General features: G+C 71.9%; 54 protein-coding genes and 1 pseudogene (1 of these 55 only partly in view). 37 read left to right on the plus strand and 18 right to left on the minus strand.

Annotation, left to right across the window (positions count from 1 at the left end):
- Positions 1-187: 187 nt before the first annotated feature.
- A pseudogene (locus IH50_RS0118315) lies at positions 188-475 on the plus strand (phosphoribosyltransferase); the annotation flags it as partial.
- Positions 476-561: 86 nt separating this feature from the next.
- On the opposite strand, the gene IH50_RS0118320 reads toward IH50_RS0118315, so the two are convergent.
- From IH50_RS0118320 to IH50_RS0118340, 5 genes are all read right to left on the minus strand, one after another.
- Complete coding sequence (locus IH50_RS0118320; RefSeq protein WP_037872531.1) at positions 562-1,572, minus strand: Yip1 family protein; 1,011 nt, start codon at positions 1,570-1,572, stop codon at positions 562-564.
- Between the two features lie 99 nt (positions 1,573-1,671).
- On the minus strand, positions 1,672-3,090 hold the full coding sequence (locus tag IH50_RS0118325) for an FG-GAP repeat protein (protein ID WP_030862949.1): 1,419 nt from the start codon (positions 3,088-3,090) through the stop codon (positions 1,672-1,674).
- A 38-nt stretch (positions 3,091-3,128) separates the two neighbouring features.
- Positions 3,129-4,580, minus strand: a complete 1,452-nt coding sequence (locus tag IH50_RS0118330) for an FG-GAP-like repeat-containing protein (RefSeq protein WP_030862951.1) — start codon at positions 4,578-4,580, stop codon at positions 3,129-3,131.
- A 287-nt stretch (positions 4,581-4,867) separates the two neighbouring features.
- Positions 4,868-6,322 (minus strand): FG-GAP-like repeat-containing protein, encoded by a 1,455-nt coding sequence (locus IH50_RS0118335; RefSeq protein WP_030862954.1) that lies wholly within the window; start codon positions 6,320-6,322, stop codon positions 4,868-4,870.
- A 579-nt stretch (positions 6,323-6,901) separates the two neighbouring features.
- Positions 6,902-9,184 carry a (Fe-S)-binding protein gene (locus IH50_RS0118340; RefSeq protein ID WP_030862956.1) on the minus strand — a complete coding sequence of 761 codons (2,283 nt, stop codon included), beginning with the start codon at positions 9,182-9,184 and terminating at the stop codon, positions 6,902-6,904.
- Between the two features lie 269 nt (positions 9,185-9,453).
- On the opposite strand from IH50_RS0118340, the gene IH50_RS0118345 reads away from it, so the two are divergent.
- The 7 genes from IH50_RS0118345 to IH50_RS0118375 all read left to right on the plus strand — a co-directional run bounded on the left by IH50_RS0118345 (position 9,454) and on the right by IH50_RS0118375 (position 17,305).
- Positions 9,454-10,491 (plus strand): MraY family glycosyltransferase, encoded by a 1,038-nt coding sequence (locus IH50_RS0118345; RefSeq protein WP_030862958.1) that lies wholly within the window; start codon positions 9,454-9,456, stop codon positions 10,489-10,491.
- A 93-nt stretch (positions 10,492-10,584) separates the two neighbouring features.
- Complete coding sequence (gene dnaK, locus IH50_RS0118350) at positions 10,585-12,429, plus strand: molecular chaperone DnaK (RefSeq protein ID WP_030862960.1); 1,845 nt, start codon at positions 10,585-10,587, stop codon at positions 12,427-12,429.
- Positions 12,426-13,097, plus strand: coding sequence for a nucleotide exchange factor GrpE (grpE, locus tag IH50_RS0118355; protein WP_030862962.1), 672 nt, complete (start codon positions 12,426-12,428; stop codon positions 13,095-13,097). The genes dnaK and grpE overlap by 4 nt, the downstream gene beginning before the upstream one ends.
- Positions 13,098-13,133: 36 nt before the next feature.
- Entirely contained in the window at positions 13,134-14,312 is a 1,179-nt protein-coding gene (dnaJ, locus tag IH50_RS0118360; protein ID WP_030862963.1) for a molecular chaperone DnaJ, read from the plus strand.
- 6 nt (positions 14,313-14,318) lie between these two features.
- Positions 14,319-14,768: a heat shock protein transcriptional repressor HspR gene (locus tag IH50_RS0118365; RefSeq protein ID WP_030862966.1), complete on the plus strand. Its 450-nt coding sequence runs from the start codon at positions 14,319-14,321 to the stop codon at positions 14,766-14,768.
- 277 nt (positions 14,769-15,045) lie between these two features.
- Positions 15,046-16,152 (plus strand): sugar ABC transporter substrate-binding protein, encoded by a 1,107-nt coding sequence (locus IH50_RS0118370; protein WP_234328193.1) that lies wholly within the window; start codon positions 15,046-15,048, stop codon positions 16,150-16,152.
- A gap of 133 nt (positions 16,153-16,285) precedes the next feature.
- Entirely contained in the window at positions 16,286-17,305 is a 1,020-nt protein-coding gene (locus tag IH50_RS0118375; RefSeq protein WP_030862970.1) for a helix-turn-helix transcriptional regulator, read from the plus strand.
- Here IH50_RS0118375 and IH50_RS0118380 read toward each other — a convergent pair.
- Positions 17,280-18,299, minus strand: a complete 1,020-nt coding sequence (locus IH50_RS0118380; RefSeq protein ID WP_078914012.1) for a helix-turn-helix transcriptional regulator — start codon at positions 18,297-18,299, stop codon at positions 17,280-17,282. The genes IH50_RS0118375 and IH50_RS0118380 overlap by 26 nt on opposite strands.
- A gap of 105 nt (positions 18,300-18,404) precedes the next feature.
- On the opposite strand from IH50_RS0118380, the gene IH50_RS0118385 reads away from it, so the two are divergent.
- Complete coding sequence (locus IH50_RS0118385; RefSeq protein WP_234328194.1) at positions 18,405-18,617, plus strand: hypothetical protein; 213 nt, start codon at positions 18,405-18,407, stop codon at positions 18,615-18,617.
- 1 nt (position 18,618) lies between these two features.
- On the plus strand, positions 18,619-18,954 hold the full coding sequence (locus IH50_RS0118390; RefSeq protein WP_030862975.1) for a hypothetical protein: 336 nt from the start codon (positions 18,619-18,621) through the stop codon (positions 18,952-18,954).
- A 168-nt stretch (positions 18,955-19,122) separates the two neighbouring features.
- Here the strand turns inward: IH50_RS0118390 and IH50_RS0118395 are convergent, their stop codons facing one another.
- Positions 19,123-19,539: a pyridoxamine 5'-phosphate oxidase family protein gene (locus tag IH50_RS0118395; protein WP_030862977.1), complete on the minus strand. Its 417-nt coding sequence runs from the start codon at positions 19,537-19,539 to the stop codon at positions 19,123-19,125.
- Positions 19,540-19,667: 128 nt separating this feature from the next.
- Between IH50_RS0118395 and clpB the strand changes: the two genes are divergently transcribed.
- Together clpB and IH50_RS0118405 are read left to right on the plus strand one after the other, a co-directional pair.
- Complete coding sequence (clpB, locus tag IH50_RS0118400) at positions 19,668-22,265, plus strand: ATP-dependent chaperone ClpB (protein ID WP_030862979.1); 2,598 nt, start codon at positions 19,668-19,670, stop codon at positions 22,263-22,265.
- A 175-nt stretch (positions 22,266-22,440) separates the two neighbouring features.
- Positions 22,441-22,971, plus strand: coding sequence for a YbjN domain-containing protein (locus tag IH50_RS0118405; protein ID WP_030862980.1), 531 nt, complete (start codon positions 22,441-22,443; stop codon positions 22,969-22,971).
- A gap of 141 nt (positions 22,972-23,112) precedes the next feature.
- Here IH50_RS0118405 and IH50_RS0118410 read toward each other — a convergent pair whose 3' ends face one another.
- The 3 genes from IH50_RS0118410 to IH50_RS0118420 form a co-directional block, all read right to left on the minus strand.
- On the minus strand, positions 23,113-23,373 hold the full coding sequence (locus tag IH50_RS0118410; RefSeq protein WP_030862981.1) for a Txe/YoeB family addiction module toxin: 261 nt from the start codon (positions 23,371-23,373) through the stop codon (positions 23,113-23,115).
- Between the two features lie 9 nt (positions 23,374-23,382).
- Positions 23,383-23,640, minus strand: a complete 258-nt coding sequence (locus IH50_RS0118415) for a type II toxin-antitoxin system Phd/YefM family antitoxin (protein ID WP_030862985.1) — start codon at positions 23,638-23,640, stop codon at positions 23,383-23,385.
- Positions 23,641-23,719: 79 nt separating this feature from the next.
- A complete protein-coding gene (locus tag IH50_RS0118420) occupies positions 23,720-24,157 on the minus strand; it encodes an ATP-binding protein (RefSeq protein ID WP_037872534.1) in 438 nt (145 codons plus the stop codon).
- Positions 24,158-24,454: 297 nt separating this feature from the next.
- Here IH50_RS0118420 and IH50_RS0118425 point away from each other — a divergent pair, with 297 nt between their 5' ends.
- A complete protein-coding gene (locus IH50_RS0118425) occupies positions 24,455-24,802 on the plus strand; it encodes a hypothetical protein (RefSeq protein ID WP_030862989.1) in 348 nt (115 codons plus the stop codon).
- Entirely contained in the window at positions 24,799-25,134 is a 336-nt protein-coding gene (locus IH50_RS0118430; RefSeq protein ID WP_234328195.1) for a type II toxin-antitoxin system PemK/MazF family toxin, read from the plus strand. The genes IH50_RS0118425 and IH50_RS0118430 overlap by 4 nt, the downstream gene beginning before the upstream one ends.
- A gap of 20 nt (positions 25,135-25,154) precedes the next feature.
- Here IH50_RS0118430 and IH50_RS0118435 read toward each other — a convergent pair whose 3' ends face one another.
- Together IH50_RS0118435 and IH50_RS0118440 are read right to left on the minus strand one after the other, a co-directional pair.
- The gene (locus IH50_RS0118435) at positions 25,155-26,348 is read right to left on the minus strand and encodes a pyridoxal phosphate-dependent aminotransferase (protein ID WP_030862993.1); all 1,194 of its coding nucleotides are present in this window, start codon (positions 26,346-26,348) and stop codon (positions 25,155-25,157) included.
- 65 nt (positions 26,349-26,413) lie between these two features.
- Positions 26,414-26,641: a hypothetical protein gene (locus IH50_RS0118440; RefSeq protein ID WP_107062083.1), complete on the minus strand. Its 228-nt coding sequence runs from the start codon at positions 26,639-26,641 to the stop codon at positions 26,414-26,416.
- A 992-nt stretch (positions 26,642-27,633) separates the two neighbouring features.
- Here IH50_RS0118440 and IH50_RS0118445 point away from each other — a divergent pair.
- From IH50_RS0118445 to IH50_RS0118535, 19 genes are all read left to right on the plus strand, one after another.
- Positions 27,634-28,185: a DUF2617 family protein gene (locus tag IH50_RS0118445; RefSeq protein ID WP_030862998.1), complete on the plus strand. Its 552-nt coding sequence runs from the start codon at positions 27,634-27,636 to the stop codon at positions 28,183-28,185.
- A gap of 59 nt (positions 28,186-28,244) precedes the next feature.
- Positions 28,245-29,918 carry a polyamine aminopropyltransferase gene (locus IH50_RS0118450; protein ID WP_030863001.1) on the plus strand — a complete coding sequence of 558 codons (1,674 nt, stop codon included), beginning with the start codon at positions 28,245-28,247 and terminating at the stop codon, positions 29,916-29,918.
- Between the two features lie 86 nt (positions 29,919-30,004).
- Positions 30,005-30,901, plus strand: a complete 897-nt coding sequence (locus tag IH50_RS0118455; RefSeq protein WP_030863004.1) for an SRPBCC family protein — start codon at positions 30,005-30,007, stop codon at positions 30,899-30,901.
- 265 nt (positions 30,902-31,166) lie between these two features.
- Entirely contained in the window at positions 31,167-31,955 is a 789-nt protein-coding gene (locus tag IH50_RS0118460) for an aldose epimerase (protein WP_030863006.1), read from the plus strand.
- A gap of 10 nt (positions 31,956-31,965) precedes the next feature.
- Entirely contained in the window at positions 31,966-32,514 is a 549-nt protein-coding gene (gene pyrE / locus IH50_RS0118465) for an orotate phosphoribosyltransferase (protein ID WP_030863008.1), read from the plus strand.
- A gap of 162 nt (positions 32,515-32,676) precedes the next feature.
- Complete coding sequence (fbaA, locus tag IH50_RS0118470) at positions 32,677-33,708, plus strand: class II fructose-bisphosphate aldolase (protein ID WP_030863010.1); 1,032 nt, start codon at positions 32,677-32,679, stop codon at positions 33,706-33,708.
- Positions 33,709-33,772: 64 nt separating this feature from the next.
- Entirely contained in the window at positions 33,773-35,242 is a 1,470-nt protein-coding gene (locus IH50_RS0118475) for an MFS transporter (RefSeq protein ID WP_030863014.1), read from the plus strand.
- A gap of 17 nt (positions 35,243-35,259) precedes the next feature.
- Positions 35,260-35,673, plus strand: a complete 414-nt coding sequence (locus tag IH50_RS0118480; protein ID WP_030863017.1) for a DUF3151 domain-containing protein — start codon at positions 35,260-35,262, stop codon at positions 35,671-35,673.
- Positions 35,674-35,838: 165 nt separating this feature from the next.
- Positions 35,839-36,672 carry a tryptophan 2,3-dioxygenase family protein gene (locus IH50_RS0118485; RefSeq protein WP_030863021.1) on the plus strand — a complete coding sequence of 278 codons (834 nt, stop codon included), beginning with the start codon at positions 35,839-35,841 and terminating at the stop codon, positions 36,670-36,672.
- Positions 36,665-37,858: a kynureninase gene (kynU, locus tag IH50_RS0118490; RefSeq protein ID WP_030863024.1), complete on the plus strand. Its 1,194-nt coding sequence runs from the start codon at positions 36,665-36,667 to the stop codon at positions 37,856-37,858. Before IH50_RS0118485 ends, kynU begins: the two co-directional genes overlap by 8 nt.
- A gap of 165 nt (positions 37,859-38,023) precedes the next feature.
- The gene (locus tag IH50_RS0118495) at positions 38,024-38,893 is read left to right on the plus strand and encodes an alpha/beta hydrolase (RefSeq protein ID WP_030863026.1); all 870 of its coding nucleotides are present in this window, start codon (positions 38,024-38,026) and stop codon (positions 38,891-38,893) included.
- Positions 38,894-39,259: 366 nt separating this feature from the next.
- A complete protein-coding gene (locus IH50_RS0118500; protein WP_030863028.1) occupies positions 39,260-40,240 on the plus strand; it encodes an alpha/beta hydrolase in 981 nt (326 codons plus the stop codon).
- Positions 40,237-41,430 (plus strand): acyltransferase family protein, encoded by a 1,194-nt coding sequence (locus IH50_RS0118505; protein WP_030863032.1) that lies wholly within the window; start codon positions 40,237-40,239, stop codon positions 41,428-41,430. Before IH50_RS0118500 ends, IH50_RS0118505 begins: the two co-directional genes overlap by 4 nt.
- Positions 41,423-42,745, plus strand: a complete 1,323-nt coding sequence (locus IH50_RS0118510; protein WP_030863037.1) for a sensor histidine kinase — start codon at positions 41,423-41,425, stop codon at positions 42,743-42,745. Before IH50_RS0118505 ends, IH50_RS0118510 begins: the two co-directional genes overlap by 8 nt.
- Positions 42,742-43,404 carry a response regulator gene (locus IH50_RS0118515; RefSeq protein WP_030863041.1) on the plus strand — a complete coding sequence of 221 codons (663 nt, stop codon included), beginning with the start codon at positions 42,742-42,744 and terminating at the stop codon, positions 43,402-43,404. Before IH50_RS0118510 ends, IH50_RS0118515 begins: the two co-directional genes overlap by 4 nt.
- 102 nt (positions 43,405-43,506) lie before the next feature.
- A complete protein-coding gene (locus IH50_RS0118520; protein WP_234328196.1) occupies positions 43,507-44,865 on the plus strand; it encodes a sensor histidine kinase in 1,359 nt (452 codons plus the stop codon).
- Positions 44,862-45,527, plus strand: a complete 666-nt coding sequence (locus IH50_RS0118525) for a response regulator (protein WP_030863045.1) — start codon at positions 44,862-44,864, stop codon at positions 45,525-45,527. Before IH50_RS0118520 ends, IH50_RS0118525 begins: the two co-directional genes overlap by 4 nt.
- 39 nt (positions 45,528-45,566) lie before the next feature.
- Complete coding sequence (locus IH50_RS0118530) at positions 45,567-46,790, plus strand: cytochrome P450 (RefSeq protein ID WP_030863047.1); 1,224 nt, start codon at positions 45,567-45,569, stop codon at positions 46,788-46,790.
- A gap of 87 nt (positions 46,791-46,877) precedes the next feature.
- Positions 46,878-47,471 (plus strand): Uma2 family endonuclease, encoded by a 594-nt coding sequence (locus IH50_RS0118535; protein WP_030863050.1) that lies wholly within the window; start codon positions 46,878-46,880, stop codon positions 47,469-47,471.
- 9 nt (positions 47,472-47,480) lie between these two features.
- Here IH50_RS0118535 and IH50_RS0118540 read toward each other — a convergent pair whose 3' ends face one another.
- Complete coding sequence (locus IH50_RS0118540) at positions 47,481-49,085, minus strand: ABC transporter permease (RefSeq protein WP_030863053.1); 1,605 nt, start codon at positions 49,083-49,085, stop codon at positions 47,481-47,483.
- Positions 49,082-49,978 (minus strand): ABC transporter ATP-binding protein, encoded by an 897-nt coding sequence (locus tag IH50_RS0118545; protein WP_030863056.1) that lies wholly within the window; start codon positions 49,976-49,978, stop codon positions 49,082-49,084. Before IH50_RS0118545 ends, IH50_RS0118540 begins: the two co-directional genes overlap by 4 nt.
- Positions 49,979-50,092: 114 nt before the next feature.
- Here IH50_RS0118545 and IH50_RS0118550 point away from each other — a divergent pair, with 114 nt between their 5' ends.
- Entirely contained in the window at positions 50,093-50,605 is a 513-nt protein-coding gene (locus IH50_RS0118550; protein ID WP_030863059.1) for a GbsR/MarR family transcriptional regulator, read from the plus strand.
- 57 nt (positions 50,606-50,662) lie between these two features.
- Positions 50,663-51,271 (plus strand): Uma2 family endonuclease, encoded by a 609-nt coding sequence (locus tag IH50_RS0118555; RefSeq protein WP_078914030.1) that lies wholly within the window; start codon positions 50,663-50,665, stop codon positions 51,269-51,271.
- Here IH50_RS0118555 and IH50_RS0118560 read toward each other — a convergent pair.
- Positions 51,252-52,124, minus strand: a complete 873-nt coding sequence (locus IH50_RS0118560) for a diacylglycerol kinase family protein (RefSeq protein ID WP_030863064.1) — start codon at positions 52,122-52,124, stop codon at positions 51,252-51,254. The genes IH50_RS0118555 and IH50_RS0118560 overlap by 20 nt on opposite strands.
- Before the next feature lie 184 nt (positions 52,125-52,308).
- Here IH50_RS0118560 and IH50_RS0118565 point away from each other — a divergent pair, with 184 nt between their 5' ends.
- Both IH50_RS0118565 and IH50_RS0118570 read left to right on the plus strand, forming a co-directional pair.
- The gene (locus IH50_RS0118565; protein WP_030863066.1) at positions 52,309-53,592 is read left to right on the plus strand and encodes an adenylosuccinate synthase; all 1,284 of its coding nucleotides are present in this window, start codon (positions 52,309-52,311) and stop codon (positions 53,590-53,592) included.
- Between the two features lie 123 nt (positions 53,593-53,715).
- Positions 53,716-54,006, plus strand: coding sequence for a hypothetical protein (locus IH50_RS0118570; protein WP_030863068.1), 291 nt, complete (start codon positions 53,716-53,718; stop codon positions 54,004-54,006).
- Between the two features lie 9 nt (positions 54,007-54,015).
- Here IH50_RS0118570 and IH50_RS0118575 read toward each other — a convergent pair whose 3' ends face one another.
- From IH50_RS0118575 to IH50_RS0118585, 3 genes are all read right to left on the minus strand, one after another.
- Positions 54,016-54,666: a hypothetical protein gene (locus IH50_RS0118575; protein ID WP_030863071.1), complete on the minus strand. Its 651-nt coding sequence runs from the start codon at positions 54,664-54,666 to the stop codon at positions 54,016-54,018.
- A gap of 45 nt (positions 54,667-54,711) precedes the next feature.
- Positions 54,712-55,485, minus strand: coding sequence for a GntR family transcriptional regulator (locus IH50_RS0118580; protein WP_030863074.1), 774 nt, complete (start codon positions 55,483-55,485; stop codon positions 54,712-54,714).
- 161 nt (positions 55,486-55,646) lie between these two features.
- A protein-coding gene (locus IH50_RS0118585; protein WP_030863077.1) for an aspartate aminotransferase family protein crosses the window boundary here: on the minus strand, positions 55,647-56,253 show its 3' end. It continues 749 nt past the right edge of the window; the window shows 607 of its 1,356 coding nt (coding positions 750-1,356); its start codon lies off the right edge, out of view; its stop codon occupies positions 55,647-55,649.

The following is a 56,253-nucleotide window of genomic DNA, read 5'->3' on the forward strand; positions in this document are numbered from 1 at the left end:
CGCGATCACCCGCCCCTCCCAGGCCCGAAGACACCCGCCGTCACACCCAACGACCACCACCGGGAAAGGACACCCATACGAGACAAGAATTCCCGTTCCCCGACGCCAGGCCCCTCCGCCAGCAGCCGGACCCTCACTCATGCGCACCAGAACTCACCCATGTGCTGTCACCCGGCACCAACTCACAACCCTCGAGATGCCCGTCATGCTCGCGCCCGTGCCCAACGCCATCGACTTCACCGACAAGAAGGTGCTGATCGCGGACGACGTCGCCGACACCGGCAAGACGCTCAAGCTCGTGCGCGACTTCTGCCTCGACGCCGTCGCCGAGGTGCGCAGCGCCGTGATCTACGAGAAGACGCAGTCGCTGGTGAAGTGCGAATACGTCTGGAAGCGCACCGACGAGTGGATCAACTTTCCGTGGTCCGTCCAGGAACCCGTGGTCAAGCGGGACGGCCAGGTGCTCGACGCCTGAGAGCGGAGAGACGCCTGAGAGCAGAGAGAGGAAGGGGGCTCCCGGTGCCGGGAACCCCCTTCTTCCTTCTTGCGGTACGGCCGAGGTCAGAACGTGCCCAGCTTCACGATCGACAGCAGGGCGATCAGCTGGATCGCCGAGGCGCCCAGGGCCTTCGGCCAGGGGAGGTCGTGGGAGCGGGACACCATGATCGTGAGGAGGGCGCCGGCCGCCACCCAGGTCGCCCAGCCGAGGATCTGGACGAAGGAGGCGTCGCCGCCGGCGAACATGGCGAAGACCAGGCGGGGCGCGTCCGTGAGGGACATGATCAGCATGGAGAGGCCGACGGTGGGCTGCCAGGCGCCGTTGCCGCCGAGCTGGCGGGCCAGGGTGTGGGTGACCACGCCGAGGATGAAGGCGCTGAGCACCATCGCGACGGCCGTCGTCAGGACGATCGGGATCGCGTTCGAGAGGGTCGCGTTGATCGCGTCCTCGCGGGCGGTGTCGAAGCCGAAGACGGCGAGCAGCCCGTAGAGGAAGCCGACGATGAGGGCGGGGCCCCACATCGTGTAGTCGCGCATCTGGTGGAAGGTCTGGGCGGGGGACAGGACGATGCCCTTGAGCAGGTCCTTCCAGCCCAGGCGGGGGCCGGCCGGGCCGGCGGGCGGGGCCGCGCCGGGGTGGTAGGCGTCACCCTGGTGGTAGGGGTCCTCGTTGATCGAGAAGGCCTGGGTGTGCCCCGGGTTGTTGGCCGCGTACGGGTCGTGCGGGGCGCCCTGGGCGCCGTGCGGGTACGCGCCGTCGCCGAAGTACTCCGGCTCGCCGTGACCGCCGGGTCCGCCCGGGCCGCCGTTCGCCTGCGGCCAGCCACCGCCGGCGCCACCGCCGTACGACGGCTGCTGCGGGTACGGCTGCGGTGCCTGCGGGTAGCCGTACGACGGCCCCTGCGGCGTCTGCCGCCCGTGCGGGGGGTGTTGCGGTCGCGCGTGAGGAGCGCCGTTGTTGTTCCGGCCGCGTCCGATCCTGAATCCAGCCACGTCCTCGAACGTACCTGGTCCCGGACGGCCGTGTGCCGGGCCCCGGCGTTCGGGCCCGGCTTTGCGGCCGAGCTGTGACATCCCCTAAGGGGACGTCAGGCGGGTCGTCCGTCCTCCGGAGGGTTCCGGGGCGGCCCGGTCCTACGGAGGACGGAGACCCGCGCCGGACCCGGGCGGTGCTCAGCCGCCGAGGACCGAGCCGAGGTGGGGGGTGCCGGTGGCGGACACGCCCGTCGTGCCCGTGCCGAAGCTGAGGGAGCCCGTGGTGGTCGGGCCGGCCGCCGAGCCGCGCAGGGACCAGACCGAGCCGTCGCCGGAGTTCTCGCCCGGCGCGGACACGGACAGGTCGGCGCGGCCGTCACCGGTGTGGTCGGTGAGGACGACGCGGGTGCCGAAGAGGTCGCCGTCCTCGGAGGCGCCGGGGACGCCCGCGGTGTTCTGGGTGTAGTACTGGGCGCCCCCGGTGGTGAGGCCCGAGGCGGAGCCGTACAGGACGGTGACGGCGCCGGCCCCGTTGTTCTCGCCCGCGGCGCCGACGGCGAGGTCGGCGTAGCCGTCGCCGTCGACGTCACCGAGGGCGACGCCGCTGCCGAAGCGGTCGCCGGTCTCGGAGGCGCCGGGGACGCCGGCGGTGTCCTGGGTGAGGACGAGCGGGGCGCGGCCGGTGTCCAGGCCCTCCGGGCCGCCGTAGACCACCGTGACCCTGCCGCCCTTCGCGCCCCCGGCGTCGGCGGAGGTCTCCCGGTCGTTGCCGACGGCGAAGTCCGGGTGGCCGTCGCCGTCGATGTCGCCGGCCGCGGAGACGTACCCGGCCGGCATCCGCTGCAGCCAGTCCGTGTAGTTGCCGATCCGCAGATCGGCCAGGGAGGTGGCCGCGTCGCCGGTGTACTCGTCGCGGCTGTGCAGGGCCACCGGGCCGCGGCCGTCGCCGGGGACGTCCGCGGAGGTGAGGTGGGTGACGCCGGGCGAGGAGGGCCCGTACTGCGAGCCGGAACCGCCGTTGTGCGCGCCGGTCCTGGTGATCGGCCCGTTCACGACGGACAGGGTGATGGGGCCGGTGGAGCCGACCGTGACGTCCGTGTCGCCGTCGTCGTCGAAGTCGCCCGTGGCGAAGGCCTGGCCGTAGTGGTCGTAGTCCGTGTCGAAGAAGCTGAAGAGGGAACGGGCGCCGGACAGGCCGGACTTCGAGCCCCAGACGACGACGGCCGTGCCGCTGCTCGTGTCGCCGGTGACGTCCTCGCCGGGGACGCCGGCCAGGAGGTCGGCGTAACCGTCGGCGTTCAGGTCGGCGGAGGCCACGGCGGCACCGAAGGCGTCACCGGCCTCGGCGGCGCCGGGGACCCCGGCGGTGTTCTGGGTGATCAGGGTGCGGGCCGAGGTGTCCGGGCCGCCGGCGCCGCCGTACACGACGGCGACGGCGCCCGCCTTCGCGTGGCCGTCGACGGTGGCGTCCGGGGCGCCGATCACGAGGTCGGTGCGGCCGTCGCCGTTGAAGTCGTACGGGACGGCGGCCGTGGCGGCGTGCGCGGCGGGGGCCGTGAGGGCGAGCGGGGCCAGGGTGGCCGCGGCGAGGGTGATCGCGGCGGTGCGCAGGCGCATGGGGGACCTCGGTGCGGCGGGCGGGAGCGGGCGGGGGGTCACTGGGCGATCGTCCAGGCGAAGGCGGCGTCGCCCTGGAGGGAGACACCGCGGGCGGAGAGGAACAGGGCGCCGGAGGTGGTGAGTCCGGAGGCGGTGCCGCGCATGACGGTGACGGCGCCGTAGCCGTTCTCGTAGCCGGCGCCGGTGACGAGGTCGGCCTTGCCGTTCTTGTCGAGGTCGACCAGGCGGACGGAGAGGCCGAAGGCGTCGTTGGTCTCGTTCGCGCCGGGGACGCCCGCGGTGTCCTGGGAGTACTGCTTGGCGCCCTTGCCGGTCAGGCCGGAGGCCGAGCCGTACAGGACGGTCACCGTGCCGGTGTCCGGTGTGCTGCCCAGGTCCTCGCCCTGAGCGCCGACCGCGATGTCGGCGTAGCCGTCGCCGTTGACGTCGCCCGCGCTCAGCGCGGAGCCGAACAGGTCGCCGTACTCGCCGCCGCCGGGCACGCCCTCCGTGTCCTGGTGGATCACGGTCGGCTTCTGGTCGGGGTCGGGTCCGTCCGGGCCGCCGTACCAGACGGTGATCTGTCCGCCCTTGTGGCCGTTGACCGAGTTGCCGTCGCTCGGGTCGCCGTAGTCGCCGAGGACGAGGTCGCCGTAGCCGTCCTTGTCGACGTCGGCGATCACGCCGTTGGAGCCGTCGGCGTGCGGCAGCTCGACGCGGGCGTAGTCGGATTCGGGGTGGGCGTCCCAGTTGTTCAGGTCGTGGCGGAAGTAGCTGATGTTGCCGGCCGGGTCGCCGTCGACGCCGAACGGGTAGACGCGCTCGGCCTTCCGGTCGCCGGTCAGGTCGCCCGCGAACACCTCGTAGGTGGAGCCGAGTTCGCCGACTCCCTGGTGGCTCAGGGGGGTGCCGGTGCGGGTGAAGGGGCCGTTGTGGAGGTGGGTGTGGCTCTGGCCGGTGACGGTCACGTCCGTGTCGCCGTCACCGTCGAAGTCGCCGGTGGCGATGCCGGAGGAGTAGCCGCCCCACTCGGCGAGGCCGGACGGCTGGGGCAGTCCCGAGCCGCCGGACAGGCCGGACTTGCCGCCCCAGACGACGGTGACCGAGCCGACGCCGTCGCGGTCGCCGATGGCCTCGTACTGGGAGCCGACGACGAGGTCGGAGTAGCCGTCGCGGTCCAGGTCGGCGGCGGCCAGGCTCTGGCCGAAGCGGTCGCCGCTCTCGGCCGCGCCCGGGATGCCGGCGGAGTTCTGGGTGATCACGGTCTTCTTCGCGGCGGAGACGCCGGAGGACGAGCCGTAGAGCACGACGACGGCACCGGCGCTCTGCACGGAGCCCACGTCGGCGTTGAACGCGCCGATGGCGACGTCCCGGTATCCGTCGCCGTTGAAGTCGCCGGCCAGGCCGGAGGCGGCGGTGGCCGAGGGGGCCGACAGGGCGAGCAGGCCGCCGGTCAGGGCGACGGCGGTGGCGGTGGCCAGGGCGAGGCGCGCGGGGCGCTGGTGCATGCGGGGTTCTCCTGCGGGGGCCGGACGCGGGGGCGTGCCGGAAGGACGAGGGGGAGGTGCCGTGGTGGTGCGGGGGTGGCGTGCGCGCGTACACCGCCTGGGTAGTGCGGGAGTGGCGTGCGCGTACACCGCCTGGGTGGTGCGGAGACGGCGTGCGCGCCCGGCGCATGATCCAGAACCGTAGAGGTCCGGTGCGCGCGGTGCGCGGGATTTTCGTGTGCCGCGGGCCGGGACCGGCGGTGAGCGCCGGTCCCGGCCCGCGGCGGCGGCCGGAACGGTCAGCCGTGTCAGCCGTTGACGTGGAAGCCGAACATCGGGTAGCCCGCCGACGACAGGCCGGCGGCGCCGAGGCCGATGCCGAGGCCGGTGGCGTTGATCTTCAGGCCGTCGGAGTTGAAGGTGACGGCGTAGCCGTTGGAGTCGTTCTCCCACGGCAGGCCGACGGTCAGGTCGGCCTTTCCGTCGCCGGTGACGTCGGAGAGGAGGACCTCGCCGCCGAAGCCGTCGCCCGTCTCGTTGCCGCCGGGGACGCCCGGGGTGTCCTGGTGCAGGGACTGGGAGCCGGTCTCCAGGAGGCCGGCGTCCCCGCCGTAGAGCACGGTGACCATGCCGGCGTCCTCGAACTCGCCCAGGTCCTCGCCCGGCGCGCCGATGACGAGGTCGTCGTGGCCGTCGCCGTTGATGTCGCCGAGGGAGACCTCGTAGCCGAAGTTGTCGCCGGTCTCGTTGCTGCCGGGCACGCCGGCGCTGTTCTGGTTGACGCGCTCGATGCCGTCGGGGCCGTACGACGTGCCGTAGACGACGTCCACCGACCCGCCCTTGGCGGTGCCCGGGGTCTCCGTGCCGGGGTCCCACGAGTTGCCGATGACGATGTCGCCGTAGTTGTCGCCGTTCACGTCGCCGATGTCGGAGATGACGCCGGCGGGGAGCTTCTGGGCACCCGAGGTGGTGAGTCCGGAGGAGGAGCCGGGCAGCCAGTAGTTGGCGTTGTACGAGTAGTCGCCCCCGCTGTCGCCCTCGAAGCCGTCGACGACCAGGTCGGTGCGGCCGTCGGCGTCGATGTCGCCGGGGGTGAGGTTGAAGATGTCGGTGCCCGGGACCTTCAGGATGGGCGCGGTGATGGTGTAACGGCCGCCGGTGGATCCGGACTTGGTGAATCCGCCGCGGTAGACGTCGATCTTGTTGATGTCCGAGGAGATCGCGAGGTCGGCCTTGCCGTCGCCGTTGTAGTCGCCGGCGGCGACCACCTGGCCGAACCAGTCGTGGACGGAGCGGGTGGGGTCGGACACGGTGGTGCCGCCGGAGAGGCCGCCGGAACCGCCCCACAGGATGACGACGGTGCCGCCGTTGGCGTCGGTGCCCGCGTCCTCGCCCGGGGCGCCCACGGCCAGGTCGGCGTAGCCGTCGCCGTTGAAGTCGCCGGGCGCGGTGTGGGCGCCGAACTGGTCGTCCTTCTCGGCGGCGCCGGGGACGCCCGCGCTGTCCTGGGTAAGGGTCTGGATCTTGCCCGCGCCGGCGCCCTGGGGGGAACCGTAGAGGACCGTCACCGCACCGGCGCCGCCCTTGCCGCCCACGGAGGCGAAGGGGGCGGTGACGGCGACGTCCCGGTAGCCGTCGCCGTTGAAGTCGCTGTCGGTGCCCGAGGGGGCGGCGGACGCGGGGCCGGCCAGGGCGACCAGCAGGCCGCCGGTGAGAGCGGCCGCGGTGGCGGTCGCGAGAGCGGTGCGGAGGTTCTTGTGCAAGGAGGTCTCCTGCCGGTGTGCGGGACGGCCGCCGGGAACGGTCGTCCACGGGTCATGGGGCGCCGTGTTGCCCGTGTTTCGCCCTGAGTTGTCCTGCGGTTCACGGGTGATCGCCGATCAGGAGACCCTCGAGTGGACCCGAGGGTTGTACGTGAACATGACGGAATGGAGAAATGAGGGAACGGTGAAGCCGGGACGGCCCCGGTGGCCGCCGGGGGTGTTGCCCGAAGGGCCGGAGAACTCGGCTCCGGCGATCGTCACGTGCTTCTTCGGGCCGGCACTGACGCCGACCGGGCCGGCACTGACGCCGACCGGGCCGGCACTGACGCCGACCGGGCCGGCACTGACGCCGACCGGGCCGGCACCGGCGTCGGCCCGGTCGGCCGGCGGGTGAAGCAGGTGAAGCCGCGCGGGGCAGGCGCGGTCCAGGTGGCCGAGGACGGCCGGGAAGGGCGCGAGGCCCGTCCCGTACGACAGCGCCCCGCCGCCGGCCGGAGCCGGGACGGGGCGCTGAAGGGTGCGGGGCGGGACCGGAGAGAACCGGTCGGGACCGGAGGGAACCGGCCGCCCCGGGACGGGTTACTTCACCGGCTCCGGTTCCGGAGCGCTCTCGCTCTCCTCGTCGCCCGCCGGGCCGGCCGGGGTCTTGACGGACTCCAGCAGGAGCTGGGCGACGTCGACGACCTGGACGGACTCCTTGGCCTTGCCGTCGTTCTTCTTGCCGTTGACCGAGTCGGTCAGCATGACCAGGCAGAACGGGCAGGCGGTGGAGACGATGTCCGGGTTGAGGGAGAGGGCCTCGTCGACGCGCTCGTTGTTGATGCGCTTGCCGATCCGCTCCTCCATCCACATCCGGGCGCCGCCGGCGCCGCAGCAGAAGCCGCGCTCCTTGTGGCGGTGCATCTCCTCGTTGCGCAGGCCCGGGACCTTGCCGATGATCTCGCGCGGGGGCGTGTAGATCTTGTTGTGGCGGCCCAGGTAGCACGGGTCGTGGTAGGTGATGAGGCCCTCGACCGGGGTGACCGGGATCAGCTTGCCCTCGTCCACCAGGTGCTGGAGCAGCTGGGTGTGGTGGATGACCTCGTAGTCGCCGCCGAGCTGCGGGTACTCGTTGCCGAGGGTGTTGAGGCAGTGCGGGCAGGTGGCGACGATCTTCTTCGCCGACTTGGGCTTGCGGGACTCGTCGGTCACCTTGCCGTCGTCGTCCATCTCCTCGCCGAAGGCGGCGTTGAGGGACATGACGTTCTCCATGCCGAGCTCCTGGAACAGCGGCTCGTTGCCGAGGCGCCGTGCGGAGTCACCGGTGCACTTCTCGTCGCCGCCCATGATCGCGAACTTGACGCCCGCGATGTGGAGGAGTTCCGCGAAGGCCTTGGTGGTCTTCTTGGCGCGGTCCTCCAGGGCGCCGGCGCAGCCGACCCAGTACAGGTACTCGACCTCGGAGAGGTCCTCGATGTCCTTGCCGACGACCGGGACCTCGAAGTCGACCTCCTTGGTCCACTCCAGGCGCTGCTTCTTCGCCAGGCCCCAGGGGTTGCCCTTCTTCTCCAGGTTCTTGAGCATCGTGCCCGCCTCGGACGGGAACGCGGACTCGATCATGACCTGGTAGCGGCGCATGTCGACGATGTGGTCGACGTGCTCGATGTCGACGGGGCACTGCTCGACGCAGGCGCCGCAGGTGGTGCAGGACCACAGGACGTCGGGGTCGATGACGCCGTTCTCCTCGGCGGTGCCGATCAGCGGGCGCTCGGCCTCCGCCAGGGCCGCCGCGGGCACGCCCGTGAGCTGCTCCTCGGACGCCTTCTCCTCGCCCTCCATGGTCTTGCCGCCGCCGGCCAGCAGGTAGGGGGCCTTGGCGTGCGCGTGGTCGCGCAGCGACATGATCAGGAGCTTGGGGGAGAGGGGCTTGCCGGTGTTCCAGGCGGGGCACTGCGACTGGCAGCGGCCGCACTCGGTGCAGGTGGAGAAGTCCAGCAGGCCCTTCCAGGAGAACTGCTCGACCTGGGAGACGCCGAAGACGTCGTCGTCACCGGGGTCGGTGAAGTCGATCGGCTTGCCGCCGGAGGTCATCGGCTGGAGCGCGCCCAGGGCGGTCCCGCCGGTGGCCTCGCGCTTGAACCAGATGTTCGGGAAGGCGAGGAAGCGGTGCCAGGCCACACCCATGTTGGTGTTGAGCGAGACCACGATCATCCAGATGAACGAGGTCCCGATCTTGATCATGGCGACCAGGTAGACCAGGTTCTGCAGCGCGGCGACCGACAGGCCCTTGAAGGCGAGGACCAGCGGGTACGAGGCGAAGTACGCCGCCTCGTAGTGGTCCACGTGGTGCAGCGCGCCCTCCAGGCCGCGCAGCACGTAGATGGCCAGGCCGATGGTGAGGATGACGTACTCGACGAAGTACGCCTGGCCCGCCTTGGAGCCCGCGAAGCGGGACTTGCGGCCGGGGCGGGAGGGCAGGCTCAGCAGCCGGATGACGATGAGCACGGCGATGCCGAGCACGGTCATCACGCCGATGAACTCGATGTACAGCTCGAACGGCAGGAAGCCGCCGATGACCGGCAGCACCCAGTCGGCCTCGAAGAGCTGGCCGAACGCCTGGGCGAGGGTCGGCGGCAGGGTCAGGAAGCCGACGGCGACGAACCAGTGGGCGATGCCGACGACACCCCACCGGTTCATGCGGGTGTGGCCGAGGAACTCCCGCACCAGGGTCACACTGCGCTGGTAGGGGTTGTCGGTCCGGGCGCCGGCCGGGACCGGCTGGCCCAGTTTGAAGTACCGGACGAACTGGCCGATCGCGCGTGCGAGCAGCGCGACGCCGACCACGGTCAGGACCAGCGACACGATGATCGCGGCGAGTTGCATGGGGGCTCCTCGGGCCTGCGAGGGGTTTCGGGGAGGGAATTTCCGGGCTTCGCGGGGGCTCCATGACGGCTTCCCCGAGATTACTAAGCGGTAACTTATGCAGTCCGTTCGAGATTACCCCCATCTCCGGTCGCACTGTAGCCGGGCGCGGGGTGATCTGAATCGCTCAGGGTCGCCTGTGGCGGCATCTCCAGGGCCTCTCGGATGGCGTCCGGGATCCGATCGTGTTATTCACGCTAAATCGGTCCATACGCCCCTAACTTATATCCGTGCTCTACGGGATCGCCGCCGCCGCCACCTCCCTGCTGCTCTCCGCCCTCCTCGCGGAACTGCTGCGGGTCCCCGCCCTGCGCCTGGGAATCGTGGACCGCAGACGCCGTCTGGCGCTGCCGCTGTCCGGGGGAACGGCCGTCGTGCTCGCGACCGTGCTGGTGGCGGGGCTCGGCGACCGGGCGGGGTACGCCCCGCTCGGCACCGGGATCGGGCGGCTGCTGGCCGCCGGGGCCTGGATCGGCGTCCTCGGGCTGGCCGCCGACGTGTGGCGGCTGCGGTGGTGGGTCCCGCTCGCCGGTACGGCCGTGTCGGCGGCGCTCGTCGTGCCGTACGCGGAGACCGGGGTGGTGCGGGGGGTGCTCGCCGTGGGGTGGGTCGTGGCGGTCACCGCCGCGTTCCGGGGGCTCGACCACGCCGACGGGCTGGCCGGCACCGTGGGGGCGGTGACCGCGTTCGGGGTGGCGGCCTGCGCGGCGGCCGAGCTGATGGACGGGATCGCGGTCCTGCTGGGCGTGCTGGCCGCCGCGCTCGCCGGGTTCCTGCTGCACAACTGGCATCCCGCGCGGGCCGGCCTCGGGGCCGGCGGCTCACTGTTCACGGGGTTCGTGGTGGCCTCGGCGGCGGTGTTCGTACGGGCCGGGCAGGGAATCGGGACCGGCGCCGGGGTGTTGTTCGCCCTGACGGCCGTGGCGTGCGCCGACGCCCTCCTGGTGGTCCTCGCGCGGCGGCTGTCCCGGTGGCCGCTGACCCGCGGCCGGCCGGACCACCTCGGGCACCGGCTGCGGCGGCTCGGACTCGCGCCCCGCGCGGTGACCGTCCTGCTCGGCACGGGCGCGCTGGGCGGGGTGCTGGTGGGGGTGGGCGTGCACACCGGACGGCTGTCCGGGGGCGCGGTGGTGTGGGTGGCGGCGGTCGCCGCGGTGGTTGTCCTCGCGCTCGTGCGTCTTCCCGTCACCCCTGTTTTCCGCCCCCGTCAACGCTCTACCGAGGTATCACCGCAGGTCAGCGAGCAGTTGCGCGTAAGGAACGGATAAGAGTTGAGCCTGCTCGACTCAGCTCTGTTGACCCGACGCCGGGTGTCATGCATGCTTGAGTCCGTTCCACTCAAGTCAGCTGGAGGAATCGAAATGGCACGTGCGGTCGGCATCGACCTGGGCACGACTAACTCCGTCGTCAGCGTTCTGGAGGGCGGCGAGCCCACCGTCATCACCAACGCCGAGGGCGCCAGGACCACGCCGTCCGTCGTCGCCTTCGCCAAGAACGGTGAGGTGCTGGTCGGCGAGGTGGCCAAGCGTCAGGCGGTCACCAACGTCGACAGGACCATCCGGTCGGTCAAGCGTCACATGGGCACCGACTGGAAGATCGAGCTCGACGGGAAGCCCTTCAACCCGCAGCAGATCAGCGCCTTCGTGCTGCAGAAGCTGAAGCGCGACGCCGAGGCGTACCTGGGCGAGAAGGTCACGGACGCGGTCATCACCGTCCCGGCGTACTTCAACGACGCCGAGCGCCAGGCGACCAAGGAGGCCGGCGAGATCGCCGGTCTGAACGTGCTGCGCATCGTCAACGAGCCGACGGCCGCCGCCCTGGCGTACGGCCTCGACAAGGACGACCAGACCATCCTCGTCTTCGACCTCGGTGGCGGTACCTTCGACGTCTCCCTGCTGGAGATCGGCGACGGTGTCGTCGAGGTGAAGGCCACCAACGGTGACAACAACCTCGGTGGTGACGACTGGGACCAGCGCGTCGTCGACTACCTGGTCAAGCAGTTCCAGTCGGGCCACGGCGTGGACCTCGGCAAGGACAAGATGGCGCTGCAGCGCCTGCGCGAGGCCGCCGAGAAGGCGAAGATCGAGCTGTCCTCGTCCACCGAGACCTCGATCAACCTCCCCTACATCACCGCGTCCGCCGAGGGCCCCCTGCACCTCGACGAGAAGCTGACCCGCGCCCAGTTCCAGCAGCTGACCGCGGACCTGCTCGAGCGCTGCAAGACGCCGTTCCACAACGTCATCAAGGACGCCGGCATCCAGCTCAGCGAGATCGACCACGTCGTCCTCGTCGGTGGCTCCACCCGCATGCCCGCCGTCGCCGAGCTCGTCAAGGAGATGACCGGCGGCAAGGAGGCCAACAAGGGCGTCAACCCGGACGAGGTCGTCTCGATCGGTGCCGCGCTCCAGGCCGGTGTCCTCAAGGGCGAGGTCAAGGACGTCCTGCTGCTCGACGTCACCCCGCTGTCCCTCGGCATCGAGACCAAGGGCGGCATCATGACCAAGCTGATCGAGCGCAACACCACGATCCCGACGAAGCGCTCCGAGATCTTCACCACGGCCGAGGACAACCAGCCGTCGGTGCAGATCCAGGTCTACCAGGGCGAGCGCGAGATCGCCGCGTACAACAAGAAGCTCGGCATGTTCGAGCTGACCGGTCTGCCCCCGGCGCCGCGCGGCGTCCCGCAGATCGAGGTCTCCTTCGACATCGACGCCAACGGCATCATGCACGTGACCGCGAAGGACCTGGGCACGGGCAAGGAGCAGAAGATGACCGTCACCGGCGGCTCCTCGCTGCCGAAGGACGAGGTCGACCGGATGCGCCAGGAGGCCGAGAAGTACGCGGAGGAGGACCACGCCCGCCGCGAGGCCGCCGAGTCCCGCAACCAGGGCGAGCAGCTCGTCTACCAGACCGAGAAGTTCCTGGCCGACAACGCGGACAAGGTCCCCGGTGACGTCAAGACCGAGGTCGAGACGGCCGTCGCCGAGCTGAAGGAGAAGCTCAAGGGCGACGACTCCGCCGAGATCCGCACCGCCACGGAGAAGGTCGCCGCCGTCTCCCAGAAGCTGGGCCAGGCCATGTACGCCGACGCCCAGGCCGGGCAGGCCGCCGGTGGCGCGTCCGCCGGTGCCGGCGAGGCCAAGGCCGACGACGACGTCGTCGACGCCGAGATCGTCGACGAGGACCGCAAGGACGGTGCGGCGTGACCGAGGAGACCCCGGGCTTCGACGAGCAGTCGCAGCAGCCCGACGTCCCCTCCGACGAAGCCGAGCCGAAGGCCGCCGCCCAGCCCTCCGCGGAGGAGGCGGCGGCCCCGGCCGGGGACACGGGCCAGGAAGCGGCCCTGGTGGCCCAGCTGGACCAGGCGCGCACGGCGCTCAACGAGCGCACGGCCGACCTCCAGCGCCTCCAGGCCGAGTTCCAGAACTACCGCCGCCGGGTCGAGCGCGACCGGATCGCCGTGAAGGAGATCGCCGTGGCGAACCTCCTTAGCGAGCTGCTCCCCGTGCTCGACGACGTCGGCCGCGCGCGGGAGCACGGCGAGCTGGTCGGCGGCTTCAAGTCCGTCGCGGAGTCGCTGGAGACGGTCATCGCCAAGATGGGCCTCCAGCAGTTCGGCAAGGAGGGCGAGCCCTTCGACCCGACGATCCACGAGGCGCTGATGCACAGCTACGCGCCGGACGTCACCGAGACGACGTGCGTGGCGATTCTGCAGCCGGGGTACCGGATCGGCGAGCGCACCATCCGCCCCGCGCGGGTGGCCGTCGCCGAGCCGCAGCCCGGCGCGCAGACGGTCAAGCCGGCCGAGGAGAGCACCGAGGCGCAGGACGAACCGGCGGAGAACAAGGAGAGCGGTGGCCCGGAGGAGGGCTGACGCGATAGCTGACGCAGGGAAGGAGGGACGTCGGGGATGAGCACCAAGGACTTCATCGAGAAGGACTACTACAAGGTCCTCGGCGTCCCCAAGGACGCCACCGAGGCCGAGATCAAGAAGGCGTACCGGAAGCTCGCCCGCGAGTTCCACCCGGACGCCAACAAGGGCAACGCCAAGGCGGAGGAGCGGTTCAAGGAGATCTCCGAGGCGAACGACGTCCTCGGCGACCCCAAGAAGCGCAAGGAGTACGACGAGGCGCGCGCGCTCTTCGGCAGCGGAGGCTTCCGCCCGGGGCCGGGCGCGGGCGGCGGCTCCTTCAACTTCGACCTGGGTGACCTCTTCGGGGGTCAGGCCGGCGGCCAGCAGGCGGGCGGCTTCGGCGGCGGCCTCGGTGACGTCTTCGGGGGCCTGTTCAACCGCGGCGGCGCGGGCGCGGGTACGCGCACCCAGCCGCGGCGCGGCCAGGACATCGAGTCCGAGGTGACGCTCAGCTTCACCGAGGCGATCGAGGGCGCGACCGTCCCGCTGCGGATGTCGTCGCAGGCGCCCTGCAAGGCCTGTTCGGGCACCGGCGACAAGAACGGCACACCGCGCGTGTGCCCGACCTGCGTCGGCACCGGCCAGGTGGCGCGGGGCTCCGGCGGCGGTTTCTCGCTCACCGACCCGTGCCCCGACTGCAAGGGCCGCGGCCTGATCGCGGAGGAGCCCTGCGAGATCTGCAAGGGCAGCGGCCGGGCCAAGTCCTCGCGGACCATGCAGGTGCGCATCCCCGCGGGCGTCAGCGACGGCCAGCGGATCCGGCTGCGCGGCAAGGGCGCCCCGGGCGAGCGCGGCGGCCCCGCCGGCGATCTGTACGTCGTCGTGCACGTCGGCGCGCACCCGGTGTTCGGCCGCAAGGGCGACAACCTCACCGTCACGGTCCCGGTGACGTATCCCGAGGCCGCCCTCGGGGGCGAGGTCCGGGTCCCGACGCTGGGCGGTCCGCCGGTCACGCTGAAGCTGCCGCCGGGCACGCCCAACGGGCGCACCATGCGGGCGCGGGGCAAGGGCGCGGTCCGCAAGGACGGCACCCGCGGCGATCTGCTGGTCACCGTGGAGGTGAGTGTTCCCAAGGACGTGTCGGGGAAGGCTCGTGACGCACTGGAGGCGTATCGCGAGGCGACCGCGGACGACGATCCGCGGGCGGAGCTGTTCCAGGCCGCGAAGGGAGCTTGATTTCAGATGGACGGCCGTCGACGCAATCCGTATGAACTGACCCAGGACACCCCGGTCTACGTCATTTCGGTGGCGGCCCAGCTTTCCGGCCTGCACCCGCAGACACTGCGGCAGTACGACCGGCTGGGCCTCGTGTCGCCGGACCGCACGGCCGGCCGGGGCCGCCGTTACTCGGCCCGTGACATCGAACTGCTCCGTCAGGTGCAGCAGCTGTCGCAGGACGAGGGCATCAACCTGGCCGGAATCAAGCGCATCATCGAACTGGAGAACCAGGTCGCCGCCCTCCAGGCCCGCGCGGCCGAACTGGAGAACGCCCTGGACGGGGCGGCCGCGGCGATGCGTCAGCGCGAGGCCGCGGTACACGCCTCGTACCGCCGTGACCTGGTGCCCTACCAGGAGGTGCAGCAGACCAGCGCGCTGGTGGTGTGGCGGCCCAAGCGGCAGCAGCAGGACTGAGGCGCCGGCCCGGAGTGCCGCGGGAGGCCCGGAGGTTCACCGAACCTCCGGGCCTCCCGGCTGATGCACAGATGCGTGTGTGACTATCGTATGGCTGCGTGTCCAGATGATGCTCGCCGGACGTCCGCAGGTCTCTCACGAGTTCGGCACACCGTGCCGTGTTTATTTCGTTAAGTGACCGACCTTGACTCCGGTGGGGGCTGAAGCGTTGGCTTTTCAGTCACATGGGCCGCAAAGCTGAGCCCACGTCCGAAACGCACATGAAGTGAGCCCTCGCATGCGTCGTATCGCCATATCCGTGGCCGCCACCGCCATGTCCGTCACGCTCGTCGGATGCGGCGTGCTCAACGCGACGGGGAGCAGCGACGACGCGAGCCCGGCCAAGAGCGACGACATCACCGTCGGGCTGCTGCTCCCGGAGAAGGCCAACACCCGGTACGAGCAGTTCGACTACCCCATCTTCAAGACGAAGGTGGAGTCGCTCACCAACAAGAAGGGCAAGGTCGAGTACGCCAACGCCGAGGCGGACGCCGGCAAGCAGGCCGACCAGATGCAGCAGATGATCGACGACAAGGTCGACGCCATCGTGCTGGACGCGGTCGACTCGCACGGCATCGCGGACAGCGTGCAGAAGGCCAAGGACGCGGGCATCCCCGTCATCGCCTACGACCGGCTCGCCGAGGGCCCGATCGACGCGTACATCTCCTTCGACAACGAGCTGGTCGGCGAGGTGCAGGGCCGTTCCCTGCTGGAGGCGCTCGGCGGCGACGCGAGCATCACCGACAAGATCGTGATGATGAACGGCTCGTCGACCGACCCCAACGCCAAGCAGTTCAAGGCGGGCGCGCTCTCCGAGCTCAAGGGCAAGGTGACGATCGCCAAGTCCTACGACACCAAGGACTGGAAGCCGGAGAACGCCCAGGCCAACATGGCCGAGGCGATCGAGGCGATCGGCGCGGGCGACATCGAGGCGGTCTACTCCGCCAACGACGGCATGGCGGGCGGCATCGTCAAGGCGCTCAAGGCCGCCGGCGTGACCGAGCTGCCCCCGATCACCGGCCAGGACGCCGAACTCGCGGCGGTGCAGCGCATCCTCGCCGGCGAGCAGTACATGAGCGTGTACAAGTCCTACCCGGACGAGGCCGAGAACGCCGCCGAGATCGCCGTGGCCAAGGTCCAGGGCAAGAACATCCAGTTCGACGCGCTCACCCGCGAGCGGGTGGACAGCCCCACCGTCAAGGACATCCCGGCGCAGCTCGTGCCCGTGGTCGCGCTGACCAAGGACAACATCGAGGACACCGTGGTCGCCGACGGGATCTATGACATCTCGGACATCTGCACCGCGGAGTTCGCGGCGGCCTGCGAGGCGGTCAAGCTGAAGTAGCCGCCCCTCCCGTCGATATCCGGCCACCCACCGGCCCTCCGGCCGGTGCCGGACCCTGCCCGTGTTGCACAGCCGGTTCCGGCCGCGCATAGTTGCGCTGCGGAAAGTGGCGGAACCGGGGGTGGGATGGGCGATGGCCGGGCACGGGACGGACGGGCATCCACACGGTGCTGACCGACTGTGCGAGGCCGGGGATCGCGTGTATTCCCGGGCCGTACGGCGCGGACGGCTGCCGCGCCGGGACGCGGAGCCGGTGCCCTGCCTGCTGGAACTGGCCCTGCTGCACCCCGACCCCGACGACATGGACTGGCTCGTCCCCACCCCTCCGCAGGAGGTCATGGCCCGGCTGCTGCGCGGGATGTACGACGAGGTGAACGCGAGCCGGCGCCGGGTCGGCTCGGCCGTCGAGGCCTTCGAGCGGTACGCCGGTCTGGGCCACCGGACGCCCGCCTCACCGACGGCGGCGGAGGGCCCGGCGATCCGGGTGCTGGACGGGCTCGCCCGCATCCAGGCGGCGATGGACGAGGCGACACAGGCGTGCACCACCGAGGTGCTCACCGTCCAGCCGGGCGGCATCCGGCGCGAGGCGGAGCTGTCCGAGGGCCTGCACCGGGCGACGGCCCTGCGCGGCCGGGGCGTGCGCATGCGGGACCTGTACACGCATGTCGCCCGGCACGGGCACGGACTGCTGCGCTACCTGGAGCTGATGGGCGACGCGGTGGAGGCGCGCACCCTGGACGAGGTGATCGAGCGGCTGATCCTCTTCGACCGCACGGTCGCCTTCATCCCCGCCAACGCCGAGCGCACCATGGCGCTGGAGCTGCGCCACCCGGCGCTGGTGGAGTACCTGGGCACGGTCTTCGACCGGCTGTGGCGGCTCGCCATCCCGCTGACCGCGCCGCTGCCCGACACCGGCATCGAGGGCATCTCGCACCGGGAGCAGTCCATCGCGGCCCTGCTCGCGGAGGGCCACCAGGACGCGGTGATCGCGGAACGCCTCGGCATCAGCGTGCGGACCTGCCGGGCGCACATCGCCCGCCTGTCGGAGACGCTGGGCGCGGCCAGCCGTACGCAGCTCGGCGTCCGCATCGCCCAGGCCGGCCTGGACGGCTTCCGGCGCCCCGCCGTCACCGCGCTGCGCCCTCCTGGTTGAGGATCCCGGACTCCGCGATGAGGTAGCCGAGCTGGGCCCGGCTGCCGCTGCCGAGGGTGGCGGCGAGTTTGGCGATGTGGGCGCGGCACGTCCGTACGTTCATGCCGAGGCGGCGGGCGATGGCCTCGTCCACATGGCCCTCCACCAGGAGCTTGGCGATGGAGTGCTGGATCTCCGGTATGCCGTCGGGCGCGGTCTCGTAGGGGGTGCCGGCGGTCAGCGGGACCGCGCGGTTCCACATGAACTCGAAGACCTTGCTCAGATAGCGGACGAGGCCGGTGTGCCGCAGCTCCAGGGCGACCTGGCGGTCCTCGCGCACGGGGATGAAGGCGACCGTCTCGTCGCAGATGATGAGGCGCTCCATCAGCTCGTCGATGGTGCGGTACTCCGCCCTGCCGTTGGCGAACTGCTCGACGTAGGAGAGGCGCTCGGGGTTGAACCGGGCGGTGTGCTGGTAGAGGGTGCGTATGCGCACACCGCGCTCGACGAGCAGCCGGTCGCGCTCGAACCCCTGCAGCAGGCTGCGTTCGGGCCGGTGTCCGCTCGGCTGGACGGTGAGCATCTCCGTCCGGCACTGGGAGGTGGCCAGGTCCAGCGCGCTGTTGATGCGGTCGTTGCCCTCGAGCACGGTGATCGAGTGGGTGGGCGCGATCTCCTGGGCGCTCAGGGACATGAACGGCTCGAAAGTGTCGGCGAGTTCTATCGACAGGCGCCGGCGTTCGGTGATCTCGCGTTCCAGAGGGCTCAGCCGCTGGGAGAGCGCGACGGAGGGAAGCACCGGACGCAGCCACTGGGCGTCGTCGGGATCGGGATGAAGGAGGGCGAAGTCCATCAAGCAGGGCGCCGGTTCCACGTCGGCGCGGGCGATACGTCCCGCGCGGAGGGCATTCGCGTACAGTCGCACCCCCTCCTCGCACAGCTCGGTCACCGTGTGAGGATGTACCGCCTTGGTCTGTTTCGTTCCCAAATCTCCACCCCACAGGGTCCTGAACATGCAGGAACATGATGCACCGATCGTGTGGCCATGATGTGCCCGAATGAGCCATCGTCGTACTGGACGGGGGACAGAGGGGACCTTCAAGTGAGGACGAAGCCGACTATGGGTAAGAAAATGCTTCGCTCGGTGCTTGTCGCCGCCTTCTCCGTCGGTGTGGCTTCCGGGATAGCGGGCGGCCTCTCCGAGACGGAGGCGGACGTCAGGGCGGACAGCGTGTGGCCGCCGATCATCGCGCCGATCGTCGCGGAGGACGCGGTCATGGCCGACAGTGTGTGGGCCGGCCCCGCGCGTACGGATGACAGCGTGTGGGCTTGACATGAGTACTCCACCCGACGACCGCTCCTTCCGCCGGGAGATGGCGACCGCCTACCGATCCGGATGGCACTTCATCGACCTGGTCACCGCCATCCCCCACAGCGGTGACTCGTTGATGGTGACCGTCTTCGGTGAGCCGGTCGTCGTCACCCGCGACGAGGACGGGGACGTACGGGCGTACCGGTGCCTGCGGCGGCCCAGGGGGGCGCCGAAGCCCGTGCGGTGTGCCATCCGGTACGGAATGATCTTTGTGAACCTGGACCAGCGGGACCATCGGCAGGCGGAGTCGGACTCCCCCGTCCCCCGGACCATCTCGGCCACCCCCCGCAGTGCCTGACGCGATTCCCCCGTCGTAAAAGATCGCGCAGGTGCTTCCCCCCGCAGCGGCGTCACCGTGACCTGAACACGGTGACGCCGCTGCAGTTTTCCGGGACATGTCCGGGTATCGACCCGATCGAGTGATGACCAAAAGCCATCGCTCGGTGTACGAACCGTGAGACGGCCCTCATCCACGCCCCATCGCGCGCGTGAGCGCGATCTCGATGACCACCCGCGACGGATTCGGCCGCGGCGTCCGCCCGTAGCGCTCCGCGTACCGCCGCTCCGCCTCGGCGACCCGCTCCCGCTCCGTACGGACCACCGCCCGCCCCTCCAGCGTCGCCCACCGCCGGCCGTCCACCTGGCACACCGCGACGAGCGCGCCCCCGTCCCCCGCCGCCAGGACGTGTCGCACCTTCGCGCTGGAGTCGTTCGCGACCACCCGGGCGAGTCGCGCCCCGGGGTCGTACGTCACCGCGACGGGCACCACGTGCGGGGTGCCGTCCGGACGGAGGGTGGTCAGGGTGCACAGGTGCTTCTCGCGCCAGAAGCCGAGATACGACGCGTCCGGATCGCCCGGATCCACCGAGTACGAGAGGGCCATGGACCGGAACTTAGCCCCCGCCGCACTCCCGTCCACCACCTTGAGTGGAATAGACTCAAGTTTGTGTACGCTGACCGAGTCAGCCGCGAAGGCCGCTGAAGGGTCACCGCAAGGAGGAGAACGGACACGTGGACGCCGAGCTGACCAACCGGAGCCGGGAAGCACTCCAGGCCGCGGGCAACCGGGCCGTGACCGAGGGACACCCCGACCTCACCCCCGCCCACCTGCTGCTCTCCCTGCTCGCCGGGCAGGAGAACGAGAACATCACGGACCTGCTCGCCGCGGTCGACGCCGACCAGGCCGCCGTACGCTCCGGGGCCGAGCGCGTCCTCGCCGGCCTGCCGAGCGTCACCGGGTCCACCGTCGCACCGCCCCAGCCCAACCGTGAACTGCTCGCCGTCATCGCGGACGCCCAGTCCCGCGCCCGCGACCTCGGCGACGAGTACCTCTCCACCGAACACCTCCTCATCGGCATCGCCGCCAAGGGCGGAGCCGCCGGCGAGGTCCTCACCCGGCAGGGCGCCACCGCCAGGAAGCTCCAGGACGCCTTCCAGAAGGCCCGCGGAGCCCGCCGCGTGACCACCGCCGACCCCGAGGGCCAGTACAAGGCCCTGGAGAAGTTCGGCACCGACCTGACCGCCTCCGCCCGCGAGGGCAGGCTCGACCCCGTCATCGGACGCGACCAGGAGATCCGGCGCGTCGTCCAGGTCCTGTCCCGCCGCACCAAGAACAACCCCGTCCTCATCGGCGAACCCGGCGTCGGCAAGACCGCCGTCGTCGAGGGCCTCGCCCAGCGCATCGTCAAGGGCGACGTCCCCGAATCGCTGAGGAACAAGCGGCTCGTCGCCCTCGACCTCGGCGCCATGGTCGCCGGCGCCAAGTACCGCGGCGAGTTCGAGGAACGCCTCAAGACCGTCCTCGCCGAGATCAAGGACTCCGACGGCCAGGTCATCACCTTCATCGACGAACTCCACACCGTCGTCGGCGCCGGCGCCGGCGGCGACTCCGCCATGGACGCCGGCAACATGCTCAAGCCCATGCTCGCCCGCGGCGAACTCCGCATGGTCGGCGCCACCACCCTCGACGAGTACCGCGAACGCATCGAGAAGGACCCCGCCCTCGAACGCCGCTTCCAGCAGGTCCTCGTCGCCGAACCCACCGTCGAGGACTCCATCGCCATCCTCCGCGGCCTCAAGGGCCGCTACGAGGCCCACCACAAGGTCCAGATCGCCGACAGCGCCCTCGTCGCCGCCGCCACCCTCTCCGACCGCTACATCACCTCCCGCTTCCTCCCCGACAAGGCCATCGACCTCGTCGACGAGGCCGCCAGCCGCCTCCGCATGGAGATCGACTCCTCCCCCGTCGAGATCGACGAACTCCAGCGCGCCGTCGACCGCCTGCGCATGGAGGAACTCGCCCTCGGCAAGGAGACCGACGCCGCCTCCCTCGAACGCCTGGAGCGCCTGCGCCGCGACCTCGCCGACAAGGAGGAGGAACTGCGCGGTCTCAACGCCCGCTGGGAGAAGGAGAAGCAGTCCCTCAACCGGGTCGGCGAACTGAAGGAGAAGCTCGACGACCTGCGCGGCCAGGCCGAACGCGCCCAGCGCGACGGAGACTTCGACACCGCCTCCAAACTCCTCTACGGCGAGATCCCGGCCGTCGAACGCGACCTGGAGGCCGCCTCCGAGGCCGAGGAGGAGGCCGCCCAGGACACCATGGTCAAGGAGGAGGTCGGCGCCGACGACATCGCCGACGTCGTCGCCTCCTGGACCGGCATCCCCGCCGGCCGCCTCATGGAGGGCGAGACCCAGAAACTGCTCCGCATGGAGGACGAACTCGGCAAGCGCCTCATCGGCCAGACCGAGGCCGTCCGCGCGGTGAGCGACGCCGTACGGCGCTCCCGCGCCGGCATCGCCGACCCCGACCGCCCCACCGGCTCCTTCCTCTTCCTCGGCCCCACGGGCGTCGGCAAGACCGAGCTGGCGAAGGCCCTCGCCGACTTCCTCTTCGACGACGAGCGGGCCATGGTCCGCATCGACATGTCGGAGTACGGCGAGAAGCACTCCGTCGCCCGCCTCGTCGGCGCGCCCCCCGGCTACGTCGGCTACGAGGAGGGCGGCCAGCTCACCGAGGCCGTCCGCCGCCGCCCCTACAGCGTCGTCCTCCTCGACGAGGTCGAGAAGGCCCACCCCGAGGTCTTCGACATCCTCCTCCAGGTCCTCGACGACGGCCGCCTCACCGACGGCCAGGGCCGCACGGTGGACTTCCGCAACACCATCCTCGTCCTGACGTCCAACCTGGGCAGCCAGTACCTGGTCGACCCGCTCACCACCGAGACGGAGAAGAGGGAGCAGGTCCTGGAGGTGGTCAGGACCTCCTTCAAGCCCGAGTTCCTCAACCGCCTCGACGACCTGGTCGTCTTCTCGGCGCTCACCAAGCCCGAACTGGCACGCATCGCCAGGCTCCAGCTCGAGTCCCTCTCCCGCCGCCTCGCCGAACGCCGCCTCACCCTGGACGTCACCCCCGAGGCACTGGAGTGGCTCGCCGAGGAGGGCCTGGACCCCGCCTACGGCGCCCGCCCGCTGCGCCGCCTCGTCCAGACCGCCATCGGCGACCGCCTCGCCAAGGAGATCCTGGCCGGCGAGATCAAGGACGGCGACACGGTCCGCGTGGACCGCTTCGAGGACGGCCTGCTGGTGGGGCCTGCGACCGGCAAGTCACTCTGAGTGACGGTTCCGTTTTCGGGCCCGATGTCCCCCCGGGGCGTTGGGCCCGAGCCGTACCGGGTACCCCGGCATTGACCGGATCGAGTCAGCCCACGGCTGACAGGCCCGTCGGGGCTTGCCACCCCCCTCCCCGCATGGGGGAGGATGGCGGGATCCGTACGAAGGGAAATTCACGGTGACCATCGACCCGTCCTCGATTCCGAATTTCGGGGGCCAGCCCGAGCCGCAGCCCCAAGGACCGGCGGGCCCCGTCGTCCCGGATCAGGACCTCGTGAAGCAGCTCCTCGACCAGATGGAGCTCAAGTACGTCGTCGACGACGAGGGTGACCTCGCGGCGCCGTGGGAGCAGTTCCGCACCTACTTCATGTTCCGCGGTGAGGGCGACCAGCAGATCTTCTCCGTCCGGACGTTCTACGACCGGCCGCACCAGATCGACGAGAAGCCGCAGCTCCTCGAGTCCGTCGACGACTGGAACCGGCGCACGCTGTGGCCCAAGGTCTACACCCACACGCACGACGACGGCACGGTCCGTCTCATCGGTGAGGCCCAGATGCTGATCGGCATGGGCGTCAGCCTGGAGCACTTCGTCTCGTCGACGGTGAGCTGGGTGCGGGCCGCGATCGAGTTCGACAAGTGGCTCGTCGAGCAGCTCGGCCTCGAGCAGGAGATCAACGAGACGGACGACAAGCCCGAGGACGACGAGTAGTCCGTCCCTGAGCAGGGCGTTCCGGCGGGTACGGCGACGTACGCGGCGGGGCGCGGGGAGAGCCCGGCCCGGACACCGACCGTCACGGTCGGCCACCGGGGCCGGGCTCTGTCACTTGCGCGGTCGCGGCCTGGAATCCTGTCAGCTCTCGTAGTGGTAGCGGCACTGCGCGATCAGGACGCTGTCCTCGGCGACCTTGTAGACCAGACGGTGCTCGTCATTGATGCGGCGCGACCAGTAACCCCGGAACCCGTGCTTGAGCGGCTCCGGTTTGCCGATGCCCTCGTTGCCGTTCCGGACGATGTCCGCGATGAGGGTGTTGATCCGCTTCAGGGTCTTCCGGTCCTGGAGCTGCCACCACGTGTAGTCCTCCCAGGCGCGGGAGGAGAAGATGATCTTCATGTGCGGCCTTTACTCGTCGGTCGTCAGCTCGCGTACGGTGCCGCCACCGTTTTCCAGCTCGTCGATGGACGCGAGCAGCCGCCGGGCGTTCGCCGGGCTTCGCAGCAGGTAGGCCGTCTCCTTCAAGGACTCGTAGTCCTCGAGGGAGACGATGACGACCGGCTCGTGTCCGGCCCGGGTGATGACGACCTCTTCGCGGTCGTCGGTGACGGAGTTGAGCACCTCGGCGTACCGCGCGCGCGACTCGGAATACGACATGGTCTTCACGATCGACCTCCTAGACGTACAGAAAATTGTACGTCGGTTTTGAGGTGAGGCAACCGTGAGACCGCGGGGCCAGGGCCGCTCACTCAAAGGCGAGCACCTCCACGGGTACGTCTGCCCACACCGTCTTGCCCACGGGCCGGCGCGGCGCCCACCCCCAGCGCACGGCCAGGGCCTCCACCAGGAGCAGTCCCCGGCCGGACTCGCCCTCGGGGGATGACGAGGGCGCGGACGCGGGCGGCGGCTTCGTGGCGGCGGCGTCCGCCACCTCGACCCGCACCAGGCCCGCCGCCGCGTCGAGGGCGAGCCGCAGGCCGACGTCACGTCCGGGCACCCGGCCGTGCTGTACGGCGTTCGCCGCGAGTTCTCCGACGACGAGGGCGACCGCGCACGACACGTCCGACGCGGGCGGATGACCCCACGCCTCCATGCACCGGACGGCGAAACGCCGGGCGAGCTGCGCACCGCGCGGTGAGGAGGTGAACTGTGCGGCAGCCGAGGTGGTCGTTCCTGTGCGCACGGCTTGGTCCGTCCTTCTCTGTCGAGCCCGGGTCATCTCGTGGCGTACGCGAGTCATCACGTTCCGTACCCAAGGTTCGTCCGATCGCTTTACGCTCAACAGAGGGCGCAGTATTACCTTTCAGGCCATAAGGAACGGAAGTGACGCTTCGGCCAACGCAATTGACCCCAGTGCGTCGATGGCCGGGAGACCGTCTCCCTGCCGCCTGCTGAGCCGCCCGCTCAGGATGCTTGACCGGCTCGGACACGAGGACGACACTGGATGTACTACATTTGTCATACGCGAGGGGAGGCGGGAATGGCCTCGCAGACCGAGCGGAAGAGTCACGCCGCGGGCACCACGACCGGGAAGCGGACCTCGCGGACACGCCGGAAGCAGGGCGACGGCGGCGCGACCAGCGTGGCCCAGGTGCGGCTGCGCCCGGACGAGATGGCGGATCTGCAGCAGGTGATGCAGACACTCCAGCTGCATTCGCTCTCCGACGCCCTGCGCGAAGGGCTTCGACTGCTCTCCCGTGAGGCGACCGAGGTCGCCGCCGCTCAGGAGATCCGCGACTTCTACGACGGTGCCCAGGCCCCGACTCCTGAGGGCGTCCTGCCCGCCACGGCGGACGAGCTGGCGGCAGCGGACAAGACCGAGTGGTGAGCACCGGTTCCGCGCTGCGGGGCGAAGTGTGGGGGTGCGCCCTCCCCGGTCCCCTCGGCCCGCACCCCGTGGTCGTCCTCACGGTGAACCGCATCGCCGAACCCCTGTCGGCGCTGACCGTCGCCGTGATCACCGGAACACCCGGTCCGGCCTCCACCCACGTCCCGGTCGGTCCCGACTGCGGAGTGACCAAGTACGACGAGTCCTATGTGAACTGCACCGACCTGCACGCCGTGGACAAACCGAGACTCAGACGGCGCCTCGGTCTGCTGGCCCCGAGCGAGATGCGGCATGTGGAGGAGCGCGTGCGCGTGATCCTCGGGCTGGCGTAGCCGGCGGAGACGGCTCCTGCTCAACGGGCCCCGGCGGCCTTGAGGCGGTGGGCTGCCTCCTCCAGTACCGAGCGCTTCTTGCAGAAGGCGAAGCGGACGAAGGGGGCGCCCATGTCGCGGTGGTCGTAGAAGACGGCCGTGGGGATGGCGACGACGCCCGCGCGTTCCGGGAGGGCGCGGCAGAAGGCGATGCCGTCGGTCTCGCCCAGGGGGCGGATGTCGGCGGTGATGAAGTAGGTACCGGAGGGGCGGTAGACCGTGAGGCCCGCTTCCTCCAGGCCGGCCGCCAGGATGTCGCGCTTGGCGAGCATGTCCGCGCGGAAGCCGGTGAAGTACGACTCCGGCAGGGCGAGGGCCTCGGCGATCGCGTACTGGAAGGGGCCCGCCGAGACGTAGGTGAGGAACTGCTTGGCCGAGCGGACCGCCGTGACCAGTTCCGGGGTGGCCGTGATCCAGCCGACCTTCCAGCCGGTGAAGGAGAAGGTCTTGCCCGCGCTGGAGATGGTCACCGTGCGGTCGCGCATGCCCGGGAAGGTGGCCAGGGGGATGTGTTCGGCGTCGTCGAAGACCAGGTGTTCGTAGACCTCGTCCGTGACGACGAGCAGGTCCCGTTCCACCGCCAGTTCGGCGATCGCCGTCAGTTCCTCGCGGGTGAGGACCGTGCCGGTCGGGTTGTGCGGAGTGTTGATCAGCAGCAGGCGGGTGCGGTCGGTGACAGCGTCGCGCAGTTCGTCGAGGTCGAGGCGGAAGCGGCCCTCGTGGGGGCGGAGGGTGACGGGGACGCGCCGGCCGCCGGCCATGGCGATGCAGGCCGCGTAGGAGTCGTAGTACGGCTCCAGGGCGATCACCTCGTCGCCGGGTTCCAGCAGCGCGAGCAGGGCGGCCGCGATGGCCTCCGTGGCGCCTGCGGTGACCAGGACCTCGGTGTCGGGGTCGTACGAGAGGCCGTAACGGCGCTGCTGGTGCGCGACGACGGCGGTGCGCAGTTCGGGGATGCCGGGGCCCGGCGGATATTGGTTGCCGCGTCCGTCCCGCAGGGCCCGTACGGCGGCCTCCCTGACCTCCTCGGGGCCGTCGGTGTCGGGGAAGCCCTGGCCCAGGTTGAGGGAACCGGTCCGCAGGGCCAGGGCGGACATCTCGGCGAAGATCGTCGTCCCGAACTCGGCGAGCCGGCGGTTCAGGAGGGGGCGCGCGCTGGAGGTCATGGCGGTCATCCTGCGCCGAGGCTCCGGGGTTCCTCAACTCGCCTTCGCGGACGGGCCTCCGCCGGGAGGGCGGGTCAGGGGGCGAGGCACGACACCCCGGGCGCCGTGGCCGGGTCGAGGAGGGAGTCCGGGTCGAGGGCGGCCTTCGGGTCGGCGGCGATGTCGTCGACGGCGCTGGGGGCCTCGGTCAGGCAGGTGACCGTCCCCACAGGGTTGTCCACCGCGGCGGCGGGGGCCGTCGGGGCCGTCGCGCCGGCGGCGGCGAGCAGGACCAGGGCGACCAGGCGCAGGGGAGCGCGCATGCGGGGTTCTCCGTTCTCTTCGGCACGCGGGCATCACGGGACACCCGGGTGGATGGATAACCCGCCGTGCCGGACATGGCCACACGCCCCCACCCCGATGGCGGAGCCGCGGACCGGTCCGGCACCCCAACGGCGGAGCCGCGGACGGTCCGGTGGGACCCGGACGGTTCCCGAACCGCCCTTCCGTACAGGTCAGGAGTGGTCTCTCTGACAGGACCCTCAGAAGTTGCTCAACTCTGCTTTGGGCCGCGTGGGGGGAGGGCATCTCCCGGTCACACACGTGAGCGAGGCGCCCACGGGGGGCCGCTTCGGGGGATCACGGGGGAACGAAAGGAGGGTGACGCCATGGTCGGCATCATCCTGGTCGCGCTTTTCGTGCTGGTGGTCGCGGTCGTGAGTGCCGCGCGCAGGCCCGCGCGGCGGGTGGGCGCCGGCCGTCGCGGCAAGGGCCGCGACAGCTGGTGGGCGGGAGACGGCGGAGGCAGCGGCGGGTCCTGCTCGTCGGGTTCCGCCGGAGGATCGTCCTGCGGGGGTGGCTCGTCCTGCGGAGGCGGGTCGTCCTGCGGGGGCGGCGGCGGATGCGGTGGAGGAGGCGGCTGACACGGGGCAGCCCGCCTCCGCATCGGGGGATGACGCATCCGCGACAGCGGGGTCCGCACCTGGGCGGACCCCGCTGTGCCGTTCCTGGGCGGACCCCGCTGTGCCGTTCCTGTGTGCGGTCCGTCGGCGTACGCCGTCACTTCGGAGCGCACACCGAGGTTGAACAGGTGAGCTGAGGAGCCCCCCAAGGGATGGAAAAGCCACGAAGTTGGGTAAAAACGCTGTGGTGGCCCCACAGTTCATGATTGCCTATAAAACACCGACACGGCCCTCGGACTCCCCGCGGACCCTTCTTCCGGCCGGGCGACCGGGCTGACGGGCCGAGTCCCCCGGCGCGGCCGGGGTGCGCGACCCCTTGTCTCACTCTCCTTGCGTGCCAGCGGAGCCGATCCATGCTCACGACCCTGAACACCTCCTATTCCGATACGCGCGCGGCCGACCTCGCCTGGGCCCTGGGGCGCGAGCCGCTTCCCGCGCTGGCCACGCTCGATCTCGAACTGGCCGGAAGAAAGGTTCAGTTGAGACTGCTCGGCGCGTCCCACCAGGTGCTGCTGGAGGAGGAGCGAGGCCTCTGCTCGGAGACGGTGGCGTGCATTCCGGGCAGCAGGACGCCGCTTCCGCTGGGCGTGGCCAAGCGGGTGGACGACTGGGAGTACGAGTTCGCCGCCCGGGTGGAGGTGTTCTCCCCGGGGGCCTTCGCGGGCCGTGCCCAGGAGCTGCTGGCCCTGGTCTCCGACCATCCGCAGGGTCTCGCCGGGGTCTTCCCCGGCAGTCCGCACGCGTTCACGGCGATGCTCGCCCAGAGCCATGAGGGCCAGGTGCACTGGCGGACCTGGCACGCCTACCCGCAGGACGGGCAGCTCGTGGCGACGCGGACGAGAGTGGGGGTGCGGGTGAGACCGGCCGGGGAAGTAGTTGCTCGTACCAATATCGGGCAGGCGTAAACAAAGACCACACGTGTGGGTGACGTTGTGCGGCGGGGGTGTGACGTAACGTCACTGGGGTGATCGAGCCGCAGGCCCCCGCACCGCCCGGTTCCGCGCAGTCCTGGGAGGGGCCGGGCGGCCCCGCCGGCGACGCGGGGAGTGCGCTGCGGCTGCCGGTGCGGCAGGGCACGGGGAGGTTCCTGGTCCTCACCGGTGTGTTCGTCTGTGCGGCCTGCGGACTCGTGTACGAGCTGGAACTGGTCGCGCTGGCCACGTATCTGATGGGCGACTCGGTCGCCCAGACGTCGGTCGTGCTGTCCGTGATGGTCTTCGCGATGGGCATCGGCTCCCTCGCCGCGAAACGGCTGCGGCGGCACGCGGCGGCCGGGTTCGGCGCCGTCGAGGCGGCCCTCGCCCTCGTCGGCGGATGCAGCGCGATGGCGCTGTACGCCGTGTTCGCCTGGACGGGTGACTGGGGCGGGGCGTGGGCGAGCGGCCCACGCGCGCTGCTGGTCGCCTTCTCCCTCGCCACCGGGCTGCTGATCGGGGCCGAGGTGCCGCTGCTGATGGAGCTGATCCAGCGGATCCGCCGGCAGGACGCGGGCCGCGCGGTGGCCGACCTGTCCGCCGCGGACTACGTCGGCGCGCTCGTCGGCGGGCTCGCCTTCCCCTTCCTCCTCCTGCCGCTGCTCGGCCAGTTGACCGGCGCGCTGATCACGGGCGCCGTCAACGCGGCCGTCGGCGGGGCGCTGGTGCTCGGGCTGTTCCGGCAGGACCTCACGCGGCGCGCCCGCCGGCTGCTGGTCACCGCCAACGTGTGCGTGCTCGCGGTCCTCGCCTCGGCGGCCGTCCTCGTCGACGACTTCGAGCGGGCCGCCCGGCACGCCATGTACGGCTCCGACGTGCGGGTGGCCCTGCAGACGGACGTCCAGGAGGTGCTGCTCACCGGCGGGCGGGAAGGGCGGCCCCTGAACCTGTTCCTCGACGGGCGGCTGCGGGTCAGCGGCCGGGACGAACTCCGGTACCACGAGGCGCTGGTGCACCCCGCCATGTACGGGCCGCACGCGCGCGTGCTCGTCCTCGGCGGCGGTGACGGGCTGGCCGTCCGCGAGGTGCTGCGCCACACCGGGGTGCGCCGGGTCGACGTCGTCGAGATCGACGCGGGCGTGGTGCGGCTGGCCCGCCGCGATCCGGCGCTGTCCGCGCTGAACACGCACGCCCTCGACGATCCGCGCGTACGGGTGACCACCGCGGACGCCTTCGACTGGCTGCGCGGGGCGCCCCCGGCGGCGTACGACGTCGTCGTCTCGGACCTGCCGCATCCCGGGATCACCGCGAGCACCAAGCTGTACTCGCAGGAGTTCTACGGGCTGGCCCGGCGGGTGCTGGCGCCCGGCGGGCGGCTCGTGGTGCACGGGGGCGCGGTGGCGACCCGCCCCCGCGACTTCTGGACGGTGGACGCGACGCTCCGCGCGGCGGGGCTGCGTACCGCCGTGTACCGGGTGAGCGGGCGGCGGGCCGGTTTCGCCGCCGGGCCCGACCGGGGGGCCACGGCCACCGCCCACGCCCACCGCGACTGGGGGTTCGTGCTGGCCGCCCGGAACGTTCCGGTACCCCGTCTCGACCCCGCCGGGCCGCGTCCGCGCACCCTCACCGACGCCTCCCTCACGGCGGACGTCCGGGCGGCGGAGCGCACCCGGGTGGCCGGTCCGCCGCCGTCCACGCTGGTGCACCCCAGGTATTCCGGCTGAGCCCCTTACTACGTTCCGCGCCGACGCGCCGCGACTTCCCGTCGACGGGGGTGCGGTCCGGCGTCGCGTGGGTAGGCTCCGCATTCATGGAGCACGAGGTGTTCGTTCCGGTCGAGGCGGAGCGGCTCAGGGAGGTGCTGGACGACCCCGCGCGGGTCGCCCGGGCGGTGCCCGGGCTCCAGCACGACGCCGGCGCGGATCCCGTCGCCGGACGGCTGAAGATCCGCGTCGGCGGCCACTCCGTCACCTACCGGGGTGCCGTACGGGTGTCCGCGCGGGACGACGGTTCCTACGCCGTCGAGGGCGAGGCGGCGGAGGCCCGCGGCAGCGGCTCGGTGAAGCTCGCGCTGCGGCTGCGGGTGCGGTCCGTGGAGGGCGGTACCGCTCTTGTCGTCTCGGGTACGGCTTCGGCCGACGGCCGGGTCACGGGCTTCCCGGCGGACGCGGTGGCCTCGGCGGTGGCGCGCCTGCTGAACCGTTTCGCGGAGAACCTGGGGGCCGACGCGGCGGAGCGGGGGTCCGGGGAGCCGGAGTCGCCCGAGTTGTTGTCGACGGGGGATTTCGAGCCGCGGGCCACGGACGACTTCGAGACCACGCCGGACGCGGAGGACGCGGCTGTGCCGGCGCCCGGTGATCCGGCGCCGGCGCCTGATGAGCCGGCGTCCGCTCCGGAGACGGAGGACGTTCCGTCGGTTGCTCCGGATGCGGAGGACGTGTCGCCGTCCGTCTTCGACGCGGAGGTTCCGGCGTCCTCCTTCGAGGCGGACGACGACTCCGTGGCCGAGGCGGCGCATGCCCGGCGGACGATGATCGGCCGCAGTGCGGAGGAGGTGGACCATGCGCCGCCGCGCGGGCGCTATGCGCCTGTTCCCGCGCCGCAGACGGTCGCCTCCGTCACGCCCCTGCGGTGGGCCGCGCCGGCGGCGGCGCTGGCGGTCGCCTCGGTGGTCGTCGCGGTCAGGGCGCTGCGCAGACGTCACTGAGGTGCCGTTGCGTCGGTACTGTTGCGTCGGTGCCGGGCGGGGGGTGTTCGCGCGGCCCGGCGCTTGCGGGGTGCCGTCGCGCCCACCCGTGCCGCCCCAGCGGCACGACTGCCCGCGGGAACGGGACGGGGGGTGTTCGCGCGGCCCGGCGCTTGCGGGGTGCCGTCGCGCCCACCCGTGCCGCCCTGCGGCACGACTGCCCGCGGAGAGCGGGGAGTGCCTGCGGAGGGCGGCGTGTTGTCGGTCGTCCCAGTAGGGTCGTCGCGTGAGTGACGGAGAGATCACGCTGACCGCGGGTGACGCGGAGGTGACCGTGCTGCCGGGGAACGGCGGGCGGGTCGGAGGACTGCGGGTCGGGGGCGTCGAGCTGCTGCGGCAGGGGGAGCGGTTCGGGTGCTTCCCGATGGTGCCCTGGTGCGGACGGATCCGCGACGGACGGTTCCGGGACGGCGCGACCGTGCACCGGATGCCGCTCAACGCCCCGCCGAACGCCATCCACGGCACCGCCCGCGACGCCGCCTGGCGCACCGCCCGCACGAGCACCGACGAGGCCGTGCTCACGTACGACCTCGTCGAGCCCTGGCCGTACTCCGGGCGGGTCACCCAGCAGATCGCGCTGACCGGGGACTCCCTGACGCTGACGATGAGCGTGGAGACGTACGAGTCGTCCTTCCCGGCGCAGATCGGCTGGCACCCGTGGTTCAACCGCAACCTCGGCGGCGAGGACGTCGCGATCGACTTCGCGCCCGCCTGGCAGGAGGAGCGGGGTGACGACCACCTGCCGACGGGCCGTCGGATCGACCCGAAGCCCGGGCCGTGGGACGACTGTTTCGGGATGCCCGGCGGCGTCGACGTCACCCTCACCTGGCCGGGGCGGCTGGAGCTGAAGGTGACCAGCCGGGAGGAGTGGGTCGTCGTCTACGACGAGCAGCGCGAGGCCGTCTGCGTGGAACCGCAGACCGGGCCGCCGAACGGGCTGAACACCCACCCCCGCCTGGTCACCCCGCTGGAGCCGCTGGAGGCCTCGACCACCTGGACCTGGACCCGCCTCTAAGCTGGCTGCCATGAGTGACGTACGCGGCGCGCTGCTGCAGCAGATCAAGGACAAGGCCGTGGTGCACGGCAAGGTGACCCTCTCCTCCGGTCTGGAGGCCGACTACTACGTCGACCTGCGCCGCATCACCCTCGACGGCGAGGCCGCCCCGCTGGTCGGGCAGGTGCTGCTGGACCTGACCGAGGGGCTGGAGTTCGACGCGGTGGGCGGGCTGACCATGGGCGCCGACCCGGTGGCGGCCGCCATGCTGCACGCCGCCGCCGCGCGCGGCCGGAGGCTGGACGCCTTCGTCGTCCGCAAGGCCGCCAAGGCGCACGGGCTGCAGCGGCGCGTCGAGGGCCCGGACATCAAGGGCCGCCGCGTCCTCGTCGTCGAGGACACCTCCACCACCGGCGGCTCCCCGCTCACCGCCGTCGAGGCCGTGCGCGAGGCCGGGGCCGAGGTCGTGGCCGTCGCGACGATCGTCGACCGGGCGACCGGCGCCGCCGAGAAGATCCAGGAGGGCGCCGGGGTGCCGTACCTGTTCGCCTACGACAAGGACGAGCTCGGCCTCGACTGAGACCACCGGGTCCGACATCCCGCCGCATAACGACTTGACCTGCGCCGTCGACCGGACGGGCAAGTCTGGGAAGATGGCCCCGACAACGACGTCGCATCCAAGGTTCCAGGTCAGGGCCGACCGTACGCAGTACGCCACACCGCACGCATAAGGAGCGGACAGATGCCCATCGCAACCCCCGAGGTCTACAACGAGATGCTCGACCGGGCGAAGGCGGAGAAGTTCGCCTACCCGGCCATCAACGTCACCTCGTCCCAGACCCTGCACGCGGCACTGCGCGGCTTCGCCGAGGCGGAGAGCGACGGCATCGTCCAGATCTCGACGGGCGGCGCCGAGTTCCTGGGCGGCCAGCACAAGAAGGAGATGGTGACCGGCGCGGTCGCGCTCGCCGAGTTCGCGCACATCGTCGCCGAGAAGTACGACGTCAACATCGCCCTGCACACGGACCACTGCCCGAAGGACAAGCTCGACGGGTACGTCCGCCCGCTGCTCGCGCTGTCCGAGGAGCGCGTCAAGGCCGGCCGCAACCCGCTGTTCCAGTCCCACATGTGGGACGGCTCCGCGGAGACCCTCGCCGACAACCTCTCCATCGCCCAGGAACTCCTCGAGCGCGCCCGCGCCGCGAAGATCATCCTGGAGGTCGAGATCACCCCGACCGGCGGCGAGGAGGACGGCGTCTCGCACGAGATCAACGACTCCCTCTACACCACGGTCGACGACGCCGTCCGCACCGCGGAGGCCCTCGGCCTCGGCGACAAGGGCCGCTACCTGCTCGCCGCGTCCTTCGGCAACGTGCACGGCGTGTACAAGCCGGGCAACGTCGTCCTCCGCCCCGAGCTGCTGAAGGAGCTCAACGAGGGCGTCGCCGCCAAGTACGGCAAGCCGGCCGGCTCCCAGCCGTTCGACTTCGTCTTCCACGGCGGCTCCGGCTCCACCCCGGAGGAGATCCTCACCGCGCTGGAGAACGGCGTCGTGAAGATGAACATCGACACCGACACCCAGTACGCGTTCACCCGTCCGGTCGTCGACCACATGTTCCGCAACTACGCCGGCGTCCTGAAGGTCGACGGCGAGGTCGGCGACAAGAAGACCTACGACCCGCGCACCTGGGGCAAGCTGGCCGAGGCGTCGATGTCGGCCCGCGTCGTGGAGGCCTGCCAGAACCTGCGTTCCACGGGCACCCGCCTGAAGTAACACCGCGTGGAGGTGGGAGCCCGGTACCGCACGCGGTGCCGGGCTCCTTCCGTATGCTCGCCGCATGCCCGACGTCCGGCTGGCCTCCCCGCAGGGCAGGTGGATCCTGCTCACCACGGTCCTCGGCTCCAGCATGGCCCTGCTGGACTCCACCGTGGTCAACGTCGCCCTCCCGCGCATCGGCCGCGACCTCGACACCGACCTCGCCGCCCTCCAGTGGACCGTCAACGCCTACATGGTCACGCTGGCCGGGCTGATCCTGCTCGGCGGGGCGCTGGGCGACCGGTACGGGCGGCGGAAGGTGTTCGTCGTCGGCGTGCTGTGGTTCGCCGCGGCCTCCCTGCTGTGCGGCCTCGCCCCGAACACCGGCGTCCTCATCGCCGCACGCGCGCTCCAGGGCGTCGGCGGCGCCCTGCTCACGCCCGGCTCGCTCGCCCTCATCCAGGCCACCTTCCACCCCGACGACCGGGGCCGCGCGGTCGGCCTGTGGTCCGGCTTCGGCGGGATCGGCGCGGCCGTCGGGCCGTTCGTCGGCGGCTGGCTGGTGGACGGGCCCGGCTGGCGCTGGGTGTTCCTCCTCAACGTGCCGCTCGCCCTGCTGTGCGCCCCCGTCGCCGTCCGCCACGTGCCGGAGTCGACGGGAGGGGAGCACGAGGGCCGGTTCGACGTCCTCGGCGCCGCGCTCGGCGCGGTCGCCCTCGCGCTGGTGACGTACGCGCTGATCGAGGCCGGCGAGGGGTCCCTCGTGGTCGCCGTCTCCGCGGTCGCCGGGTCGGCCGCCGCGGTCGCGTTCGTCCTCGTCGAGAGGCGCCGCCCGCACCCGATGATGCCGCTCGACATCTTCGCCTCCCGGCAGTTCACCGCCGTCAACCTGGTCACGCTGTGCGTGTACGCGGCCTTCGGCGGGTTCTTCTTCCTCGCCGCGCTCCAGCTCCAGGTCGTCGTCGGCTGGTCCGCGCTCGCCGCCGGTACGGCCATGCTGCCCACGACCGCCCTGATGCTGCTGCTCTCCGCCCGCTCCGGTGAACTCGGCGACCGCATCGGCCCGCGCATCCCGCTCACTGTCGGACCGCTGCTGTGCGCCGCCGGGATGCTGCTGATGCTGCGGGTGGGGCCCGGCGCCTCGTACGCCACCGAGGTGCTGCCCGCGCTGCTGGTGCTCGGCCTCGGCATGGTCACCCTGGTCGCCCCGCTCACCGCGACCGTCCTCGCCTCCGTGGCCACCGCGCGGGCGGGCCTGGCCAGCGGCATCAACAACGCCGCCGCCCGCGCGGCCGGCCTCGTGGCCGTGGCCGCGCTGCCGCTGCTCGCCGGGATGGGCCCGGAGGCGTACCGGCTCCCCGACGCCTTCGACGACGCGTTCCGGCGGGCGATGCTGCTGTGCGCGGCCGTCCTGGCGGCCGGATCGGCGATCGCCTGGGCGACCGTGCGCCGCCCGGCCCCCGGCTGCCCGCACCCCGAGTGCCACACCCACGGCAGCGTGGCGGTGCCCCCGCTGGAGACGGGGGAGGAGGGCGGGAGTCCGCCCCGCTGATGTACGAGACTGGACCCATGTCGATTCACGAGAACCTCCTCGGGGGCCCGCCCCCGACCCACCTCCCCGACGACCCGGGCCCGCGCGAGCTGCTCGCCTCCGGCGCCTCTCCCGCCGACGCCGCCGCCAAGTACCCCACCTCCTCGCTGGCCTGGGCCCGGCTGGCCGACGAGGCATTCGAGCGGGGCAGCGTCGTGGAGTCGTACGCGTACGCCCGTACGGGTTACCACCGCGGACTGGACGCGCTGCGCCGCAACGGCTGGAAGGGCCACGGCCCGGTGCCGTGGGAGCACGAGCCCAACCGCGGCTTCCTGCGCGCCCTGCACGCCCTCGCCCGCGCCGCGCAGGCGATCGGCGAGCAGGAGGAGTACGAGCGCTGCTCGCAGTTCCTGAAGGACTCCTCGCCGACGGCGGCCCAGGTCCTCGGCTGACCGGCTGACCGGCTGACCTGTGATGTCTCCGGGGCCCGCCTGTGCGCAGGCGGGCCTTGCGGTCGTGGGGGACGATTGCGCAGGATGCACCGTGGGGACCGGGGCCCCCGTGCCGGTAACGGCAGGGGCGGACCGCTACCCGGAGTACAGGTACAGGAGACAGCGATGTCCCACGAGGCTCACGAGCAGCCCGAGACCCCGCATCTCGACTTCGAGGGGACGACCCCCTACGAGGACTACGTCAAGGCCGACGTCCTCACCCACCTGCAGCACACCCTCTCCGACGATCCCGGAGAGATGGTCTTCCTGGTCACCACCCAGGTCATGGAGCTGTGGTTCACCGTCATCGTCCACGAGTGGGAGACCGCGGCGAAGGCGCTGCGCCAGGACGACATCCCGGTCGCGGTCGACGCGCTGAAGCGGTCCGTACGGGAGCTGGAGGCGCTGAACGCCTCCTGGAAGCCGCTGAGCGGGCTCACCCCGGCGCAGTTCAACTCCTACCGCGGAGCCCTCGGCGAGGGCTCCGGCTTCCAGTCGGCGATGTACCGGCGCATGGAGTTCCTGCTCGGCGACAAGTCCGCGTCCATGCTGGTCCCGCACCGGGGCACGCCCCGCGTGCACGCCGAGCTGGAGAAGGCGCTGCACGAGCCGAGCCTGTACGACGAGGTGCTGCGGCTGCTCGCCCGGCGCGGGCACGCGATCCCGGACGATGTGCTGCGGCGCGACGTGTCCGGTAAGTACGAGCCGTCGGCGCAGGTGGAGGCGGTCTGGACGGCCGTCTACTCCGGCGACGAGCGCGACGAGGTGGCCCGGCTCGGCGAGGCGCTGACCGATGTCGCCGAACTGGTGTGGCGCTGGCGCAACGACCACCTGGTCGCCACCCGCCGCGCGATGGGCGCCAAGGCCGGCACGGGAGGCTCCGCCGGGGTGGCCTGGCTGGAGAAGCGGGCGCAGAAGAGCGTGTTCCCCGAGCTGTGGACGGCGCGGTCCCATGTCTGAGCTGAAGACGAAGGCGGAGAAGCTGGACGCCTCCGACGAACTGGCCGCCAAACGCGGCGAGTTCGTGCTCGACGACGTGGTCTATCTCGACGGCAACTCGCTGGGCGCGCTGCCCGTCGCCGTGCCCGGCCGGGTCGAGGACGTGGTGCGCCGGCAGTGGGGCGAGCTGCGCATCCGGTCCTGGACCGAGGGCGGCTGGTGGACGGCGCCGGAACGGATCGGCGACCGGATCGCGCCACTGGTCGGCGCGGCGGCCGGGCAGATCGTGGTCGGCGACTCGACCAGCGTCAACGTGTTCAAGGCGCTGGTGGGCGCGGTACGGCTGGCGCGGCTGGGCGATGCGGCGCGGGACGAGATCGTGGTCGACGCGACCACCTTCCCCACGGACGGCTACATCGCCGGGTCGGCGGCCCGGATGACCGGGTGCACGCTGCGTCCGGTGCCCCCGTCCGAGGTGCCGGACGCGCTCGGTGACCGTACGGCCGCCGTGCTGCTCAACCACGTCGACTACCGCACCGGGCGGCTGCACGACCTGCCGTCGCTGACGGCCGCCGTGCACGCGGCGGGGGCGGTGGTGGTCTGGGACCTGTGCCACAGCGCGGGCGCGCTGCCGGTCGGCCTGGACGAGCACGGCGTGGACCTGGCGGTCGGCTGCACCTACAAGTACCTGAACGGCGGGCCCGGTTCACCGGCGTTCCTGTACGTGCGCGCGGACCTCCAGGACCGCTTCGACTCCCCGTTGCCGGGGTGGAACTCGCACGTCGAGCCCTTCGGGATGCGTGCGGAGTACGAGCCGGCGGCGGGCGCGGTGCGCGGGCGGGTCGGCACCCCGGACATCCTCTCCATGCTCGCCCTGGAGGCGGCCCTGGAGGTCTGGGACGGGGTGACGGTCGAGGCGGTGCGCGCCAAGTCCCTCGCGCTGACGGACTTCTTCCTGGAGTGCGTCGAGGAGTACGTGCCCGAGGGGCGGGTCGCGTGTGTGACGCCGCGTGCGCACGGGGAGCGGGGCAGTCAGATCGCCCTGCGCTGCCCGGATGCCGGGGACGTGATGGAGCGGCTGATCGAGCGGGGCGTGGTCGGGGACTTCCGCCGGCCGGACGTGCTCCGGTTCGGCTTCACCCCGCTGTACGTCGGCTTCGCGGACGTGGAGCGGGCGGCGCGGGTGCTGGCGGAGGTGCTGGCGTAGCCCTCCGGGGCCGGGGGCGACGTCGTACGGTGTCGTCCCCCGGGTCCGCTGACCGAGCGTGACATCCGCATGCCGGCGCACGCGGACGTGCTGATACCGTCCCGGCCGAACGGCCGCGTTCCCGCCGGTCCGTCACTCGTGTTCTGTCGCTGAGAGGTTGGAGCAATGACGGACGACGTCGCAGCCGCCCGGGCCGCCGCCGAGGAGGAGTCGGCCTTCTCCCACCCGCCCGTGGCCCCCGACACCACGGTGGCGTACGGCGACGACCCGGACCAGGTCGTCGACTTCTACGCGCCGCGCGGGGAGGGTGGGCCCGCGCCGGTGGTGGTCGTGCTGCACGGCGGTGCCTGGCGGGCACCGTACGACCGGCGCCACATCAGCCCGTTCGCGGCCTTCCTGGCCGGGCGGGGATTCGCCGTGGCCAGTGTCGAGTACCGGCACGGGGCGGGGGAGCCGGGCGGCGGTGATCCGGTCGCGGGGCGGTGGCCCGACACCTTCGACGACGTCGCCGCCGCGCTGGACGCGCTGCCGGGGCTGATACGGGAGCGGGTGCCGGGGGCCGACCCGCGGCGGACCGTGCTCACCGGGCACTCGGCGGGCGGGCACCTGGCGCTGTGGGCCGCCGCGCGGCACGTCCTGCCGGCGGGCTCCCGCTGGCGCACGGACGAGCCCGCACCGCTGCGCGGCGTGGTCGCGCTCGCGCCGATCGCGGACCTCGAGGTCGCCGACAAGCTGGACGTGTGCGGGGGCGCGGCGCGGCAACTGCTGGGCGGGGACGATCACTTCGCCGAGCGCCGGCCGTACGCCGATCCCGGGCTGCTGCTGCCCACCGGGATCGCCACGACCCTGGTGCAGGGGCGTACCGACGTCGTGGTGCCGCAGGTGGTCGCCGAGGCGTACGCGGAGGCGGCGGCGAAGGCGGGGGAGGTGGTGGGGGTGACGCTGCTGGAGGACGTGGGGCACTTTCCGCTGATCGATCCGGGGGCGGATGCGTGTGCGGTGGTGGCGGAGGAGATCGCTCAGCTCGCGTGGTGAGCTTGGGGCGGGCCTCGGCCCGGTCGTACCCCTGTCGGGCCTCGGCCCGGTCGTACCCCTAGTACCTGAGAGCTACCCCGCAGGTGAGTCCCCCAGCGGGACGCGGGTTACCCGCGACGCTCCGTAACTTCCTTTTCCGGTAAGCCCGATGGGCGGGCGGAAGAGGGAGGTGCGGCCACCGTGGTGCGCGAGCGTGTGGGGTGCCCGGCGTTGGAGTCGGCCGGGGGTGGGTTGCGCGGCCCGGCGCTTGAGGGGTGCTCCGCGATGGTGCGTGCCGGGGGGTGTTCGCGCGGCCCGGCGCCGGTGGGGTGCCGTCGCGCCCACCCGTGCCGCCCCAGCGGCACGACTGCCCGCGGAAGCGGTGGCATGGCTGTCCGCGGGAGCGGTGACACGGCTGCCCGCAGGGCCTACGGAGCGCGCGGGGCGCGGGTTTTGCGGGGGGTGCTCGCGGTGTTTGTTGCCTGTGCTGTGGTCGTGCCCCTCGTCGGGGCGGATCAGGGGCGGGTGCCCGCGCCGGTGCCCGCCGCGGTCGCGGGGCCGTCCGCGGCGAATCTTGACGCGGTGTATGCCGCCCACCGGGCCAATGCCGCGGAAGCCGCCCGGATGGCCGCCGCGTACGGGGACCGGCGGCGGGCCGCCGCCGACCGTGCGCTGGCCGGGCGGCAGTTGCTGCACTTCGACGGGCGGGGGGCCGGGCTGGTCACCGAGGTGTTCGGGGACCTCGCGCACGCCGACCGGGTCGCCGTCCTCGTCCCCGGCTCCGACACCGGCATCGACACCTACGGCCGGTTCCGTGCCACCGCCCTCGCCCTGCACGAGCGGCTCGGCACGCGGGCCGCCGTCGTGGCCTGGCTCGGCTACGAGACCCCCGCCACCGTCAGCGCCACCGTCGCCACCACCGACCGGGCGGAGGAAGCCGCACCCGGACTGCGGCGGCTCGTCGGCGACGTGCGTGCCGTCGCCGGGCCGCGTGCCCGCGTCTCCCTCCTCTGCCACTCCTACGGCTCCGTCGTCTGCGCCGAGGCCGCCGGCGGACTCGACGTCGACGACATCGCCCTTCTCGGCAGCCCCGGCACCGGCTCCGACACCGCCGCCGGCCTGCGCACCCGGGCCCGGATCTGGGCCGCCCGGGGCGCCGACGACTGGGTCGGGAACGTCCCGCACCTCAGCGCCGACCTCCTCGGCACCACCGTCGGCTTCGGCACCGACCCCGTCTCCCCGGCCTTCGGCGCCCGGGTCTTCGACGCCGGCGACGGCGGCCACAGCGACTACTTCGCCCCCGGCTCCGCCTCCCTGGCCAACCTCACCCGGATCGTCCTCGGCGAGACCTCGGCGGTGACCTCGTGAGCCGCCTCACCACCGCGATACGCCACGCCGCCGCACGCGTCGACGCGGCCACCCCGGACCACCGCGACCGTGCCGTGGACGCCCTGCGGGCCGGCGCCGTCCTCGGTGTCGTCCTCGGCCACTGGCTGGTCACCGCCCTCGTCGCGGACGGCAGCACCCTGCGCGCCGCCAGCCCGCTCCAGCACCTGCCGTGGCTGGCCCCCGTCTCCTGGGTGTTCCAGACCCTCGCCGTGTTCTTCCTGGTCGGCGGGCACGTGGCGACCCGCGGGTACGCCTCGTCCCGCGCCCGCGGCATCCCGTACCGCCGCTGGCTGCGGGGCCGGCTGGCCCGGCTGTTCAAGCCGGTCGCCGCCGTCCTCCTCCTGTGGACGGTCGTCACGGCCGCCCTGCTGCTCTCCGGCGCCGAGTACGCGACCGTGCGCACGCTGGTGAAACTGGCCCTGTCACCACTGTGGTTCCTGCTGGTCTTCGCCGCCCTCACCGCCGCGACCCCGCTCGTCGCCCGGCTCCACCCGCTGTGGCCGCTCGCCGTCGTCCTCCACGTCGACCTGCTCCGCTTCGGCCTCGGCGCGGACGACCGGCTCGGCTGGCTGAACCTGGCGGCCGGCTGGCTGGTGCCGTACACCCTGGGCGCGGCCTGGACCCGCGGCGAGCTGGAACACCGCAGGACCGGCTGGATCCTGCTCCTCTCCGGTACGGCCGTCACGGCCGTCCTCGTCGCCCGGGCCGGTTACCCGGCGTCGATGGTCGGCGTCCCGGGCGCCGACGTGTCCAACCTCAACCCGCCGACGCTGGCCGCCGTCACCTTCGGCCTCGCCCAGTGCGGGCTGGCGCTGCTGCTGCGGGACCGGCTGCGCACGGCGATGCGGCGGCCCGTCGCGTGGGCGGCGGTGGCGCTGGTCAACCTCTCCGCGATGACGATCTTCCTCTGGCACCAGACCGCCCTCATGGCGACCACCGCCACCGGCCTCCTCGCCGGCCGCCTTCCCGGCCTGCACACCGTCCCCGACGGCCTCGGCTGGGTCGCCGCCCGGCTGGTCTGGCTGCCGGTGTTCGTCCTCGCCCTGGCCCTGTGCCGGTCGGCGTTCCGGTCCTGGGAGCGGGGCGGGGACGGGGACGGAGGGCGGCGCGGGCGGTCCCGGGTGGTCCGCGCGCACCGGCCGGCGACGAAGGAGGCACGGCATGTCTAGGCTGGACCGCGTGACGGACAAGGGGGCGGAGCTCGTCCGGCGGTGGCTGGGGGTGTTGCGGGACGACCTGTTGACGGCCCGCGCGGACCCGTTGCCTCCGTCCGTGTGGCTGCGCTGGGTACCGCACGGGGTGGTGTGCCTGGCCGCGTTCGTCGCGATGGCCGGAGGGGTCGCGCAACTCCAGGAGTACGGGAAGATCGGCAGCGGCTACTCCGTGCTGGTCGCGGTCGGACAGGGCGGTGCGGCCGTCCTCGCGCTGCGGCGCCCGGTTCCGGCGCTGTGGCTGTCGGTCGTCGCCACAGTGCTGGGTGCGGTTCTGCTGCGTCGCATGCTGATGGCGGGCCAGATCGACGGTTTCCCGTGGCCCTGGACCCCCTGGGGGATCGCGGAACACCTGCTCGTGCTGCTGCTGCTCGCCCTGCGCGTGCCCACCCGGGTGTCCGTCGAGGCACTGGCGCTGACGGGACTGCTCACCTACGTCCTCCAGGGCCTTTGGGGCGCGTGGAACTACTCGGCCACCGGTCAGCTCGCCGTCACCCTGTTCACGGTCGCCGTCGTCCTCGGCACCGCCCTGCGCGGCCGCCGCGAGGCCCGCGTCGAACTCGGCCGGCAGACCACCCTCACCGCCGAGGAACGCGCCCGCCGCACCCTCCTGGAGGAACGCAGCCGGATCGCCCGCGAGCTGCACGACGTGGTCGCCCACCACATGTCGGTCATCTCCATCCAGGCGCAGGTCGCCCCGCACCTGGTCCAGGACCCGCCCGACGAGCTGAAGGAGAACCTCGCCGGCATCCGGCAGAACGCCGTCGAGGCGCTGACCGAGCTGCGCCGCGTCCTCGACGTGCTGCGCTCCGAACACCCCGCCCCCGGCGAACGCTCGGACGCCCCGCAGCCCACCCTCGACCGGCTGGAGGCGCTGGTGGAGAACACCCGCGCCGCCGGACTGACCGTGACCACCGCGACCAGCGGGGAGCACCGCCCGCTGCCACCCGGCGTGGAGCTGTCGGCGTACAGGATCGTGCAGGAGGCGCTGAGCAACGTGCTGCGGCACGCGCCCGGCGCGACCGCCCACGTCACCCTGGCCTACGATCCGCGGGGGCTGCGGGTGACGGTCGTCAACACCGGCCCGACCCGGGAGGCACCGCCGTCCGCGGGCGCCGGGCACGGACTGCTCGGCATGCGGGAACGGGCCGTCATGCTGGGCGGCAGGCTGACGGCCGGCCCCTGGGCCGGGAAGGGCTACAAGGTCGACGCCTACCTCCCGGCCCCCGCCCCGCCCGCCACCGACCCCCTTCCCCAGGACGGCACCGCATGATCCGCGTACTGATCGCCGACGACCAGCAGATGGTCCGCCAGGGCTTCACCGTGCTGCTCAACACGCAGCCCGACATCGAGGTCGTCGGCCAGGCGGTGAACGGTCTCGACGCGGTCGATCAGGTCGCCGAGCTCACCCCGGACGTCGTCCTGATGGACATCCGCATGCCCGAACTCGGCGGCATCGAGGCCACCGCCCGCATCACCACCGCCACCCCGCACATCAGGGTGCTGATGCTGACCACCTTCGACCTCGACGAGTACGTGTACGAGGCGCTGCGCGCCGGGGCGTCCGGGTTCCTGCTGAAGGACGCCTCCGCCGACCAGCTCGCCGAGGCGGTACGGGTGGTGGCGGCCGGGGACGCCCTCCTCGCGCCCGGCGTCACCCGCCGGCTGATCGCCGAGTTCTCCCGGCTGGACGACCGCCCCCGCAGCCCCCTCAAGCAGCGCGTGAAGGATCTCACCGAACGCGAGACGGAGGTGCTCGCGCTGATCGCGCAGGGCCTGTCCAACGCGGAGATAGCGGTACGCCTCGTGGTGGCCGAGCAGACCGTGAAGACGCACGTCGGCCGCATCCTGGTGAAACTGGGCCTGCGCGACCGCACCCAGGCGGCGGTGTTCGCGTACGAGTCGGGGCTGGTGCGTCCCTCCGGGTACTGACGGGTGACCCGGCGCGCGGCCCGCGTAGTACCTGAGACGGACGCCCGGGAACCCCTCTCAGCGGGGACGACCGCGCTCACCCGGTCGGCCTACCGTGTGAGCGTGACCGAGACGACTCACCAGCAGCCCCCGGCCGCCCCGCGCGGGAACGGGGCCGGGACCCGCAGCCCGGAGTACCAGGCGGTCCGCAGCGCCCTGCGCGGGCTGCGCCAGGACCTGTTCCACGACCCCTTCGCCTACCGCCCGCTGCCGCCCCGGCGCACGGACGGCCCGTTCGTCCGCCGGCTGCCCGCCCGGCCGCGGTCGGCCGCGGCGCACCTCCCGCACGCGGTGGTGGGGGTCCTGGCGCTGATCGCCCTGATGGCCGGCACGCTCGGCGGCGGCCTCCCCGGCGGGGACGTCCTGGCCCTGCTGACCGGCCTGCTGTGCGCGGCCCCGGTGGCCGCCACGCTGGTGCGGCCGGTCGGCGCGTTCTGGATGTCCCTCGCGGTGACCCCGATCGTCGCACTGATCCCGAGCGGCGATACCGACTGGCCGTGGATGCCCGGCGCGTTCGTCTGCCACCTGGCCGTGCTGGTCGTCGTGGCGCTGCGCACCCGGCCCCGCACCGCCGTCTGGATGTGGATCCTGACCGCGGTGTACGCCTTCCTCGCGGACGTCTTCTTCGGCGGGTCGTACTACTACACGAACGGCGCTCCCATGCTGGTGACCTCGGCGTTCGCCCTGCTCGCGGTTTCCGTGTGGCACATCCGCCGCACCGCCCAGCAGGAGGTGACCGCCCAGCGGACCGTCACCGCGCACGAGCGGTCCCGGCGCACGGCGCTGGAGGAGCGCACCACCATCGCCCGCGAGCTCCACGACGTGGTCGCCCACCACATGTCGGTGGTCGCCATCCAGGCCGAGGCGGCCCCCTACCGGGTGGAGAACCCGCCGCCGGAGCTGGAGCGCGCCTTCGTCACCATCCGGGAGAACGCGGTCGCCGCCCTCACCGAGCTGCGCCGCATCCTGGGCGTGGTCCGCGCCGAGGACTACGAGGCCCCGGACGCCCCGCAGCCCACCCTTGCCGACCTGGACGCCCTGCTGGTCAACGTGCGCGACGCGGGGCTGCGGGTGGAGAAGGTGGTGACCGGCGCGGTGCGGGAGCTGCCGCAGGGGGTGGAGCTGTCGGCGTACCGGATCGTGCAGGAGGCGCTGAGCAACAGCCTGCGGCACGCGCCCGGCGCGAGCGCCCGCGTGGAGATCGGGTACGTCCTCGGCGGCCTCGGCGTGCGCGTCGTCAACGACCCGGCCCCCGAACCGCACTTGATCAAGCCCTCGCCCGGAGCCGGCCACGGCCTCACCGGCATGCGCGAGCGGGTCACCATGCTGAGCGGCGAGATGACGGCCGGCCCGACGGACGACGGCGGCTACGAGGTCGCCGTGTTCCTGCCGGTCGCCACGGTGAACGAAGGTGACGCATGACGATCCGTGTCCTGATCGTGGACGACCAGATGATGGTGCGCGAGGGCTTCTCGGTCCTGCTGGGCGCGATGCCCGACATCGAGGTCGTCGGCGAGGCCGTCAACGGCCGCGAGGCGGTGGAGCGGGTCCGCGAACTCGCCCCCGACGTCGTCCTCATGGACATCCGCATGCCCGAGCTGAACGGCATCGAGGCGACCCGGGAGATCGTCGCCGCCGACAGCGCGGCGAAGGTCCTGGTGCTCACCACCTTCGACCTCGACGAGTACGTCTACCAGGCGCTGCGCGCGGGCGCCTCCGGCTTCCTCCTCAAGGACGCCTCCGCCCGCCAGCTCGCCGACGGGGTACGGGTCGTCGCGTCCGGCGAGGCGCTGCTCGCCCCGACGGTGACCAAGCGGCTGATCACCGAGTTCTCCAAGCTGTCCGAGGCCCCGCGCCTGATGCCGACCGCGCACGGGGCGTACGGGGAGCTGACCGAGCGGGAGACGGAGGTGCTGGTGCTGATCGCGCAGGGCCTGTCGAACTCCGAGATCGCCGGACGGCTGGTGGTCGCCGAGTCCACGATCAAGACCCACGTCAGCCGCATCCTGGTGAAACTGGGCCTGCGGGACCGCACCCAGGCGGCGGTCTTCGCGTACGAGGCGCGGCTGGTCACCCCCGGCTGACCCTGGTCAGGGGGCGGGGCGCCGGGCTACCGTCCGTCCATGGCAGCCCTTGACGCCCTCGCGTTCGACCCGTGGGACCCCGCGTTCGTCGCCGACCCGTATCCCGCCTACGCCGAGCTGCGGGACCAGGGCCGGGTGCGGTACTTCGAGCCCACGGACCAGTGGCTGGTCGCGCACCACGCGGACGTCTCGGCGCTGCTGCGTGACCGGCGCCTGGGACGGACGTACCAGCACCGCTTCACGCATGAGGAGTTCGGCCGCACCGCCCCGCCGCCGGAGCACGAGCCGTTCCACACCCTCAACGACCACGGCATGCTCGACCTCGAACCGCCGGACCACACCCGCATCCGCCGCCTGGTGTCGAAGGCGTTCACCCCGCGCACCGTGGAGCGCCTCAGGCCGTACGTCACGCGTCTCGCGGACGACCTGGTCTCCGCACTGGTCGACGCGGGCGGCGGCGACCTCCTGAAGGACGTCGCCGAGCCGCTGCCGGTCGCGGTGATCGCCGAGATGCTCGGCATCCCGGAGTCCGACCGGGCACCCCTGCGGCCCTGGTCGGCGGACATCTGCGGCATGTACGAGCTGAACCCGCCGGAGGAGACGGCGGCGAGGGCGGTCCGGGCGTCGGTCGAGTTCTCCGACTACCTGCGCGGCCTGATCGCCGAACGCCGCAAGAACCCCGGCGACGACCTGATCTCCGGTCTGATCGCCGCCCACGACGAGGGCGACCGGCTCACCGAGCAGGAGATGATCTCCACCTGCGTCCTGCTGCTCAACGCGGGCCACGAGGCCACCGTGAACTCCACGGTCAACGGCTGGTGGGCGCTGTTCCGCCACCCCGACCAGCTCGCCGCCCTGCGCGCGGACCACTCCCTGGTCCCCACGGCGGTCGAGGAGCTGATGCGCTACGACACCCCGCTCCAGCTCTTCGAACGCTGGGTCCTCGACGAGATCGAGATCGACGGCCGGGTGATCCCGAGGGGCGCGGAGATCGCGATGCTCTTCGGCTCCGCCAACCACGACCCGGCGGTCTTCACCGACCCGTCCCGCCTGGACCTCACCCGCCGCGACAACCCGCACATCTCCTTCAGCGCCGGCATCCACTACTGCATCGGCGCCCCCCTGGCCCGTATCGAGCTGGCGGCGTCGATGACGGCCCTGCTGGAGAAGGCGCCGACGCTGCGGCTCGCGGCGGAGCCGCAGCGGAAGCCGAACTTCGTGATCAGGGGGCTGGAGGGGCTGGCCGTGGAAGTGGGTCGGTGATCACTCGTTCGGATGATCACCGGCCGACTTCCGGCGAGGGGCGTGGATGGCTCGTCAAGCTGGTGTCCGCCTGCGGAGGGAGGCACCATGACAGTTATGGCAGAACGCGCGTCATCCCAGTTGTCGGTGGACATGTTCGAGCGGATCGCCGAGTTCGCCGAGCGTGAGGACGAGACCGTCAGGTTCGAGTTCATCAACGGACGGATCGGGCTCAGGAAAGTGACCAACGGCAATCACGGCGCGATCATCATGTGGCTGATCCGTCAGTGCATGCGGGCCAGGCCCGAACTCGATCTCAGCCCGGTGCAGGGGCTGAAGGTGGAGTCCTACCGCAAGGGCCGGGCCCTTCCGGACGCGGTACTCGCCCCCGTCGCCCACTTCGCCGGACAGGGGGACTGGGCGGACATCGAGGGCGTGCTGATGACCGTGGAGGTCACGTCCTTCGACTCGGACACGCACGCTCGCGACCGTGTGGAGAAGCCCCAGGCCTACGCCGAAGCCGGGATCCCCGTCTATCTGCTGATCGACCGCGACCGTCGCTCGATTCTTGTGCACAGCGACCCGCACCCAGTGGCCGGCTACCGGAACATCCAGAAGCGCCAGCTGGGCGACAGGGTCGTGCTTCCCGAGCCCGTCGGTATCGAATTCGACGCCGAGGAGCTCAAGCCGTACATGGACTGACGACCCCGGTCACGCCGTCATGTCCCTCCGCCGCAACCCGGCCAGCCCCGCCGCCACAAGTGTCACCGCGAGCGCCGTGAGGACCAGCACCGGCGCCCACGCCATCCCCCCGCCCGGCAGCTTCGGCAGATGACCGAAGGGCGACAGGTCCAGCACCGCCTGCGGTACGTCCAGCGCCGGGCCGACCCAGCCGATCAGCAGCACCGCGCCGGCCACCCCCCACGCGGCCGTCGCCGCCCCGGGCACCAGCCCGTACAGCAGCACCGCGACCCCGCCGATCACCCACACCGCCGGGACCTGCACCAGACACGCGCCGAGGACCGCCCCCGCCCGCTCGCCGTGACCGAGCGCGAGCCCCGCCCCCGCGAGCAGCATCAGCAGCACCGACCCGCCGAACGCCACCACCAGGTGACCGGCCGCCCAGCGCAGCCGCCCGACCGCCCCCGCGAGCACCGGCTCCGCCCGCCCCGAGGTCTCCTCGCCGTGCAGCCGCAGCACCGACGCCACGATGTACAGGGCGGCCACCAGGCCCAGCATTCCGGCCATCGCCGCGAGGAACGCGTCCGTCAGCCCCGACTGCCCGCCCATCCGCCGGAAGATCTCCCGGGCGCCCTCGTTGTCACCGACCAGCTCGGCCGCCCCGTCCGCCATCCCGCCGTACACCAGCCCCGCCAGCAGGAACCCGATGCTCCAGCCGAGCACACCGCCCCGCTGCAGCCGCCACGCCAGCGCCCCCGCACCGTCCAGCCGCCCGGTGGCCGGTCCCGGACGGCTCGGCAGGAAGCTCATGCCGAGGTCCCGGCGGCCGGCGAGCGCGTACGCCACCGCCCCCTGCACCAGCGCCGCGCCCGCGAACAGCCCCAGCACCCACCACCGTTCACCGGCGAACGCCCGCAGGTTCGTCAGCCAGCCGAGCGGGGACGCCCAGGTCAGCGGCGACGAGCCGTCGTCGGTCGCCGAGTCGCCGGCCGCCCGCAGCACGAACGCCGCGCCCAGCACCGCCGCCGTCAGCCCCCGGGCGAGCCGCGCGCTCTCCGTCAGCTGGGCCACGATCGCCGCCGTCGTCGCGAAGACCATGCCCACGCCCGCGATCCCGAGCCCGAACGCCGCCGCTCCCGCCGCACCCTGACCGGCCAGCCCCGCCGTCACCAGCAGCGCCAGCACCCCGTTCGCGACGGCCGCCGCGAGCAGCGCCGCCGTCAGCGACGCCCTGCGGCCCACCATCCCGGACGCCACCATCTCCTGACGCCCGCTCTCCTCCTCGTCGCGGGTGTGCCGTACGACGACCAGCAGACCGGCCACGGCGGCCAGCGCCCCCGCGTACACCCCGGCCCGCCAGGCGGTCAGCGCGCCGAGGGAGTCGCCGAGGACGGGGCCGACCATCGCGCGCAGGGAGGAGCTGCCGGCCATCTGGCCGATGAGGTCGGCGCGTTCGGCCGGGGTGGCGTACAGGCCCTTGAGCGTGCTCGGCATGGACAGCACCATCAGGGCGTTCACCCCGACCCAGAGCGGGATCATCACCCGGTCCCGGCGCAGCGCGAAGCGCAGCAGGACGCCGGTGCCGGCGAGCTGTCGTGCGCTCGCGGGCCGTACGGCGAAGGCGGTGGCGCTCATCGGGCGGTCACCTCGTCCTGGTAGTGCCGCAGGAAGAGTTCCTCCAGCGTCGGCGGGGTGGACGTCAGCGAGCGCACGCCCGACTCGCTCAGCGAGCGCAGCACCGCGTCCAGCTTGTCGGTGTCGACCTGGAGGCGGACCCGGCGCCCCCGCACGTCGAGGTCGTGCACGCCGGGCAGCGCGGCGAGGCCGTTGGGCGGGCCGGCGAGTTCGGCGCTCACGCTCGTCCGGGTCAGATGCCGCAGCTCGGCGAGCGAACCGCTCTCCACCGTGACCCCCTTGCGGATGATGCTGACCCGGTCGCACAGCTCCTCCACCTCGCTGAGGATGTGCGAGGACAGCAGCACGGTCCGCCCGCGCTCCCGCTCCTCGGCGACACAGCGCTGGAAGACCTCCTCCATCAGCGGGTCCAGGCCGGACGTCGGCTCGTCGAGGATCAGCAGGTCGACGTCGGAGGCGAACGCCGCCACCAGGGCGACCTTCTGCCGGTTGCCCTTGGAGTACGTGCGGCCCTTCTTCGTCGGGTCCAGCTCGAACCGCTCGGTCAGCTCGGCGCGGCGGTGCGGGTCCAGGCCGCCGCGCAGCCTGCCGTACAGGTCGATGACCTCGCCCCCGGAGAGGTTGCGCCACAGCGTCACGTCACCGGGGACGTAGGCGATCCGGCGGTGGATCTCCACGGCGTCCGTCCACGGGTCCCGGCCGAGCACCTGGGCGGCACCGGAGTCGGCGCGCAGCAGGCCGAGCAGGACGCGGATGGTGGTGGACTTCCCGGAGCCGTTGGGGCCGAGGAAGCCGTGGACCTCGCCGGTCTCGACGCTCAGGTCGAGACCGTCCAGTGCGTGGGTCCGGCCGAACGACTTGTGCAGTCCGGACACGGTGATGGCCTTCGTCATGCTCCGGAACGTACGCTTCTTTTAGAAATTTGTGAAGTTAAGGAAGCGTATAAATCGACGGCTAGACTTGATTCATGGCATCCACGGCGCCTGAGCAGGGGAGATGATCGGATCATGGCGGAACCGAGTGGCGCGGCCCGGGATCCGGAGGCGGTCTCACGGTTCGTCGAGCACTTCGCGGCGCAGCTGGTCGAGGCCGGGATGCAGCGCATGCCCGCCCGCGTCTTCGGGGCCCTGCTCGCGTCCGACGCCGGGGCCCTGACCTCCGCCGAACTGGGTGAACAGCTCCAGATCTCACCGGCCGCGGTCTCCGGCGCGGTGCGCTACCTGTCCCAGGTCCACATGGTGTCCCGCGAGCGCGAGCCGGGCTCCCGCCGGGAGCGGTACCGGGTCCACGGCGACCAGTGGTACGAGGCGCTCACCAACCGCGAGGCCGTCATCAAGCGCTGGGAGGACGCGCTGCGGGACGGCGTCACCAGCCTGGGTGCGGACACCCCGGCGGGGCGGCGGCTGGAGGAGACGCTGGCCTTCTTCGAGTTCGTGGAGAAGGAGGTCGAGGCGATGATGGGGCGCTGGCGGGTGCACCGGGAGGAGCGGTTCGGAGAGCGGCCGCAGAAGCGTAACTGATCGGATACTCTGAGTGGTGGCTGGTCCGCTTCCAGGGGAGGGCGCATCATGACAGTCATGGCTGAGCGACCGACGATAAACGGCACCGAGCCCAACAGCTTCGAGGGCCTGCTGAGGACACTCGACGAACTGGACGTGCCCGACGGCTACAAGGCCGAGATCATCAGGGGGAACATCGTCGTGTCGCCGTGGTCGAAGGCGTTCTACCTCGATGTCATGGAGCTGGTGTGTGAGCAGCTTCGGCCATACCTCCCTGAGGAGCACCGGATCAGTTACGGTCCTTTCCTGTACGTGTTTCCAGGCGTGGAGCGCGCGTACGGGCCCGACATCCACGTGGCGCATCGAGGTGTCAGCCGGAGTACCAGCAATCACCTGGACGGGGAAGCTCTCTCCTTCGTCGCCGAACTGACCTCGTCCTCCACCCGGAACGACGACCTGACCGACAAGGTCGAGACCTACGGAAAGGCGGGCGTCCCCATCTATCTCCTCCTCGACATGCAGGAGGAACAGGCCACGGTCTTCTCGATGCCCTCCGCCAAGGGCTACGAGGCCCGCTGCTCCAAGCCGTTCGGTGAGAAGCTGCCCATTCCGGCGCCATTCGGCTGCGTCCTGGACACCACCGAGTTCAAGGCCCCTGAAGCGTCCGCTACCCCACCGGCACCGTAAGCCCCCACGCCCCCTCCCGCACCACCCACGTCCGCGTCCGCACCGGTCCCGACACCGCCGCGTCCGCGCGATAGCGGAAGTGCGCGCCCGACACGGTCACCGTCCGCCCCTCGGCCGACAGCGGGGACGCCTCCGCCCCCACCGACGCCGGACGCACCTCCACCCGCGCCGCCCCGGAGACGCCGGGCACCACCGAGACGCCCTCCACCGGCTGCCCCAGATCGACGAGCGTCTCCCCGTCGACCTCCACCCGCAGCCGCGCCGGCCCCGCCCCGGGGGCGGAGACGACCCCGGACGGCCGCGCCGGCACCAGGGTCCGCACCAGCGACCGGCACGTCCGCAGCCACGGGCGCCCCGCCCCGCCGTCCGCCTCCCGCACCCGTGCCGTGCCGCCGAGCGGCGGGATCCGCAGCGCGCCGAGCACCACCCCGTCGCTGTCGTCCACCAGCAGGTCCATCCGCCGCTCCGCCCCGTCCAGTACCGCCCGCGCCGCCGCCACCGCGCCCGCCGGCACCCCCAGCGACCGGGCGAGGGAGACCGCGCCCCCCACCGGCACCAGGGACAGGGCGCAGTCGGCCAGCTCCCGCCGCCGGTGCAGCAGCGTCACCGCCCGCACCAGGGCCCGGTCGTCGCCCACCACCACCGGCCGCCGCGACCCACGCCGCGCCAGCGCCCGCGCGAACTCCTCCGGACCGTCCGGCAGGCACACCTTCGTGCCCGCCGCACCCGCGCTGAGTACGTCCTTCGCGATCCGCACGGACTCGCCGTCCGCCCGTCGGGCGACCGGGTCGATGACCACCAGGAGCTGATCGGACGTCGCGGAGAAGGTCCTGGAAGTCGCCACCTCGGCCATGCCTCGCTTCCTCGGGTAGCATCTTTGTGCAAGAGCCCCTTGCGCTATTGCGCCAGGGGCTTCGTCTATTCCGGGGCATCCGGTCCGACGGTGGCGGCCAACGACGGTCGCGGTGTACGTGGCGGAAACCCACCGCATACGCCCTCGACCATGGACATGCCCCGCCCGGAAGGGGTGTACGCGCGTGCCCGCACTTGTGCTGCTCGGTGCTCAGTGGGGTGACGAAGGCAAGGGAAAGGCGACGGACCTGCTCGGTGGTTCCGTCGACTATGTGGTGCGCTACCAGGGCGGCAACAACGCCGGCCACACGGTAGTCGTGGGTGACCAGAAGTACGCCCTCCACCTGCTCCCTTCCGGAATCCTGTCTCCCGGCTGCACGCCGGTCATCGGCAACGGCGTCGTCGTCGACCCGTCGGTCCTGCTCTCCGAGCTGAGCGGTCTGAACGAGCGCGGCGTCGACACGTCGAAGCTCCTGATCAGCGGAAACGCTCACATCATCACGCCGTACAACGTGACGGTGGACAAGGTGACCGAGCGCTTCCTCGGCAAGCGCAAGATCGGCACCACGGGCCGGGGCATCGGCCCGACCTACGCCGACAAGATCAACCGTGTCGGTATCCGCGTCCAGGACCTGTACGACGAGTCGATCCTCACCCAGAAGGTCGAAGCGGCCCTCGACGCCAAGAACCAGATGCTCACCAAGCTCTACAACCGGCGCGCGATCGCCGTGGAGCAGGTGGTCGAGGAGCTGCTCGGCTACGCCGACAAGCTCGCCCCGTACGTCGCCGACACGGTGCTGGTGCTCAACGAGGCGCTGGAGCAGGACAAGGTGGTCCTCTTCGAGGGCGGCCAGGGCACGCTCCTCGACATCGACCACGGCACGTACCCCTTCGTCACCTCCTCCAACCCGACCGCGGGCGGTGCCTGCACGGGCTCGGGCGTGGGCCCGACGAAGATCAGCCGGGTCATCGGCATCCTCAAGGCGTACACCACCCGCGTCGGCGCCGGACCGTTCCCGACGGAGCTGTTCGACGAGGACGGCGAGGCGCTGCGCCGCATCGGCGGCGAACGCGGTGTCACCACCGGCCGCGACCGGCGCTGCGGCTGGTTCGACGCGGTGATCGCCCGCTACGCCACCCGCGTCAACGGCCTCACCGACTTCTTCCTCACCAAGCTCGACGTCCTCACCGGCTGGGAGCAGATCCCGGTCTGTGTGGCCTACGAGATCGACGGCAAGCGGGTCGAGGAGCTGCCGTACTCGCAGACGGACTTCCACCACGCGAAGCCGGTCTACGAGATGCTGCCGGGCTGGTCCGAGGACATCAGCAAGGCGAAGTCGTTCTCCGACCTGCCGAAGAACGCCCAGGCGTACGTCAAGGCCCTGGAGGAGATGTCCGGCGCCCCGATCTCCGCGATCGGCGTGGGCCCGGGCCGCGACGAGACGATCGAGATCAACTCGTTCCTGTAGGAGCACCCGTTCCGGCCGGCCACCGGCGTTCCTCGACGAGGGCGCCGGTGGCTTCGTCGTCACGGGCATATCCTGACATTCAGTGCGTGCATCGACCGGAAGAGCCGGAAGAGGGTGAGTGCGATGCGCGTGATGCTCAAGGCGACACTGGACACCGAGAAGGCGAACGAGCTGCTCCGCGGCGGGAAGATGGCCGAGGAGGTCAAGGGGATCCTCGACCGGTTGCGGCCGGAGGCGGCCTACTTCGGTCCGCTCGGCGGGCGGCGGACGATGCTGCTGGTCGTCCACATGCAGGACAGCTCGGAGGTGCCCCCGGTGGGCGAACCGTTCTTCACCCACCTGAACGCCCAGGTGGAGATGTGCCCCGTCATGAACGCGGAGGACCTCCAGAAGGGGCTCTCCCAGCTGGGCTGATCCCTGCCGTCAGCTGAACACGATCATCGACCCCTGCGCCAGGCTCCGGGTCGCCGCCGCGTGCAGGCCCAGCCAGACGTGGCGTTCGCGGGCGAAGGGGCTGGGGTCGTACGGGGCGGGAACGGCCGGCTCCTCCAACTCGGTCGGCCCGTGCGGGGGTTCGGGAGCGGCCGGGGGGTTCGCCGGGTCGATGCCGATGGCCGGGGCGACCAGCTCCAGCTCCCGCAGCAGCGCGTGGGAGGAGCCCAGGGGGCCGCCGCCCGCGAGGAGTTCGTCGTTGGCGAGGGGGTGCGGGAAGTCGACGGGAACGTACGCGCCCGCGTGGTCGTAGTGCCAGACCAGGTGGGACTGCTGGGCCGTCGTCTCGAACATCTCCAGCAACTGCTCGTAGTCGCCGCCCAGTTCGTCCACCGGGGTGACCGGCAGCCCGCACACCTGGAGCAGATGCACCCGCCGCAGGAAGTGCAGCGCGTCGTAGTCGAAACCCGCGACCGGGGCCACCTCACCGGTCAGTCCCGGCATGTACTGGTACACCGGCACCGGCGGCAGGCCGGACTCGGCGAGCACCGCGTTGTACTGCGCGAGTTCCTCGGCGAACGGGTTGTCGGGCGTGTGGCACAACACGTCGACGAGCGGTACCAGCCACAGGTCACAGGCCAAAAGAGGGCTCCTCACACAGCACGGTCGTCGGGATGGTCGTCGTGGTCAGGGAAGCGTATCGGCGCCCGGCGCGGGCCGCTCCCCCCGTGCCGGTCCTTGTGAGGGTCCCTTACCCATCCCACCGCCCGTCAGCCCCTCCACGAGGGAGAGCGCGTGCGCGTTGTACGACGCGACGATCGCGCGGGCCGCATCGGTGTCACGGTGCGACAACGCGTCGACCAGATCGGTGTGCGCGGCCCACAGGCGCCCGCGCAGATCGGGCAGCAGCCGCAGCTGCTGCACCACACACACCCAGGTCTGCACGCGCAGCCGGTGCAGGAAGTCGGTGAGGTACGGGTTGCCGAACACGGACCCGAGTTCGCGCCAGAAGCGCAGGTCGTAGCCGATCAGCACGGTGACCTCCCCGGCGAGGGCCGCGCGCTGCGCCTCCTCGCCGCGCCTGCGCACCCCGGCGAGGGCGGCGGCGACCCGGGGCTCGTCCGGCCGGAGATGGACCAGGTGGCCGTCGGTGAGCGCGCGGAACATCCCGTCGATGACCAGGGTGCGGGCCTCGAGCATGCCCCGGAAGTCGTCGGCGGAGTACTCGTGCACCCGGAAGCCCCGGTGCTGGTCGGCGTCGAGCAGCCCCTGCGCCGACAGGTCGACCAGCGCCTCCCGGACGGGGGTCGCGGACACGCCGTACTGGTCGGCGATCTCCTTGACGGTGAACTCCTGCCCCGGCTGGAGCCGCCCGGCCAGCACCTCGTCACGGAGCGCGTCCGCGATCTGCTGCCGCAGGGTGCTGCGGGTCACGGCACCGCCGCCGCTGAAGCCGGGCATGGTCGGGGCGTCTCCCTCGTCGCGTTCGAGTGACGTGCACACGGATGTGTACGAGCACGCCACCTTACGCGTTCGGGCGGGCCGGAGGCGTTCGAAAAGACGCGAGGGGAGGAACCCCTCGCGCCCGTTCGCACCGGCTTCGCACCGGCCTCCCGGAGTGGTCACTCCACGTAGTCGTCCGCCACCGACAGGGCCGCGTCCAGCGCCGCGAGGCCCTCCTTCAGTTCCGCCTCGCTCGCGTTGCACGGCGGCACCACGTGCGTGCGGTTCATGTTCACGAAGGGCCAGATCCCGGCCTCCTTCGCGGCGGCGGCGAAGGCCGCCATCGGGGCGTTCGCCTCACCGGCCGCGTTGTACGGCACCAGCGGCTCGCGGGTCTCCCGGTTCCGCACCAGTTCCAGCGCCCAGAACATGCCGGTCCCGCGCACCTCGCCCACGCATGCGTGCCGTTCGGCCAGCTCCCGCAGCCCCGGCCCGACGACAGACGCGCCGAGGCCCGCCGCGTTCTCCACGACGCCCTCCTCCTCCATCACCCCGATCGTCGCGACGGCGGCGGCGCAGGCCAGCGGGTGCCCCGAGTACGTCAGGCCGCCCGGGTAGGGCCGCTTCCCGAACGTGTCGGCGATCGCCCCGGAGATCGCGACACCGCCCAGCGGCACGTACCCGGAGTTCACGCCCTTCGCGAAGGTCATCAGGTCCGGGACGACGTCGTACAGGTCCGCCGCGAACCACGTCCCGGTCCGCCCGAACCCGGCCATGACCTCGTCG

It is taken from the genome of Streptomyces sp. NRRL S-37, from assembly GCF_000721605.1.
Lineage (GTDB): Bacteria > Actinomycetota > Actinomycetes > Streptomycetales > Streptomycetaceae > Streptomyces.

Bases quoted from the DNA above. Each gene is read 5' to 3' on its own strand.
- IH50_RS0118440 (WP_107062083.1), bottom strand. From the start codon at position 26,641: ATGCGCGCTCCCCTGCGCCTGGTCGCCCTGGTCCTGCTCGCCGCCGCC.
- IH50_RS0118545 (WP_030863056.1), bottom strand. From the start codon at position 49,978: ATGACGAAGGCCATCACCGTGTCCGGACTGCACAAGTCGTTCGGCCGG.
- pyrE (WP_030863008.1), top strand. From the start codon at position 31,966: ATGAGTGACGTACGCGGCGCGCTGCTGCAGCAGATCAAGGACAAGGCC.
- dnaK (WP_030862960.1), top strand. From the start codon at position 10,585: ATGGCACGTGCGGTCGGCATCGACCTGGGCACGACTAACTCCGTCGTC.
- IH50_RS0118370 (WP_234328193.1), top strand. From the start codon at position 15,046: ATGCGTCGTATCGCCATATCCGTGGCCGCCACCGCCATGTCCGTCACG.
- IH50_RS0118530 (WP_030863047.1), top strand. From the start codon at position 45,567: ATGGCAGCCCTTGACGCCCTCGCGTTCGACCCGTGGGACCCCGCGTTC.
- IH50_RS0118475 (WP_030863014.1), top strand. From the start codon at position 33,773: ATGCCCGACGTCCGGCTGGCCTCCCCGCAGGGCAGGTGGATCCTGCTC.
- IH50_RS0118340 (WP_030862956.1), bottom strand. From the start codon at position 9,184: ATGCAACTCGCCGCGATCATCGTGTCGCTGGTCCTGACCGTGGTCGGC.
- IH50_RS0118365 (WP_030862966.1), top strand. From the start codon at position 14,319: ATGGACGGCCGTCGACGCAATCCGTATGAACTGACCCAGGACACCCCG.
- IH50_RS0118455 (WP_030863004.1), top strand. From the start codon at position 30,005: ATGGAGCACGAGGTGTTCGTTCCGGTCGAGGCGGAGCGGCTCAGGGAG.
- IH50_RS0118525 (WP_030863045.1), top strand. From the start codon at position 44,862: ATGACGATCCGTGTCCTGATCGTGGACGACCAGATGATGGTGCGCGAG.
- IH50_RS0118325 (WP_030862949.1), bottom strand. From the start codon at position 3,090: ATGCGCCTGCGCACCGCCGCGATCACCCTCGCCGCGGCCACCCTGGCC.
- IH50_RS0118330 (WP_030862951.1), bottom strand. From the start codon at position 4,580: ATGCACCAGCGCCCCGCGCGCCTCGCCCTGGCCACCGCCACCGCCGTC.
- IH50_RS0118320 (WP_037872531.1), bottom strand. From the start codon at position 1,572: ATGTCACAGCTCGGCCGCAAAGCCGGGCCCGAACGCCGGGGCCCGGCA.
- IH50_RS0118540 (WP_030863053.1), bottom strand. From the start codon at position 49,085: ATGAGCGCCACCGCCTTCGCCGTACGGCCCGCGAGCGCACGACAGCTC.
- IH50_RS0118485 (WP_030863021.1), top strand. From the start codon at position 35,839: ATGTCCCACGAGGCTCACGAGCAGCCCGAGACCCCGCATCTCGACTTC.
- dnaJ (WP_030862963.1), top strand. From the start codon at position 13,134: ATGAGCACCAAGGACTTCATCGAGAAGGACTACTACAAGGTCCTCGGC.
- fbaA (WP_030863010.1), top strand. From the start codon at position 32,677: ATGCCCATCGCAACCCCCGAGGTCTACAACGAGATGCTCGACCGGGCG.
- IH50_RS0118570 (WP_030863068.1), top strand. From the start codon at position 53,716: ATGCGCGTGATGCTCAAGGCGACACTGGACACCGAGAAGGCGAACGAG.
- IH50_RS0118495 (WP_030863026.1), top strand. From the start codon at position 38,024: ATGACGGACGACGTCGCAGCCGCCCGGGCCGCCGCCGAGGAGGAGTCG.
- IH50_RS0118555 (WP_078914030.1), top strand. From the start codon at position 50,663: ATGGCTGAGCGACCGACGATAAACGGCACCGAGCCCAACAGCTTCGAG.
- IH50_RS0118515 (WP_030863041.1), top strand. From the start codon at position 42,742: ATGATCCGCGTACTGATCGCCGACGACCAGCAGATGGTCCGCCAGGGC.
- IH50_RS0118500 (WP_030863028.1), top strand. From the start codon at position 39,260: ATGGCTGTCCGCGGGAGCGGTGACACGGCTGCCCGCAGGGCCTACGGA.
- IH50_RS0118560 (WP_030863064.1), bottom strand. From the start codon at position 52,124: ATGGCCGAGGTGGCGACTTCCAGGACCTTCTCCGCGACGTCCGATCAG.
- IH50_RS0118385 (WP_234328194.1), top strand. From the start codon at position 18,405: ATGGGTAAGAAAATGCTTCGCTCGGTGCTTGTCGCCGCCTTCTCCGTC.
- IH50_RS0118395 (WP_030862977.1), bottom strand. From the start codon at position 19,539: ATGGCCCTCTCGTACTCGGTGGATCCGGGCGATCCGGACGCGTCGTAT.
- IH50_RS0118535 (WP_030863050.1), top strand. From the start codon at position 46,878: ATGACAGTTATGGCAGAACGCGCGTCATCCCAGTTGTCGGTGGACATG.
- IH50_RS0118380 (WP_078914012.1), bottom strand. From the start codon at position 18,299: ATGTTCAGGACCCTGTGGGGTGGAGATTTGGGAACGAAACAGACCAAG.
- IH50_RS0118445 (WP_030862998.1), top strand. From the start codon at position 27,634: ATGCTCACGACCCTGAACACCTCCTATTCCGATACGCGCGCGGCCGAC.
- IH50_RS0118375 (WP_030862970.1), top strand. From the start codon at position 16,286: ATGGCCGGGCACGGGACGGACGGGCATCCACACGGTGCTGACCGACTG.
- IH50_RS0118580 (WP_030863074.1), bottom strand. From the start codon at position 55,485: ATGCCCGGCTTCAGCGGCGGCGGTGCCGTGACCCGCAGCACCCTGCGG.
- kynU (WP_030863024.1), top strand. From the start codon at position 36,665: ATGTCTGAGCTGAAGACGAAGGCGGAGAAGCTGGACGCCTCCGACGAA.
- IH50_RS0118435 (WP_030862993.1), bottom strand. From the start codon at position 26,348: ATGACCGCCATGACCTCCAGCGCGCGCCCCCTCCTGAACCGCCGGCTC.
- IH50_RS0118550 (WP_030863059.1), top strand. From the start codon at position 50,093: ATGGCGGAACCGAGTGGCGCGGCCCGGGATCCGGAGGCGGTCTCACGG.
- IH50_RS0118425 (WP_030862989.1), top strand. From the start codon at position 24,455: ATGGCCTCGCAGACCGAGCGGAAGAGTCACGCCGCGGGCACCACGACC.
- IH50_RS0118480 (WP_030863017.1), top strand. From the start codon at position 35,260: ATGTCGATTCACGAGAACCTCCTCGGGGGCCCGCCCCCGACCCACCTC.
- IH50_RS0118510 (WP_030863037.1), top strand. From the start codon at position 41,423: ATGTCTAGGCTGGACCGCGTGACGGACAAGGGGGCGGAGCTCGTCCGG.
- IH50_RS0118410 (WP_030862981.1), bottom strand. From the start codon at position 23,373: ATGAAGATCATCTTCTCCTCCCGCGCCTGGGAGGACTACACGTGGTGG.
- IH50_RS0118390 (WP_030862975.1), top strand. From the start codon at position 18,619: ATGAGTACTCCACCCGACGACCGCTCCTTCCGCCGGGAGATGGCGACC.